A 55098-nucleotide genomic window follows, 5' to 3' on the forward strand; every position below is an offset into this window, starting at 1 on the left:
GGGGGGGCCTTCGACGCTTGGCCCTTTGGGGTTGACGGGCGTGTGTGGCGTGTGGGCGGGGGCGCGGGGGCTGGGGGTCGCGGGCGGCCCGCACGCCGGTGGTCCGTCTCCTCGCCTGGGTCGGGGCGGCGCGGAGACGGACCGGTCGTGTCCGGCGGACGGGTGTCGATCAGCCGAACTGGCCGGGCTGGTAGCTGCCGGCGGGCTGCTGGTTGATGACGTTGATGCGGTTGTAGGCGTTGATGATGGCGATGAGGGAGATCAGGGCGACGAGCTGCTCCTCGTCGTAGTGCTTGACCGCGGCGGCCCATGCCTCGTCGGTCACACCGCCGGCGGCGTCGGCGATGCGGGTGCCCTGCTCGGCCAGTTCCAGCGCGGCGCGCTCGGCGTCGGTGAAGACCGTGGCCTCACGCCAGGCCGCGACCAGGTGGAGCCGCTGCGCGGTCTCGCCCGCCGCCACGGCGTCCTTCGTGTGCATGTCGGTGCAGAAGCCGCAGCCGTTGATCTGGCTCGCGCGGATCTTCACGAGTTCCTGGACCGTGTGCGGCAGCGTCGTTTCCGAAGCCGCCTGGCCGGCCGAGTTGATGCCCTTCAGCACCTTTCCCGCGAGGGGGTGGCCGAAGTAGTTGAGACGGGATTCCATCGTGATCTCCTGACGATCGACTACGGGTTGTGGGTACGCACGTATGACCGGGGTGGCGGGGTGATGTGTGACAGGGAGCCGGGGTGACCTGGATCTCGCGCCACCCCCGCCGGCCGCGCGCCACTGATTTCCGGCACCACCGACCAGGCATGCCCGGGGACGCGGACACCGTCGTCGGTTCCGTGGAGCTTCCCGCCGTTCGGCGGGAGTTCTCCGCCGTATGGCGCTCCCGCCGTACCGCGGGCCCGGGGCACGATGACGACAGTGGTCACAGGGGCGTGACCGTGACGCAGGGAGAGCCGATGACCGCCGTACCTTCCGCACCCTCCTCCGGGAACGAGCGCTTCCGGGTGGGACCGCCTCCGCCGTTCGACCCGGAACTCGCCGCAGCCCTCGAAGTCGTCGCCGAGGAGATGCCGCCCGCCCTGCACCCCGAGATGATCCCGGCGCTGCGCGAGAGCATGGCGGCGTTCGAGGGAGCGGATCCGGACCTGACCGGGGAGGGTGCCTTCGAGGTCGAGGACCGCACGGTTCCCGGGCCGCGGGGCGCCCCCGACATCTCCCTGCTCGTCTGCAGGCCCACGGGGACCGATGCCGCGGTGCCGGTCATCTACCACACGCACGGCGGCGGGATGGTGGTCGGCGACAGCCGCTCAGGGGTCCCGGAGATCCTCGACTGGGCGCGGGAACTGGGCGCGGCGGTGGTGTCCGTGGAGTACCGCCTCGCGCCGGAGAACCCGCACCCGGCGCCGGTCGAGGACTGCTACGCGGGACTGGTGTGGACCGCCGAGCACGCCGCGGAACTGGGATTCGACGCGGACCGGATCATCGTCGCAGGCGGCAGCGCCGGAGGTGGCCTGACCGCGGCCGTCGCCCTGCTCGCCCGGGACCGGGGCGGCCCGGCGCTGCTGGGGCAGGTGCTGCTCTGCCCGATGCTCGACGACCGCAACGACACCCCGTCCAGCCACCAGATGGCCGGTCTGGGCGTGTGGGACCGCACGGCGAACGACACCGGGTGGACGGCCCTCCTCGGCGACGCGCGCGGCGGCCCGGACGTCTCCCCCTACGCCGCCCCCGCGCGCGCCGAGGACCTCACCGGACTGCCCCCGACGTTCATCGACGTCGGTTCGGCCGAGACCTTCCGTGACGAGGCCGTCGCCTACGCGACCCGGATGTGGCAGGCGGGCGGCCGCGCCGAACTGCACGTCTGGCCGGGCGGCTTCCACGGATACGACCAGATGGCGCCGCAGGCCGCCCTGTCCCAGGACACCAAGGCGGCACGCCTGCGGTGGCTGCGCCGACTGCTGGGGAACTGACCGGATCCGGCGGGAGTTCTGAGAGGACGGGTTGGCACCGGCGGCCCGGTGACGGAGCATGAGGGCTCGGCGCTCACCCCAAAGCGCCGGTCCGGCCGCTGCGCACCGGCCGGTCGGCGGCCCGGACCGCGTGACCGGCGACGCCCGTGCGAGGTGACATGCGGTGAAGGAACTGGCGGGCAGACTCGCGGCGCTCGACCCCGACGCGGGCGCCGCGCTGCGGGTGATCTCCTACTTCGACCGGCTGACCGAGGGCCGGGCCGGCCTGGAGTCCCTGGTGCGGGGCGCGGCCGTGCTGGCCGGCTGCCCCGCCCGCCTGGTCGACGAGGAGCGCGGAGTCCGGGTCCGGGTCGAGGCCGACGGGCTGCGCCGCGACGAGGGCGGACCCATCGACCCGGCCTGGCCGTCCGCCCCCCTGAGGCCCGGCGGGTCCGGGGCCGTCTGGCTGGAGCGCGCGGGGCCCTGCGACGGGGTGCACGCGATGGTCGTGGAGCGTGCCGCGGCCGCCGCCCGGGTCGTCCTCGACCGCACCCGCGGCCGGGCCCCGACGGATGCCGGGCCTGCCGATCCCGCCTCGCTGGAAGTACTCCTCGACGCCTCCGCGACGGAGCACGCCCGGCACGGAGCGGCCGTCCGGCTCGGACTGCGGGACGTGGCCGCGGCCCGGGTGGTGGTGACCGCGGAGCGAGGGCCCCGCGTCGAAGCGGTGCCGGCCGCCGGTGCCCGCGCTCCCCGCACCGGCGGCCGTCGCGCGGGTGTCGGCCCCGCCGTGCCGGTACGAGACCTTCCGGCGTCGTACGCCGCCGCCCGCACCGCTCTGCGTTTCACCGCGGAGGGCACCGACCAGGACCCGGGCCCCCGCACGGTGTACGCGGACGAACTGGGCGGACTCGCGCCGCTCGCGGCGTCGGCCGGACCGGCCGACGCACCCGTGCCCGACGTCCGCGCCCTGGAGCACGCCGTCGCGTCGGCTCCCTGGGCGGCGAGCACGCTGCACGCGGTCGCCTTCAGCTCGAGTCTGCGGGCCGCGGCCGCGGAACTGAACGTGCACCACTCCACGCTCCAGGGCCGTCTGGCCCAGGCCGAGCACTGGCTGGACTGGCCGGTGCACGACCCGCACGGCCGGCTGCGGCTCCAACTGGCCCTGATCCTGCGGCGACTGCACCGCAATCCGGCGTCCGCCCGGGCCGTCGGACCCTGAGGACACCGGTCTCCCCGGTAGAGGCCGGTACGACCTAGACCGAGCGGTGGTACTGCTCGGGCACGTGGACGTCCGCGCCCAGCTCACGTCCCGAGATGCGGGCGAACGACGGGTTGCGCAGCAGCTCGCGGCCCAGCAGCACCGCGTCGGCCTCGTCGTTGGCGACGATCTTCTCGGCCTGCTCGGCGTCGGTGATCAGGCCGACGGCGGCGACGGGCAGCCCGGTCTCCGCCTTCACCCGTGCGGCGAAGGGGACCTGGTAGCCGGGCCCGACCGGGATACGGACGCCCGAGGCGTTGCCGCCTGTCGAGACGTCCAGCAGGTCCACGCCGTGCTCCTGGAGCCGGGCGGCCAGGCGGACGGTGTCGTCGGCGCTCCAGCCGCCCTCGTCCAGCCAGTCGGTGGCCGAGACCCGGAAGAACAGCGGCTTGTCCTCGGGCCAGACCGTACGGACGGCGTCGACGACCTCGAGGGCGAAGCGGACGCGGTTCTCGTAGGAGCCGCCGTACTCGTCGGTGCGCCGGTTGGAGTGCGGGGAGAGGAACTCGTTGACGAGATAGCCGTGGGCGCCGTGGATCTCCACGATCTCGAATCCGGCGTCCAGGGCGCGCCGGGCCGCGTCCGCGAACTGGCCGACGATCTCCCGTATCCCGTCCACGGTGAGTTCGGTCGGCACCGGATGGCGCTCGTCGAAGGCCAGCGCGCTCGGGGCCAGCGGCTGCCATCCGTACGCGTCCTCACCGACCGGCGCGCCGCCCGTCCAGGTACGGTCGGTCGATGCCTTGCGCCCGGCGTGCGCGAGCTGGATCCCGGGCACGGTGCCCTGGCCCCGCAGGAAACCCGTGATGCGACGGAACGCCTCCACCTGGGTGTCGTTCCAGATGCCGAGGTCGTACGGGCTGATCCGGCCCTCGGGCGAGACGGCGGTGGCCTCGACGACGATCAGGCCCGTACCGCCGGTGGCGCGGGCGGCGTAGTGGGCGAAGTGCCAGTCGTTCGCGGCGCCCGTCGAAGGTCCCTCCGGTGCGGCCGAGTACTGGCACATCGGCGGCATCCACACCCGGTTGGGGATGGTCAGATCGCGCAGGGTGATGGGCTCGAAGAGCGCGCTCACGGAGGACTCCATTCGTCGCGGGACCGGGCTGCGGCTACTACGATAGGCATCGTAGTACGGCAAGTGTCAAACTACGAGAGGTCTCGTACAATGGGAACCGGTGGAGCCCAGCAGGCCGGAGACGATGCCGGACGAGAGCCCGCCCCGAGGACTGGAGCCGCCGTGACGACCGCCGCCCCCGCCGGCAGCAGCCGGGATCTCGCCCATCCCGCGTGTGCGGAGATCCGTCTGGAGGGCGTGCTGCACGCGCTGGCCGATCCGATGCGGCTGCGGATCGTGCGAGAGCTCGCCGCCGGCGGCGACGAGCTGTCCTGTTCGCACTTCGACCTGCCCGTCACCAAGTCGACCACCACGCACCACTTCCGGGTGCTCCGTGAGAGCGGGGTGATCCGGCAGGTCTACCGCGGCACGGCCAAGATGAACGCACTGCGCGCGGACGACCTCGACACGCTGTTCCCGGGACTCATCGGCTGCGTCCTCGCCGCGGCGGCACGCCAGGAGTCGGAGCGGGGCGCCGGCTGAGGTCCCTGCTGCCCGGTTGGTGGCCAGGCGCGCCCGCCGGGTATCGCGGGACAGCCCTCAGGCGCTGACCGTGGGTGCCTCCGGAGCGGCGGCGCCGTCCTTCGCGCCCGGCCTGCCCGGCAGATGGTTGAAGATCAGGTTCAGGGCGATCGCCGTCACGCAACCGGCGCTGATCCCACTGTTCATGACCGTCTGGAACCAGTCGGGGAACTTCTCGTAGACCGTCGGCACCCCGACCGGCAGGAGGCCCACGGCGACCGAGACGGCCACGACGGTGAGGTTGTCGTTGCCCTTGAAGTCCACCCCGGCCAGGGTGCGCAGCCCACTCGCGGCGACCGTACCGAACATCACCAGACCCGCGCCGCCCAGCACCGGCGCGGGTACGGCCGCGACCACCGCACCCAGCTTGGGCAGCAGACCGAGCAGTACGAGGATGCCGCCCGCGGCGGCGACCACCCAGCGGCTGCGTACCCGGGTCATGCCGACGAGACCCACGTTCTGCGCGAACGCCGTGTACGGGAAGGTGTTGAAGACACCGCCGAGAACCGTGGAGAGGCCGTCGGCGCGCAGCCCGTCGGCCAGCGTGCGCGGCTCGACCCTGCGATCGGTCATCTCACCCACCGCGATGAGGTCGCCGGTCGTCTCCGTCATCGTCACCAGCGCCACCACCAGCATCGAGACGATCGCCGAGGCGTGGAAGGCGGGGGCGCCGAAGTGGAAGGGCGTGCTGATCCCCAGCCAGTCGGCGTCATCGACGCCGCCGAAGTCCGTGAAGCCGAGGGGCACCGCCACCGCGACGCCCACCGCGATGCCGATCAGTACCGCGATCCGGCTCAGGAAGGGCGGCGCGAACCGCTGCACCGCCACGACGACGGCCAGCACGAAGCCCGCGAGCGCCAGGTTCTTCGGCTCGCCGAAGTCCTTGGCGCCCACGCCGCCGGCGGCCCAGTCGCCCGCCACCGGCAGCAGTGAGACCCCGATGATCAGGATGACGGTGCCCGTGACGAGCGGCGGGAAGAAGCGCAGGAGCCGGCCGAAGACCGGCGCCAACAGCATGATCGCGAGGCCCGCGACGATCACCGACCCGTAGATCGCGGGCAGTCCGCCGCCGGTCGTCCCGATGAGCACCATCGGTGAGACCGCCGCGAACGTGCAGCCCTGCATGATGGGCAGCCGTACGCCGAAGCGCCAGAATCCCACGCACTGGATGAGGGTCGCGATGCCGCAGACCAGCAGGTCGGCGGTGATCAGATACGCCAGATCGGCCGGCGAGAGCTTCATCGCGCCGCCCACGATCAGCGGGACGGCCACGGCTCCCGCGTACATCGCGAGCACGTGCTGCAGCCCGAAGGCGGCGAGACCGCGTACGGGCGGGACCTCGTCGACGGGATGCACGGGTGCGGTGGTTGCCATGGGCACTCCAGGGACGGCGGCGGACCGGGGCGGCCGGACGGTACGGGGGAACCTCCGGACAGCACGAGACCGTAGAGGGCTTGAACAGTTTGTTGATGTCCGGTCTGTTGCCGATGTGTGTCATGCCCACGGAACCCCGGACGACTCCGCCGGATCCCGCGGGGATGACGGGCGAGCCCTCAGGAAGTCGCCGTCCGCGCCGCCGCCAGCAGTGACGTCCAGTCAGGCAGCTTCACGACACGCCGCCCCAGGGAGGCCCCGAGCTCCGCCTCCGCCCGCTCGATCGCCTCCCAGCCGGCCCATTCGACCGGCGCGAGGCCGTCCGCCCGCAGCGCCGCGAGCGGATCGTCGGTCACCTCGCGCCGTACGAGACCGGGCGCGTCCTCCAGCAGCGAGGTCACCGTCTCCTTCGCGCACGGCCGGTTGGTGCCGATGACACCCGTCGGGCCACGCTTGATCCAGCCCGCCACGTACTCGCCAGGAGCGACCGCGCCGTCCCGCAGCACCCGCCCGGCGAGATGGGGCACTGTGCCGTGTTCCGCGTCGAACGGCAGCCCTTCGAGCGGAACCCCGCGATAGCCCACCGACCGCAGCACCAACTGCGCCGAGATGTCCTCGTGGCGACCCGTGCCCGTCACCCCGCCCTGTCCGTCGGGCACCGTCCGTTCGAAGCGCACGGCACCCACCCGCCCGCCGGCGCCGTCCGGGTCGCCGTCGCGGGGGAGCAGCGCGACGGGGCGCAGGAAGAAACGGAGCCGGATCCGGCGCGGACGGCCCCGCGCCGGGGTGGCGGCCCACCCGCGCAGTACCTCCACGTTGCGGCGCTGGGCGGCCGGCAGCGCAGACGGGTCGGCATACTGCGGATCGAGCGCCAACTCCTCGGGGTCCACCACGACGTCGGTGTCCGGCAGTCCGCCCAGTTCGCGCAGTTCCTTGGTGGTGAAGCGGGCCTGCGAAGGACCGCGCCGCCCGACCATGCTGATCTCCGTCACCGTGCTCGCGGCCAGCGCGGTGAGCGCCGCCTGCGGCATGTCGGTGGGGCTCAGCTCGGCCGCGCCGCGCGCCAGGATCCGGGTCACGTCGACCGCGACGTTGCCGACGCCGATGACCACGGCCGAGCGGGTGCCGTGCACGAATCCGGCGGCTCCGTCGGCCACGGAGTCCGGGTGCGCGCTGTACCAGGACACGAACTCCGTCGCCGACCAACTGCCGGACAGCTCCTCGCCGGGCACCGCGAGATGACGGTCGGTGGCGGCTCCCACGCAGTACACCACCGCGTGGTACAGCTCGCGCAGCCGCGCGGCCGGTACGCCGCCGGGGCCCACCTGGACACCGCCGAGGAACCGCACCCGCTCGTCCACCAGGACGGCGCGCAGAGTGTTCTGGAGCGACTTGATCTTCTCGTGGTCGGGGGCCACGCCGTAGCGGACCAGGCCGTAGGGGCACGGCAGCCGGTCGAGGACGTCCACCCTGATACCGGGCAGCCCGCTCTGGACGAGGCTCTGGGCGGTGTAGACCCCGCTGGGCCCGGAGCCGACAACGGCGACATGCAGCACGGCGGAACTCCCAACCCGAAACCCGGAACAGCCCGAGGAGATCGCTGATGGCTCCAGCATCGCACCACTCATGGCCCGCTGACAGGGTGCGGCGCGCGGCACACGTGTGCGCGTCCGTTCGTATGGAGTGTGATCATGCGGTTACGTTCTGCGAGTGCCGGAAGCATCCTTTCTCGGTCTTTCTGATGGTGATCGGCCGGAGGGCTCGGTGTCCGTGTGGCCCGCGTGGGAGGTGCGGGAGCGCGACAGCGTCACGCGGTGGTTCTCCGTCCGGATCGACTTCGCGGACGGCGCCAGGGTCGACGTACTCGCGGTGACGGCCGGTGAGGGGGTCTCCATCGAGGACGTCCGGGCCCGGCCGCCGTTGTCCCTGGGCGACCTCACGGCGCTCGCGGACTGGATCGAGGAGCCCCTCGTCGAGGCGTGCGGCGGGAGCGCCGCGCCGCGGGCGGGGAGGCCCGCGGGGCCGCTGTCCGGCCGTGTCCGCGGCGCGTGGCCGCGTGGCGTCGAGGGGCGCCCGCCGGCCGCCGAGGAGTACCGGGCCTCGCGGCCGGACGGCGCGGATCCGGTCCTGGCGGTCATGTGCGCCACCGGTCACAGCCGGCGCAGGTCACTGCGGCTGATCGCAGGGCCGCGCGACGAGGGGTTCCTGACCCCCCGTCATGTGCGTCACCGAACGGGCCGGCGCCGAGTGCCCGCGAAGGCCGCGGACCGTCACGACATCGCGCGCATCCTGCCGATCTCACTGGTCTGCTGGGCGATCACGTCGTCGGCCATCTCCTCGATCTGGATGTTGTTGCCCTGGGCCTTCACGTCCGTGGCCATCGAGACCGCCCCGTCGTGGTGCGTGATCATCAGCTTCAGGAAAAGCCGGTCGAAGACCTTGCCGCGGGCCACGCGCAACGCCTTGAGCTGAGCGTCGGTCGCCATGCCGGGCATCGCCTCGTGCCGGTGTTCCGTGGCGTGCCCGTCGCCGTCGTGGGTGTCGAGCCAGCCCTTCATCGTGCTGATCTCGGGTCCCTGCGCGGCCGTGATGCGTGCCGCGAGTGCCTTCACCCGGCCGGACTCGGCCTGTCGCGGGGCGAGCCGGGTCATCTCCAGTGCCTGGGCGTGGTGTTCGATCATCATCCGCGCGTAGGCGTAGTCCGCCGAGTTGGGGGAGTCGTCCTCGGCGCGCTGTTTCGCGGCGTCGTCGACCGAGAGGGTCTCCGCTGCCTCGCCCGGCCTCCCCGGTGCGATCACCGAAGGCCCGCCCGCACCACCGGACTTGGCCGGAGCGGGGGAGTCGTCGCAGGCCCCGAGGGTGAGGGCGACGGCCACCAGGGAAACCGTGACCAGCGACGCGCGGGGGGAACGGCGGACGAGCACAGCGACCTCCTGGGACACACGGATCGGCTTACACCACAGGGGAGTTCATGACCGTCCTAGCACGCTTTCGAACGTGCCTGACCAGAAAGTCTCATGACTAGTACGTTGCCATCTGTTGATCAGCGCATGGGACGGACGATACTTCTGGGGTCCGTGAACCGTTCCTCTGCGAACGGCTACAAGGGAGGACGCAGTGACCCTGTTACACGATCCCCGAACGCGGCACAGACGCCTGGGAGTTGCCGCCGTCGCGGCCGGACTCCTGGCCGCGCTGCTCACAGCCGGCCCGGCGGCCGCGACCCCCGACCCCGGGGACGGTCCCGCCGCACGGGAAAAGGTCTCCCGGAGCGACGCCGCCGAGCTGAAGGCGGCGATGGCGAGCGGCGAGATACCCGGACAGGACGAGATCGTCCACTCCGACAACGTCCAGCACCTCACCAACATCCCCAAGGACGCCCTGCCCGGGATCAATTCGGATCTCGCCTTCCAGGGCAAGTACGCCTTCGCCGGCAACTACGACGGCTTCCGCATCCTCGACATCAGCAACCCGAAGGCCCCGAGGACGGTCTCCCAGGTGCTCTGCCCGGGATCGCAGAACGACATCTCCGTCTCCGGCGACCTGCTCTTCCTCTCCACCGACTCCTCGCGCAGCGACAACTCCTGCAACAGCACCACGCAGCCCGCGACCGAGAAGTCCTCGTGGGAGGGAATGAAGGTCTTCGACATCACCGACAAGGCGAACCCGAAGTACGTCGCCGCCGTCGAGACCGCCTGTGGCTCGCACACCCACTCACTGGTGCCGGAGCGCAGGAACGTCTACATCTACGTGTCCTCGTACTCGCCGAGCGCCACGTTCCCCGACTGCCGGCCCCCGCACGACGGCATCTCGGTCATCAAGGTGCCGCGCCGCGCCCCCGAGAAGGCCGCGGTGGTGAACTTCCCGGTGCTCTTCCCCGGTGAGGGGCCCGACGGCGGAGGCAACCCGGGCTCGCCCACCAACCCGGGCGTCTCCAAGACCACCGGCTGCCACGACATCACCGTGCTGCCCTCCAAGGACCTCGCGGCGGGCGCCTGCATGGGCGACGGCATCCTGTTCTCCATCAAGGACCCCGAACACCCCAAGGTCATCGACCAGGTCGAGGACAACGTCAACTTCGCGTTCTGGCACTCGGCGACCTTCAACCAGAGGGCCGACAAGGTCGTGTTCACCGACGAGCTGGGCGGCGGCGGCGCGGCCACCTGCAACGCGGCCATCGGTCCGAACCGCGGCGCGGACGGCATCTACGACATCGTCGGCAAGGGCGACCGGCGCAAGCTGGTCTTCCGGAGCTACTACAAGATCCCGCGCCATCAGGCGGACACCGAGAACTGCGTGGCCCACAACGGCTCGCTGATCCCGGTCAAGGGCAAGGACCTCATGGTCCAGGCCTGGTACCAGGGCGGCGTCTCCGTCTGGGACTTCACCGACTCCCTCCACCCGAAGGAGATCGCCTACTTCGAGCGCGGCCCGCTGAGCACCGACACGCTCCAGGTCGGCGGCTCCTGGTCGGCGTACTACTACAACGGCTACATCTACTCGAACGACATCGCCAAGGGCTTCGACGTCCTGAGGCTCCGCGACCGGCGCACCGACCCGGCCGAGCGGGTCCACCTGCGCGAGCTCAACGTCCAGACCCAGCCGGACTACTTCGACTGATCGTCGGGCAGGCGGCCGGTCGCGAAGAACCGTGACAGATCCGCCCCGTACGTCCCGCCGGGCACCTCGGTGTCCGGCGGGACCCCCATCTCCCAGTCGAGGCCGTAGCGCTCGAACAGCTCCGCCCGCAGCGTCGGCACCGCCATCGGCGCGCCCGGCACCAGAGCCGCGTACACCGCGCCCATCAGCAGCGCGCGCAGCATCGGGTAGTCGGTGGCCGCGTCCGGCGAGCCGTGACCGGCGACGGTCTCGCGCAGGAGCCGCGCCAGCCGCTGCTGCTCGGGGCACTGCACGAATCCCTCGTCGTGCAGGATCCCGGCCATGTGCTGGCGCATGAGGACCGGCCTGTCCCGGGCCAGGCCGAGGACCGCGTCGATGGCCCGCGCCATCCGTTCCCGGCCGTCCGCGGTGCGCGGCTCGCGCTCCAGCCCCTCCTCCAGCGTGCGGTGCATCAGCCGGTGCACCGCGGACTGGACGAGCTGGCGCTTGCCGGGGAAGTAGTAGGACACCAGTCCGCGCGCGGATCCCGCGCGATCCGCTATGTCCCCGAGCGTCGTCGCGTCGTACCCGCGCTCGCCCACCAGCTCCAGCGCGGCCTGAAGAAGCCGCTCCCGGGAACGCCGCCGCAGCTCTTCGTTGACCGACGGGCTGCGCGGGGACATCCTGTAACTCCTGTGTTGACTGGCTGCCAGCCAACTATACTCAGGCCGTCCGGGTCGCGACCCCTTCAGGGGTCCGCTTCGGGCTGCCGTCCGCCTGGGGCGTCGCGGGGGAACGTCTCAGGCGGACGTGCGGTGCGGGGGAGGATCTCCTTACAGTGGGCACGAGTCCCGAGGAGGCTGACGGACATGAACCAAGAGCAGATCCTGGCGAAGATCACGGCGATGGTGGACGACGAGCGACAGCTCCGCGACGCCCTGTCGTCGGGGCAGATCGACTCCGACACCGAACACCAGCGGCTCGGGCAGCTCGAGCGCGAGCTCGACCAGTGCTGGGACCTGCTGCGTCAGCGGCGCGCGAAGACCGAGTTCGGGGAGAACCCGGACGAGGCCCACGTACGGCCGTCCTCGCAGGTCGAGGGCTACCAGAGCTGAGAGGCGGGGGCAGGGCCGGCGGTCAGTCGACCAGGTCGAGCACCGGCCGCAGTCCGTCGGGCCGGGCAGCCGCCGGCAGGTGGTCCACGAAGTGCACCGCGCAGCCCAGCGCCGCGGCGCCTCCGTCGGCGCGGCGGTCGTCGCCGACCATCAGCGTGTCCTCGGGTGCCGCCCCCAGTGCTTCACAGGCGGTCGCGAACAGCCGGACGTCCGGTTTCTGGATGCCGTGCTCGTACGACAGGACGTAGGCGCCGACGTACGGGTCGAGGCCGTGCTCGCGGAAGACGGGCCGCAGATCCCAGCCGATGTTGCTGACCACGCCCACCGCGACCCCGCGTCCGCGCAGCGCCGCGAGCACCTCCGCCGCGTCGGGATAGGGGTGCCAGGCGGCGGGCCTCATGTGGCGGTCGTACAGGGCTTCGTGCAGCGCGGGGTCGGGCAGCGGCACCAGTCGGGACGCGCCGGTGTAGGCGGCCCGGTGCGACGCGGCGCTCTCATCGCGCCTGCGCCACGCCTCCGCCAGCTCCGTCGGCAGCGGCCGCGCGGGGACGGCACCTCCGGCAAGCGCGCCGGCGGCCTCCAGATCGGCGGCCTTACGCGTCAACTCCGCCTCGGGAAGGGTGACGTCGGCCTCCGCCAGCACGGCACGCAGCCAGGACCCGGTGGACTCGACACGGAACAGCGTTCCGGAGAAGTCGAAGAGCACGCACTTGATCGTCATGAGGGTGATCCTTCGCGGCGCGGCCCGTGCGGGTCAAGGGCGCACCGGGCCGCCCCGATTGCCCTGCCGGGCCCCCGGCGCGCGCCGCCCGTGCTCATGCCGGGGCACGGACGTCCCAACCCCCTGGCCTGGAGCCCGCGCGCCCGCGCCGCCCGCCTCAGCCGAGTGCCCGCAGCGCGGGTACGAACGTCACCAGCAGCGGGACGACCGGCACCAAGGTGGCCGCTGCCGTCAGGCGCAGCCGCCGCGACGGTGTCAGCCGGTCCTGAGGAGTGAGGAGGCGGCGCACCCGCGCCGGCAGATGGGCCTGCGGGGTGGGGCAGGGGCCGAACACGCCCCGGTCCTCGTTGAGTTCGACCAGTGCGAGGGCGATGGTCAGGCGCCCGAAACGGCGGGACGCCATGTCGTCGGCGGCCAGTTCGACCAGTCGGTGCATCTCGTCGCGGAACGCGGCGAAGACAGGGACCTGCGGGAAGCCGACGGCGAGCGCGGCCGAGCAGTGCAGCAGCCAGTCGTGCCGGGCCCGCGCGTGCCCCTGCTCATGGGCGAGCACGGCATCCAGACGCCGACCCTTGAGGCGGCGCAACGCGGCCGTGGTGATGACGAGTTGGGGAGCGGGGCCGGGCAGGAACCAGGCGTCCGGACGTTCGCCCTCCAGCACCACCAGCCGATCGGTGCCCGGCTCCTCGCCGGGCAACAGTGGTGCGCGCAGGCGCAGTTCGGCGCGGCTGTGGCGATGGCGCGCCCGCGCGCCCAGTACCTCGCGGACCAGCATGGCCGCGGTCCAGGCGCCGCCGCACGCGAGCGCCACCGCGGTCGTCGCGGCCCACGTGCCTCCGGTGCTCAACGCGTAGGCGTTCACGACCGAGTGGGGCGCGGGGGCGAACACATGGCCGCGTACCGCCACCCAGGCGGCGGCCGCACTCAGCGTCATCGACAGCACGCAGCAGAGCAGAACGGCCGCCACCACGCACTGCCACGCCCACAGGGCGACCACAGGTTCACGGTCCGGCCAGTCCGCCCGGGCGAGCAGCCGTGGGGCGACCACGGCGGCCAGGGCGCCGAGCAGCAACAGTGCCGCGGGGACCATCATGGGTGAAGCCTATGAGCGGAGCGTCGCCGAGGGATACAAACCGCGACGGCAAAGTGACGTACACCACGGTTTTCGCCGCCCGGGGCGGGAGTGGTCCCGCCGGTGCGGCGGGCCCGCGGGTCAGAGGGTGACCAGCATGGCGAGCATCGCGATCCCCATCGACAGCCGGCACGCCCGCGACAACTCGGGACGATCGCCCCAGCCGGGGGTCCGGGCGGAGCCGGGCACCGTCGCCCCGGTGCTCCCGGTCATGGCCGCGACCGGCAGCAGCCGGACCCCGGACACCAGCACGTACGCGGTGAAGTAGAGGAGGAGTGCCCCGGTCACCAGCGGCACCCCTGAACCGCCGTGCGCGTGGTGGCCTCCGGGGGAGGCGGCCATCACGACCGCCATGTAGGCCATCGCGCAGGCACCGACCACATGATGCAGATGATGCCCGCCGCCGCGGGCGGCCCACAGTGCGCGCAGGGCGGCCGCACCGAACACCGCGGCGTACCCGAGCCAGGCCCAGTGGGGCGGAGCGGCCACGGCCGCGGGCACGGCCATCGCCGCCATGCCGAACCCCATGAGTGCCTCGCCGCCGGCCGTGCGGCGCTGTTCCTCGACCGTGCTGCGCATCCGCAGCAGACAGTAGGCCCCGGTCGCCGCGCACAGCGCGACGAGCAGCCAGCCGGGCGAAGCCGGTCCGTGCACCGCGCACCTCCCCCCGCTCGACGCTGTCGGACGTCGGACCGGGTATGCCCGCGCGTGGTGGCGCGCAAGCCGGTGAAGACCGGGCGCAGGGGTGCATTCGGGGGAGCGTGCGGGAAGCGCAGCAGGTGGGAGGGGGAGGCGTGGCGACGCCGATATATCGCGCGAGTGTTTTACTTACGAAATACTTGCTAGTCTTCCCCTATGAGCACCGCGACCCCCCATACCCCCCGGGCGCGCCGCCCCGGTCCCGCTCCGGGCGCGCGGCGCCTCCCGCTGGCCGGGGCGCTCCGCCTCGGCCGGCCCTCCGACATCTGGTTCAAGCCCGCCCTGAGCGTGGTCGTCTCGGTGGCGCCGCCGAACCTGGCACTCCTGGCGCTCGGCCGGCTGGACCTGGCGATGTACACCATGGCCGGGTCGCTCTGCGCGCTCTACGCACACAACCGCCCGTACGCCGCCCGGGGCCGTGCCCTCGCCGGGGTGGTCCTCGGCATGCTCGCCGGACTCGCCGTGGCCCTGACAGCCGCCTCCCTCACCACGAGCCCCGTCCTGCTGGTCACGGTCGGCGCCCTGCTCGCCGCCGTGCAGAAGGCGCTGTGCGACGCCACCCGGGTCGGGCCGCCCGGCCATGTGGTCCTCTCCTTCATCAGCTCGGCGTCCCTCTTCGTGCCGCAGACGCTCGGCGAGGTTCCCGGCCATCTCGCGCTGGGTGCCGCCGCGGGCGTCTGGGCCTGGATCGTCGGCATGGCCCCGGGACTCCTCCGCCCGCACGGACCGGAGCGCAGGGCCACCGCGCACGCGCTCAACGCCGCGGCGGCGTACGCCGAGACGCGGGGCGCCGGCGCCGGATCCGCCCGTTCCCGTGCCGCCGCGGCCGCCGCCGTGCACGGGGCCTGGCAGTCGCTGCTGTCCACCGGCGCCCGCTCCGCGCCCCGGCGCGCCCTCGAACGGCTCGTCGTACGGGCCGAGGTGGCGATCGCCGCGCCCGCCGACACGGAGCCCGAGCGGCTGCGCGGCTGGGCCCGCGACCTGCGCGGCACCGGCCCCGTACCGCACCCGGACGACCTCGGGGAGGCCGCCGGTGAACTCCTGGGTGTGGAGGCCGAACTCGCCCTGGGGGAGAAGCCGTTGCTGCGACGGCTCGGCCCACTGGCCCCGATCGCGCTGCGCGTCGCGCTCGGCTGCTCGCTGGCCGGCTACGCCTCGCTCGCCCTCGGTGTCGGGCGCCCTTACTGGGCCCTGGTCACCGCCGCCTCGCTCTACCAGGCCAATGTCACCCTGACCTGGAGCCGGGGTGTGCAGCGCGTGGTCGGCAACCTCGTCGGCGTACTCGTCTTCGCGGCCGTCGTCCCGCTCGCCCACCTCGGTCAGGCGGCCCTCGTGCTGTGCTGTCTCGCCCTCAACTTCGGTGCCGAGGCCCTGATCGGGCGCAACTACTGGCTCGGTAGCGTCTGTGTCACCCCCATGGCCCTGCTCATCACCGAGTTCGCCCACCTCCAGCGGCCCGGCGAACTGATGGCCGACCGGGTCGTGGACACCCTGGTGGGCGCGCTGGTCGGCTTCGCCGCGGCGGTGGCCGTCACCAACCGGCGGGCCGGTGACCGCGTCGAGGACGCCCTCGGCGCGGTCGAGCGCGCCGACGAGCGCGCCGGGAGGCTCCTCGACGCCGAGCGTCCCGCGCCCGGCGCCCTGGAGTCCGCCCGCCGCGACCTGGCCGGCGCCGTCGTCGAGCTGCGGGCCACCGCCGACGCCGCCGCCGGCGAATGGTGGCAACGCGCCCTGCCGGAGGAAAGGGTGATGCGGGTGGAACGGTCCGGACACCGTACGCTCGCGGCGACGGTACGACGGCAGGGACTGCACTCCGTGGAGGGCGCACAGGCATGACGGCAGCGAACGGGCGGGCGGCGGGCGGGGACACCGGCGCCGGACGGGCGGCGGTGCCCGGCGACACGATGGCCGCGGTCGTGCGGCAGTGGCGGGCCGTGCATCCCGACATCGACACCGGTCCGATGGAGATCATCGGCCGGATCAACCGCTCGGCCGCGCTCCTCCAGCAGGCCGAGGACGCGCCACTGCGCCGCGCCGGGCTGACCCGTCCCGAGTTCGACGTCCTCGGGACGCTCCGCCGTACCGGGCACGAACTGACCCCGAGTGAGATCGCCCGCGAGACGTTCTCCTCCGGCGCGGCCGTCACCAAGCGCCTCAAGCAGCTGACCGAGCGCGGCCTGGTCGAACGCCGCGGCGACACCCGTGACCGCAGGGTCGCGCACGTCCGGCTCACCGACGCGGGACGCGAGCTCGTCGACGGCATCCTCCCCCAGCAGCTCGCCTACGAGACGACGGCCCTGTCCGGTATCGACGCTGCCCGACAGCGTGAACTCGCCTCGCTTCTGGGGGAGTTGCTCGGTCAGCTGGAGGGCCGACTGGGGGTCCCGCGCGGCTGAGCGGGGCCCGGTCCGACTGGAGACCCGGCCCGGCGCGTCGGCCGGGCGGCGGTGACACGGAAGATCCGATCCGCTCTCCGGCCGCCGGGTGCCCTCAGATCCCGGGCCGGTGGCGCAGCGGATGATCCGCCGGGATCTCGACCAGCACGATCTCGGTGCCGTCCGGATCCGCGATCCACATCTCGATCAGCCCCCAGGGTTCCTTCACCGGCGGACGCAGCACCTCGACGCCGGCGGCGGTCAGCTCCTCGTGCGCCGCGGCCGCGTCGGCCACCTGGAGCCACAGCCTGAGGGCGGGTGAGGGCGGCACGTCGGAACGGCCGGAGACCTCCAGGAATCCGCCGCCGAGGAAGTAGACCGTGCCCCGCTCGGGTCCCGTACCGAACTCCCGGTGGACGGCGAGGCCGAGCTGCCCGCCGTAGAAGGCGCGGGAGCGCTCCGGGTCGGCGGGGCGCAGAAGGGTCCGGCTGCTCAGTACATGCACCATGCCCACGGAGCCTAGGGGGTGTCGCGTGATCCCGGGTGGATCACCGTACCGCCCCTGGCCGGGGCGTTACGCTCGGCGGTGCCCGAGCCGCGCCAGAGATCCAGAGATACCAGAGTTCCAGAGACCCACAGATCCAGAGATTTGGAGAATCGCTCCATGAACACCGCCGCCTCCCACGGACTGACCTTCCGCGACGCCGTCGACGCGGACGTGGACGTCCTCGTCGCGCTGATCGACTCCGCGTACCGCGGTGACTCCAGCCGGGCCGGCTGGACCACGGAGGCGGACATCCTCGAGGGACAGCGGACCGACCCGGAGGGCGTGCTCGCCGTCATCAAGGCTCCCGACAGCCGGCTGCTGACCGTCGAGAGGGACGGGTCCGTCGTCGCCTGCTGCCAGGTGGAGCACCGTGGAGACCACGCCTACTTCGGCATGTTCGCGGTCAGCCCGGCGCTCCAGGGCGGCGGCCTCGGCAAGGTGATCCTCACCGAGGCGGAGCGGTACGCGCGCGAAACCTGGGGGGTCGTGGAGATGCACATGACCGTGATCTCCGTACGCGACGACCTCATCGCCTGGTACGAGCGGCGCGGCTACCGCCGTACGGGACGGATGACCCCGTTCCCGTACGGCGACGAGCGCTTCGGTGTCCCGCAGCGCGACGACCTCCGGTTCGAGCTGCTGGTCAAGCCGCTGGCCTGACGTCCGGCGAGGCCGTCGGGCGCTCGCGCCGCGGGCGCTCGTCCGGGCGCCGGCGCGGGCGTCACGCCGTGAAACGGCCGGTGCGTTTGATCTCCGGGTAGTCGGTGGTCGCGCCGTCCAGCTCCAGCGCGCGCACCAGCCGCAGCTGGTCCTGGGTGTTCACCACCCACCCGATGATCCTCAGATCGGCCTTGCGGGCGTGCTCGACGACCTCCAGGGTCAGCCGGCGGATGTTCAGGCAGACGGTCGCGGCACCGGCCTCCACGGCGCGGTCCACGACGTCGACGCCGTAGCGGCTCGCGATGAGCGCGGTGCGGACGCCCGGAACGAGCCGGGTGACCTCGGCGATCGCCTCGTCGTGGAACGACGACACCTCGACGCGCCCCACGAGGTCGCGCCGGTGCATCACGTCGGCCAGCGCCCGCGCCGCGGCCGTGTCCTTGATCTCGGCCTGCAACGGCGACCTGACGGCGTCCAGGACCTCTTCGAAGACGGGTACGCGCTCACCGCACCCGGCGTCCAGCGCCCGCAGCTCCGCGAGCGTCATCTCGGAGATCGGTCCCGAGCCGTCGGTCGTACGGTCCACGTCCGCGTCGTGCATGACGACGAGTGCGCCGTCCTTGCTCAGATGCAGATCAAGTTCGATCAGGTCGAGGCCCGCGTTCTGGGCGGCGACGAAGGAACGGAGGGTGTTCTCGGGCTCGACACCCATCACTCCGCGATGACCGATGGTGAGGAAGTTCAAGATGCGACTCGCTTCCGTCGACGGCGGCTCTGCGCACGCGTGGTCCCGGCGGCGCCCACGCGGCAAGGCCGCAGCCTAATGGCCCGGCCCCGCGATGTACCCGCTCGTACGCCAGGCAGGGCGTGTCCCGGCCGGGCGGGGGGCGCCCTGCGCGGCCGGTCCGGATCACCCGGGGGTGGGCGAGTCCTGTGCGGATTGACGCATCGGGCCCCCAGGTCCGCACAGCGGTCCCGCCCGCCCTCGTGGCTCCTCCCGGGACGCCTGGAATGCTCGACACCGCTTGGCGGAAGTGGTCGCCCGCGCGGTGTACGACAGGAAAAAGAGCGGTGAAGATGGGGGTTGCGCAGGATAATCTATCGAGTCTCCCCTTGCGGGAAGGAACCTCATTTACATACGGTGTGCATACGCGAGGTTCTCCCGTGGAGGATGAGACATGACGGATGTTCTTGTGCAGGTGGGTACGGAGGAGCGGGTTCCTCCCGTGGGCAGGGTGGTGGAGCACCCGGCTTGGCCCGTGCTCAAGGATGCCGTGGAGGAGATCCGGCCGTGGCAGGCCAAGGACGGCTCGATCGACTTCGAGGCGGAGGGCGCCCCGGACGCCGCCGACGTCGATCTGGCCGTACGCCGGGCGATAGACGCCGTCGAGCGCCTCGCCCCGCTGCTGCCGCACGACGCGGCGTACCACGAGGCGCTCGTGAAGGATCTGCGCGGCTGGGCCGAGGGGGGCTTCCGGATCCCCGACTTCCTGGACTCGCTGCTCGCCTTCCAGCCCGCCGCGAACCGTGAGGACGGCCTCCAGCACCTGGTCGTCTTCCCGATGTACACGCAGAACGGCAACCCGGACCGCAACTTCGAGGCGGTCGTGCTGCGGATGGTCTGGCCGGACTGGCTGGCCGAGCTGGAGCGCACCCGGTACGACAACCCGCTGTTCTGCGGGATCACCTTCGAGGACTTCACGGCCGGCTACGACACCAACTCGGCCGTTCTCTTCCCGGAGACCATCGCCGTGCGCGAGGCACCGGCGCGCTTCAGCTGGGGCGGCATCTTCTGCGACCGCGAGGCCGCCCGCTTCCGCGCCGTCACCGAGGCCGCCGTGGACGTCCTGGGCCTCCAGCTGCCCGAGGACATCGCCGCGATGGTGGACGACCAGGAGCGCTGCGAGCAGGCCTTCGTGCTGTGGGACATGGTCCACGACCGCACCCACAGCCATGGTGACCTGCCCTTCGACCCCTTCATGATCAAGCAGCGGCAGCCGTTCTGGATGTACGGCCTCGAAGAGCTGCGCTGCGACCTCACCGCCTTCAAGGAGGCCGTGAAGCTGGAGGCCGAGGGCCACCAGCACGGTCGTGACGTGCAGTACGCGGTGCTCTTCGACCGGATGTTCCGCTTCCCGGTCACCGGCGACCGCGTCCGCAACTACGACGGCCTCGGCGGCCAGCTGCTCTTCGCCTACCTGCACAAGCACGAAGTCGTCCGCTGGACCGACAACAAGCTGCACATCGACTGGCAGCGCGCCCCGCAGGTCACCAACCAGCTGTGTGCCGAGATCGAGGACCTCTACCGGGCCGGCATCGACCGTCCCAAGCTCGTCCACTGGTTCAAGGCGTACGAGCTGGTCGCGGCCTACCTCGCGCCGCACCCGGGATCGCGCTGGGCCAAGGGCCCGGACGCCCTGGATCTGAGCCTGCCGCCGCGTAAGCTCGTGGACGACGTGCTTCCGGACGAGTTTCCCCTGAGCATGTTCTATGAGGCGCTCTCCAAGAAGCTGAAGAACGTGATCGCCTCCACCAAGGGCATCACCGCGGCCGGCGCCGAGCGGGTCGCCGCGTGAACGCCCGCGCCGAGGACGCTCAGGAGGCGAAGAAGATGGCGAACGGAGCTCTCAGCGGTGCGGTGATCGCGGTGGCCGGCGCGGGTGGACCCGCCGGGCGCGCGACGCTGGCCCGGCTCGCCGACGCGGGCGCGACCGTCGTCGGCTCGGACAACGACCCCGAGCGGCTCGCCACGGCCGTGGACGCGGCCCGCTACGGGCACGGCGGCGCCACCGTCGTCGGCGACACGGTCGACCTGCTCGACCTGGAGTCGACGCGCGACTGGGCCACCCGCATCGAGAAGGACTTCGGCCGTGTCGACGGTCTGGTCCACCTCGTCGGAGGCTGGCGCGGCAGCGAGACCTTCACCAAGACGATTCTGGACGACTGGGACTTCCTCGAGCTGCTGCTCGTCCGCACCGTGCAGCACACCTCCCTCGCCTTCCACGAGGCGCTCCAGCGCAGCGACCGCGGCCGGTACGTCCTGATCAGCGCCGCGGCCGCGAGCAAGCCGACCGCGAGCAACGCCGCCTACGCCGCGGGCAAGGCCGCCGCGGAGGCGTGGACGCTGGCGATGGCCGACTTCTTCCGCAAGGCGGGGGGCGAGGAGGGTCCGACCTCCGCGGCTGCGATCCTGGTGGTCAAGGCACTGGTGCACGACGCGATGCGCGCCGAGCGCCCGAACGCGAAGTTCGCGGGCTTCACGGACGTCGACGCGCTGGCGGAGTCCATCGCGGGCGTCTGGGACCTGCCCGCCGGTGAAGTGAACGGAAAACGTCTGTGGCTGACCGAGAAGCCGTGAACCCTCCCAAGACCGACGCCCGGCGTCACCACGACCCGGCCGTCCGCGGCTTCGCCAGCGACAACTACGCGGGCGCTCACCCCGAGGTGCTCGCCGCGGTCGCGCTCGCCAACGGCGGACACCAGGTCGCGTACGGCGAGGACGACTACACGGCGAACCTCCAGAAGATCATCCGCAGCCACTTCGGTGCTACCGCTGAGGCCTTCCCGGTCTTCAACGGCACCGGCGCCAACGTGGTCGCGCTCCAGGCGGTCACCGACCGCTGGGGCGCGGTGATCTGTGCCGAGAGCGCGCACATCAACGTCGACGAGGGCGGCGCGCCCGAGCGCATGGGCGGCCTCAAACTGCTCACCGTCCCGACGCCCGACGGCAAGCTCACCCCCGAGCTCATCGACCGGCAGGCGTACGGCTGGGACGACGAGCACCGCGCCATGCCGCAGGTCGTCTCGATCACCCAGAGCACCGAGCTGGGCACGCTCTACACCCCCGACGAGATCCGTGACATCTGCGACCACGCCCACGCGCACGGCATGAGGGTGCACCTGGACGGGTCCCGGATAGCCAACGCCGCCGCCTCGCTCGACGTCCCGATGCGGACGTTCACCAACGCGGTCGGCGTCGACATCCTGAGCCTGGGCGGGACCAAGAACGGCGCGCTGTACGGGGAGGCCGTCGTCGTCCTCGACCAGGACGCCGTCCGGCACATGAAGCACCTGCGCAAGCTCTCGATGCAGCTGGCCTCCAAGATGCGCTTCGTCTCCGTGCAGTTGGAGGCGCTGCTCGCCAAGGACCTGTGGCTGCGCAACGCCCGCCACTCCAACGGGATGGCGCAGCGGCTGGCCGAGGGCGTCCGCGCGGTGCACGGCGTGGAGATCCTCCACCCGGTCCAGGCCAACGCGGTTTTCGCCCGCCTTCCGCACGACGTGAGCGAGCGGCTGCAGAAGCGGTTCCGCTTCTACTTCTGGGACGAGGCCGCGGGCGACGTCCGCTGGATGTGCTCCTTCGACACGACCGAGGACGACGTCGACGGGTTCCTGGCCGCGCTCAAGGAGGAGATGGCCCACCACTAGGGTGCGGCGCGTCGTCTCTCCGGATACTGCATAGACATACGGTCGATCGAAGAGTCATTGACTCCCGGTCGGCCGTATTCCTATGCTCTGCGGGGATGGAGCTCGTCCAGGAAAACCCCGGCCTCTCCGCCTGCTTGGCCGACGGCGAGGTGATCGACCGCCGTCATCCGCTGGTGCGGGAGACGGCTGCCCGGCTCGCGCGGGGAGCGTCCGACTCGTATGCCTATGCGCGAGCGGCCTTCGCGTTCGTGCGCGACACAAGCCGTTCGCCGTCCAGGGAGGACGGCGCGTCCACCCCCGGTTTGTTGTCACGGGGGTCCCGCCGGTGCCACGCCCCACGCCCCGTGCAAGCCCTCACGCCCGACCTGGAGTCCAATGAGCTGGACCATCCAGTCCTGTACGCTGAACCTCATCCGGTCGTGCTGAGCGCCCTCAGGGCAGCCCCCGACCGGTCGTATCCCTGGAAGACGCTCCCCACCGCACTCCGAGGCAAGGCAGGCACCGCGGATCATGACTCTCACGCTCACCGTGTCCGACGAGGTGCGCGCCCTGGCACCCGGCTTCACCCACGTCGCCGTCGAGGCGTACGGACTCGCCAACGGGCCGAGCACCGAGGGGACTTCGGCGCTGCTCGACGACGCGGCCCGCCGGCTGGCCGGGCGACTGGGCGGCCGTGCCCCGCACGAGGACCCGCACATGGCCGCCTGGCGGGAGGTCTACACGGCCTTCGGGTCCAAGCCCTCACGCACCCGCAACTCGGCGGAGGCGCTGGCCAGACGCGCCCTGTCGGACACCGGACTGCCCCGGATCAACCTGCTGGTCGACCTCTACAACGCGATCAGCGTCGCCCACCTGATCCCGGTCGGCGGTGAGGACATCGAGCACGTCAGCGGCGGGATGCGGCTCGTACGGGCCACGGGCGACGAGGAGTTCGCGACCGTCGCGGGCGGCACCGACACCGTCGAGCACCCGGACGCGGGCGAAGTGGTGTGGCGCGACGGGACCGGCGTGACCTGCCGGCGCTGGAACTGGCGCCAGGGACCGCGTACCCGCCTCACGGAGGAGTCCACCTCCGCGATCTTCCTGCTGGAAGGTCTCGCACCGGTGCCGGTGGCCGCGATCGAGGCGGCGGCCGCCGAACTCGCCGGACTGCTGGAGAAGTTCAGCCCCGGGGCACGCGTCACGGTGCACGCCCCGGAGTGACGGTTCAGTGTGCCTCGGCCGCCTTGACCTCTTCGGGGGTCGGTGCCGTACCGCCGAGGTGCGCGGGCATCCACCAGGTGTCGTCCGGTCCCTTGGGGCGGACGGGATAGGCGCGCTGCGCGGCCTCCAGGAGCTCCTGGACACGCTCGCGCAGTCGCCGGGTGATGGCGCCCGCGTACTGGTCCTGCGGGGCCTCCATCGGCTCGCCCACCCGGATCGTGATCGGGGTGTGGCTGCGCTTGAAGTTGCGCGGGTGTCCCTTGGTCCACAGTCGCTGGGTGCCCCACAGCGCCATCGGGATCAGCGGGACGCCGGCCTCCTGGGCCATGCGCGCGGCACCGGACTTGAAGCTCTTCAGCGCGAAGGACTGCGAGATGGTCGCCTCGGGGAAGACGCCCACGATCTCGCCGGAGCGCAGCGACTTCAGCGCGTGCTGGTAAGCGGTCTCACCCTGCTGCCGGTCCACCGGGATGTGCTTCATGCCCCGCATCAGCGGACCGGAGATCCGGTGCCGGAACACCGACTCCTTCGCCATGAAACGCACCAGGCGCTTCTGCGGCAGGGCGGCCAGACCGTCGAAGATGAAGTCCAGGTAGCTGATGTGGTTGCTGACCAGCACGGCGCCGCCCGAGCGCGGAATGTTCTCCGATCCCTTGCAGTCGATCTTGAGGTCCCAGGCCCTGAACAGCGTTTGGGCGAGACCGACGACGGGACGGTAGACAAGCTCTGCCATGGACGGGGTGGACCCTTCTCTCTGCCTGGGAAGGGGTCCCCCCGGCGGGAAGTTACGCAGCCGTAGGTTTACGGCATTGCGCAGATCGTGCCCGAAGAACGGACGAGTGGCCAGTCCTGGTGCCTCGCGGCGGCGAGATCCTCGTCACGTCGCCCCCGTGATCCACCTCGGACTTTTAACTCGCCTTTACTGAACGCGTACTGATACCCGGCGCACGAGCAGGTACATCTCGCACCCCAGGCAGTACCCGAACGCCGTATTCAGAAACGCGGCCGCCAGCGCGCAACCGGTCGCCGCGAGCCCCAGCCAGCCGGCCCCACCGTGTAACCGATCAGCCCCACCGCGGCGAACGCCAGCCCGACGGCCTGGGCGAACCGCGGTGGCTCCGGCGCCTCGAACTCGGCCGGCGGCCCGATCCGGGGACGTACGGCGGTCTTGAACAGCAGGCCGTACGGCGAGCGCGTCACGCCTCCCGCCGTGCCCAGCGCGAAGGCCAGTGTCTGCCAGGCCAGTAGCCAGGCGCTGCCGGTGACCAGTACGGCCGCCAGTACGACGGTCGTCACGGCCGCGCCGAACCGCGGCCCCCTCACATCGATGTCCATGAATCAAGCATTCCGCAGTGGAGGCGATCCGCGGCCGTGGGAATCTTTGCGGTCTCATGAATGCTTGTGCACATGATGAGCGGACTTGTGGTGTGCGTGGTGGTGCTCGCCGCGGCGAGCGGATACGGACTGCTGCACCGGCGGCGGAGCGGGAGGGTGAGAGTGCGCGGACGGGACGGCGGAAAGCGGCTCGGCGCGGCGGAGTTGGGGGAGGGGCTCGGCGAACGGGCCACGCTCGTCCAGTTCTCCAGCGCCTTCTGCGCCCCCTGCCGGGCCACCCGGAAGGTGCTCGCCGAGGTCGCCGGGCTGGTGCCCGGCGTGTCCCATGTCGAGATCGACGCCGAGGACCACCTCGACCTCGTCCGTGAACTGGACATCCTCAAGACGCCGACCGTGCTCGTCCTGGACGCCGAAGGACGGATCGTGCGCCGCGCGAGCGGCCAGCCGCGCAAGGCGGATGTGATCGCGGCACTCGGCGAGGCCGTGTGACCCGTCGGACCGGCGGGATCCGGCCGGCCCGGACCGACTCCGTCCACCTGTGAGGCGACGGTGAGACAGCTCCCAAAGGCCGGGCCGCACTTGACTGCACGGTCCACCTATCGTCAGCCTGACCGTATGCCCCTGGAACTCCTTCTCTTCGAGCGTGTCCACGTGGACCTGGTCCGCACCGCCAGTGCGTGCTGTCCGGTCCGTTGAGCACCTGCGGACCCTCTCCCGCCCTCGGCGACGCCCGGACGGGGGACCCCCACGACACCTCTCGCAGTGAGGACGACTCCATGACGGCCACGCCCGGCCTCGGCACCTACCAGCTCGCCTCGCCCGAACTGCTGCGCTCCGTCTTCCGGCGGCACGCCGCCGGTGTCGCCGTGATCACGGCCCGGGGTGACGGTGGCCCGGTCGGTTTCACCGCCACCTCGCTCACCTCGGTCTCCGCGGAACCCCCGATCATCTCCTTCGGTGTCGGCTCCGGCGCGTCGAGCTGGCCGGCGATCTCCGAGTCCGACCACGTCGGCGTGCACATACTCGGCGAGCATCAGCGGGAGTTGGCCGCCACCTTCGCCAGGAGCGGCGCCGACCGTTTCGGCGCGCCCACCCAATGGCGCGCGGGGCCCGAGAGCGTTCCGGTTCTCGACGACGTGCTGGCCTGGCTCGTGTGCCGGATCGTGGCCAGGGTCCCGGCGGGGGACCACCGCATCGTGCTGGCCGAGGTGGTCCTCGGCGACCCCTCGGGCACCGGGAGCCCGCTCCTCTATCACCAGGGCCGGTTCAACGGCCTGCGCGACTGACCCGGCCGTTTCCGAACCTACTCGTCGGTTACACAGCGTTGCCAAGGTCACAGTGCAAAGCGCTTGCTCAGTGGACAGGAAATGGATGTACTGGTGAGTAATATTTCGGTCGGAGCGCGGGCCGCCCCGACCGGGATCGGCCGCTTCAGGCGCCTATGCTGCCTGAAAGAAGGCAGCCCAGAAATGACGATGCAGTAGGAGAGCCGGCGTGAGCTTGAGGATCGTTGTCACTGTGAAGTACGTGCCCGACGCCACTGGCGACCGGCACTTCGCCGATGACCTGACCGTCGACCGTGACGACGTGGACGGTCTGCTCTCGGAGCTCGACGAGTACGCGGTGGAGCAGGCACTGCAGATCGCCGACGAGGCGGACGACGCCGAGATCACCGTGCTGACCGTCGGTCCCGAGGACGCCAAGGACGCGCTGCGCAAGGCGCTGTCGATGGGTGCCGACAAGGCCATCCACGTCGAGGACGACGGCCTGCACGGCACCGACGCCATCGGCACCTCGCTGGTCCTCGCCAAGGCGATCGAGAAGGCCGGCTACGACCTGGTGATCTCCGGCATGGCGTCCACCGACGGCACCGCCGGTATCGTCCCGGCGCTCCTCGCGGAACGTCTGGGTGTCCCGCAGGTCACGCTGCTGTCCGAGGTCTCCGTCGAGGACGGCGTCGTGAAGGGCCGCCGTGACGGCGACACCGCCTCCGAGCAGCTGGAGGCCTCCCTGCCGGCCGTCGTGTCGGTGACCGACCAGTCGGGCGAGGCGCGCTACCCGTCCTTCAAGGGCATCATGGCCGCCAAGAAGAAGCCGGTGGAGTCCTGGGACCTGGAGGACCTGGAGATCGAGGCGGACGAGGTCGGTCTCGACGGTTCCTGGACCAAGGTCGACGCCGCGACCGAGCGCCCGGCGCGCACCGCCGGCACGATCGTCAAGGACGAGGGCGAGGGCGGCAAGCAGCTCGCCGAGTTCCTCGCGGGCCAGAAGTTCATCTGAGGCCCGTTCGAGGCCCGCTGAACCCCGACACGCCGACCACCCCTCATCTTTCGTAAGCAGGAGAGAAGAAGTCCCATGGCTGAAGTTCTCGTCTACGTCGACCACGTGGACGGCGCCGTCCGCAAGCCCACCCTGGAACTGCTGACGCTGGCCCGCCGCATCGGCGAGCCCGTCGCCGTCGCCCTCGGCTCCGGTGCCGAGAACACCGCCGCTGTGCTCGCCGAGCACGGCGCGGTGAAGGTCCTCACGCACGACGCCGCCGAGTACGCCAACTACCTGGTCGTGCCGAAGGTGGACGCGCTGCAGGCCGCGTACGAGGTGGTGTCCGCCGGGGGCTCCCTGGCCGCCGTGCTCGTCCCGACCTCCGCCGAGGGCAAGGAGATCGCGGCCCGCCTCGCGATCCGTATCGGCTCCGGCATCATCACCGACGCGGTCGACGTGGAGGCCGGTGACGAGGGTCCGGTCGCGACGCAGTCCGCGTTCGCCGCCTCCTTCACCACCAAGTCCCGTGTCTCCAAGGGCACCCCGGTCATCACGGTCAAGCCCAACAGCGCCGCCGTGGAGGCCGCCCCGGCCGCCGGCGCGGTCGAGGCCCTCGCCGTCTCCTTCTCGGAGAAGGCCACCGGCACCAAGGTCACCGCGCGCACCCCGCGTGAGGCGAGCGGCCGCCCCGAGCTGACCGAGGCCGCGATCGTGGTCTCCGGCGGCCGTGGTGTCAACGGCGCCGAGAACTTCTCGGTCATCGAGAACCTCGCCGACTCCCTCGGCGCGGCCGTGGGCGCCTCGCGCGCCGCGGTGGACGCCGGCTGGTACCCGCACTCCAACCAGGTCGGCCAGACCGGCAAGTCCGTCTCGCCGCAGCTGTACATCGCCTCCGGCATCTCCGGCGCCATCCAGCACCGCGCCGGCATGCAGACGTCGAAGACGATCGTCGCGATCAACAAGGACGCCGAGGCCCCGATCTTCGACCTCGTCGACTACGGCGTGGTCGGCGACCTCTTCGAGGTCGTCCCGCAGCTCACCGACGAGATCAAGACCCGCAAGGGCTGACCGAGTCCGGCCGTACGAGGCCCCCGTGACCGCCCGCGCGGTCACGGGGGCCTCGGTTCATCCCAGGCGCAGAGTGGCCCGCACGGGCAGGTGGTCGCTCGGATACCGCCCGTCCGGAGCGAAGGTGTCGACCGCCGTCCGGTCCGCGCGCACCCCGGGTGTGGTGAGGATCCAGTCGATGCGGTCGCCGCCGGGCACCAGGGGGCCGTAGCCGTGGAAGGTGGCGTACGGGGCGCCGCGCTCGGCCGCGGTGTCCCAGGTGTCGACGAGACCGGCGCTCAGCATCGCGTCGTAGACCGGGTTCTTGTGGGCGGCGCTGTTGAAGTCCCCGGTCACCACGACCGGCAGGGCGCGGTCGAGCCCGGCGATCCGCTGCCCGATCAGCGCGGCGGCACGCATGCGCGCGTACGGACTCCCGCTGTCCAGATGGGTGTTGAGGACGTAGAACTCCCGTCCGCCGGCGCGCAGATCACGGAAGCGGACCCAGGTGACCATGCGGATGTGGGAGCCGCCCCAGGTGTTCGAGGCGATCACCTCGGGTGTGTCGGACAGCCAGAAGTGGTCGTACCCGGCCGGGGCGAGGCGATCGGTGTCGTAGAAGACCGCCGCGAACTCGTCACGGCTGCCGCCCGCGCGGCCGGTGCCGATCCAGTCGTAACGCCGTCCGAGGTCGGACGCGATGTCACGCACCTGCGGGTAGAGGCCTTCCTGGGTACCGATGACGTCGGGGCCCGTCCGGCGCAGCAGCTCGCGCATCACCGGACGGCGCGCGGCCCAGCTGTGCGGCTCGGCGGTGCTCGCGAAGCGCAGGTTGAACGTCATGACGTCCAGCGGGCGTCCGCCGCCGCCGGCGGACACGGACGCCGCCGTACCGAGCAGGGGCACGGTCACCGCGGCGGCCACCGCGGTCCGCAGACCCAGGCGCCGGGTCACCCGGCGGATGTTCGACATGTCATCCCCTCCCCGCACGGCCAGCATGAGGGGTGCGGGGCGGTGCGCGAAAGAAGGCATGGGGCAGGAGAGAAGGCGACGGACCAGGGTGCGGACAGGTGTTGACCACGGGAAGCGCCATGGATAACTTCGCTCTACGGATTATTGATTCCGTGAAGCGGAAAACAGGAGGGTGTGGGATGGGCAAGGGCCAGCAGGAGAACGTGGCGACAAGCCTCGCGGGCGCCGTCAGCGAGGAGATCAGCGCCTCTCTCGCCCCGGTCGACGCCGAACTGGAGCGCCGCTATCCCGGAGACCCCGGCACCCGGCAGCCCGTCCACACCGTGTACGTCCCCGCGGACGCGTTCACCGCCGACACCGTCCGCTCCTGGGGCGACCGGGCGCTCGCGGCCCTCGACGAGCACGCCCCCGACGCCGCCTCCTTCGCCGCGGTCCTCGGCCTCGCCGACGACCTCGCCGGGCCCGTGTACGACCGGGTGCGGGCCAAACTGGAGCGGGAGCCCGTCGAGGACCTGCGGGTCGACTTCGAGGACGGCTACGGCCCGCGTCCGGACGCCGAGGAGGACGAGGCGGCGGCGCGCGCGGCCCGGCTGATCGCGCAGGCGTACACCGACGGCACGGCGGCTCCGTACATGGGCATCCGCATGAAGTGCATGGAGGCATCGGTCCGCCGGCGGGGCATCCGTACGCTCGACGTCTTCCTCACCGGCCTGATGGACGCGGGCGGTCTGCCCGAGGGGCTGGTCCTCACCCTCCCCAAGGTGACGTACGCGGAGCAGGTCACCGCGATGGTACGGCTGCTGGAGGAGTTCGAGAAGACGCGCGGTCTCGCGCCCGGACGGATCGGCTTCGAGATCCAGATCGAGACCAGCCAGTCCATCCTCGCGACCGACGGCACCGCGACCGTCGCCCGGATGATCCAGGCCGCCGAGGGCCGCGCCACGGGCCTGCACTACGGCACCTTCGACTACAGCGCCTGCCTCGGCGTCAGCGCCGCCCACCAGGCCAGCGACCACCCGGCCGCCGACCACGCCAAGGCGATCATGCAGGTCGCCGCCGCGGGCACCGGCGTACGCGTGTCGGACGGCTCCACGAACGTGCTGCCGGTCGGCCCGACGGAGAAGGTGCACGACGCCTGGCGACTGCACTACGGCCTCACCCGCCGCGCCCTGGCCCGCGCCTACTACCAGGGCTGGGACATGCACCCCGGCCACATCCCGACCCGCTACGCGGCCGTGTTCGCCTTCTACCGGGAGGGCTTCGCGCAGGCCGCCGCGCGCCTGGCCCGCTACGCCAACCGCACCGACGGCGACATCATGGACGAACCCGCCACCGCCAAGGCGCTCAGTGGCTACCTTCTGCGCGGCCTGGACTGCGGCGCCCTCGACATCGCGGAGGTGGCCCGGCTCGCGGGCCTGACACGGGCGGACCTGGAGGGTTTCGCCGCGCCGAGGCGCGGAGATCTGACCGCCTCGGCGAAGTAGGGCGGCCTGCGGGGCCTGCGGTGTGTGGGCCCCGCGGGGCACGCGGGGTGTGCAGGCCCCAGGGCGTGTGGGGAACACGGGACATGTGAGGAACGTGACGCACGCGGGGCGTACGTGGCATGTCCGAGGAACGTGCGTTCCTACGCGACCGCGACCTGCGGAAGGGCCGCATGCGGAGCCGTGGAGTACGGAGCGGCATGCGGAACCGCGGAGTACGGAACTGCCGGGACGTGGCTCCCAGGCCGGCGTGGACCGCGGGCCCGCCCGCGGCCGCCTCCTCGGCCAGGACACCGAGGTCCGCCCGTGTGGGCGGGCGGCCGGACCGCCGCCCCCGACCACCGCCGCGTCCCCACGAGGACTCGGTGGCGTCCCGCGCGCCTTCGGGTCCGCGTCCACCGGGCACGGGGCAATCGGGGCGCCCGGCCCGGGGCGTGGGTCGGCGACGGGGACCTCAGCCTGCCCCGGCCGACGCCGTCGTACGAGATGCCGTCGTACGAGATGCCGTCGTACGAGATGCCGTCGTACGAGACGTCGTCATCCCTGCGTTCCCGACGTGTGCCTTCCCCGTGAGGCCCGTGCCGCGTATCCCCAACCGGGCCGTCCCGCACCGGAGTCGGGCGGCACAGGTGTTCCAGCCGGCCGCGAGGACCGGTACGCGATCGTCGCGGATCCGGCGCGTCAGCGGCAACAGCCCTTCACCGGCGAGGAGTCCGGACCCTCGGACCGGGAACCGCTCGTCCCGGCGAGCGCGCGAGGGACGCCGCGTCCACACCCGGGGCTTCGGGGCCGCAAGGGTCCGGGCGGCCACGACTCAGGCCGAGGGCGGCAGTTCACCCGAGCCGCGGGTGATCAGACGGGTCGGCAGCTCTATGCGTTCCGGGGTGATGAGGGTTCCGTCGAGCTGGCGGAAGAGCCGGTCGGCGGCGGTGCGGCCGAGGGCGGCGGCGTCCTGGGCGACGACGGTGACACCCGGCTGGAGGAGGTCGGCGAGCTCGATGTCGTCGAAGCCGACCAGGGCGACGGGGCGTCCGTGCTCGGCGAGGACCCGGACCACCGTGACGGTCACACGGTTGTTGCCCGCGAAGATCGCGGTCACCGGGGAGTCGCCCGAGAGCATCTCCTCCGCGGCGACACGCACCCGCAGCGGATCCGTGACACCCAGGGACATCCAGGCGGGCTCGACCACTATGCCCGCGTCCTCCATGGCCGCGCGGTAGCCGCGAAGCCGCTCGGCGGCCGTGTGGATGCGGGGCATGTCACCGATGAAGCCGATCCGGCGGTGACCGTGGTCGATCAGATGGGTCACGCCGTCCCGGGTCCCGCCGAAGCTGTCCGAGAGGACCACGTCGGCGTCGATCTGTCCCGCCGGGCGGTCCACGAACACGGTGGCGACGCCCGCCTTGATCTCGGGTTCGAGGTAGCGGTGGTCGTCGCCGGCCGGAATGACGACCAGTCCGTCCACCCGGCGCGCGCACAGCGCGAGGACCAGTTCCTGCTCACGCTCCGGGTCCTCGGCGCTGGAGCCGTTGATGAGCAGCGCGCCGTGGGCACGGGCCACCTCCTCCACCGCGCGGCTGAGCGGGCCGTAGAACGGGTCCGCGAGGTCCTCCAGGACGAGGCCGATGCTCGCGGTGCTGCCCTTGCGCAGTACCCGCGCGCTGTCGTTGCGCCGGAAGCCCAGCGCGTCGATGGCCTCCTGCACCCGGCGCTCGGTGTCCGGGGTCACGCCCGGCTCGCCGTTGACCACGCGTGAGACCGTCTTGAGACCCACGCCGGCGCGCGCCGCCACGTCCTTCATGGTCGGGCGATTGCCGTAACGGTTCTCGGATCGGCGGGCGGTCTCTGCCACGATGCGCTGTCCTGTCCTGTCGTCCACGGTGATGCGATCATTCCTGTCGCCCCCGGTGATGCGACGGTCCATGGGGATGTATGAGGATGTGGCGTCGAGCATAGAGCCTGGACAACGTTGTCAGATGCAGGGGACACTGTTCACCGCATTCTCCGGCCTGCGCCCCCCACCGCGAGACCGGTCTGCCCTGTTTCGCAAGGTTCACCAGGAGAACTGACACTGATGCACACCGACCTCGTGGCCGCGCTCGACATCGGCGGCACCAAGATCGCCGGAGCGCTGGTGGACGGCCGTGGCCGGATCCTCCTGCGCGCGCAGCGTGCGACGCCCGCGCAGGAGGGCGGCGACACCGTCATGGGGGCCGTGGAGGCCGTGGTCGGTGAACTCACCGTCTCCCCGCTGTGGAGCAGGGCCGCGGCCGTCGGCATCGGCAGCGCGGGCCCGGTGGACGCCTCGGCGGGCACCGTGAGCCCCGTGAACGTGCCGGGCTGGCGTGACTATCCGCTGGTCGAGCGGGTCCGCAAGGCCACGGGCGGTCTGCCCGTCGAGCTGATCGGCGACGGCGTCGCCATCACCGCGGCCGAGCACTGGCAGGGTGCCGCCCGTGGGCACGACAACGCCCTGTGCATGGTGGTGTCGACGGGCGTCGGTGGCGGGCTGGTCCTGAACGGACAGCTGCACGCGGGCCCCACCGGCAACGCGGGCCACATCGGGCACATCAGCGTGGACCTCGACGGCGACCTCTGCCCGTGCGGCTCCCGGGGCTGTGTGGAGCGCATCGCGAGCGGCCCGAACATCGCTCGGCGCGCCCTTGAGGGCGGCTGGCTGCCCGGACCCGACGGCGACACCTCGGCCGCCGCGGTGGCCGACGCCGCCCGTGCGGGCGATCCGGTGGCGGTGGCCTCCTTCGAGCGGGCGGCCAGGGCGCTCGCGGCGGGGATCGCGGCCACCGCGACCCTCGTCGAGATCGACATCGCCGTCATCGGCGGAGGTGTGGGCAAGGCGGGCGACGTGCTCCTCGATCCGCTGCGCAGGGCGCTGGGCGACTACGCGACGCTGTCCTTCGTGCGGCGGCTGACCGTGGCGCCCGCGCTGATGGGCACGGACGCCGGTCTGGTCGGCGCGGCGGCGGCCGCGCTCAGCAGGCAGCCGAACGGGACGGCCGCGCGGGTCGGCGGCTGAGTGCCGCGTCCGGGTTACGGGGACGGGTGGGGCGGGGTCGGGTGACGGGGATGAGTGACGCGGACGAGTGAACAGGCGGAGTGACTGGTCGGGGTTCCCGGTCGTCACGGCACCCGGGCGTTCGGTTCTCCGGCCTTCCGGCCATCTGATCGGTTCGACAGTCGGGCGACGGCTCGACAGCCGGCCGACTGGCCGGGCCGGAGTGTCGGTCACGTCGCGATGGGTCGGTCAGGCGGTCGGGAGGCCGGTGAGCGGCTCCCCCTTCCGGGAAAGCCGCTCACCCGCTCAGCAAGCCGGGTGGCCTACCGGCCCCCCGTCGTCCGGGCGGGCCGCTCAGCAGGTCAGCCGCGCGTCGGCCCAGTCGGCGTGGTCCGAATCGATCCCGTCACCGCCGTCGGTGACGACCAGCCGGACCACCTCGGCGCCGCTCACGTCGGCCGAGACCGGCTGCGCGGGCATCGCGTTGGTGAGCACCCCGGTCGAGGCGACCTCGGTGCCGTCCGCCCAGATCTCGAAGGCGACGGTGCCCCTGTCGCCCTTCTCGTCGTCGACCCCGACGTCCGCCGTGACGCTCTCGCACTCCTTGCCGGTGTAGTACTCGACGGCGCTCGCGGCGTGCGCGCCGAGGCCCTTGGCGTGGACGACACCGCCGAGGGTGATCGCATGACCGTCGCCCGCGGCGCTCTCGCCGTTGCTCGTGTCGCGCTCGACGGGCCCGTAGCCGTTGGCCGCCGACATCCAGGGCAGGTCGCCGAGGGAGGAGGTGCCCGAGGGAGGGGGCACGACCACGGAGGCGGTCACGGGCAGCACGCTCTCGACGCGTTCGCCGCGCGGCGAACGGTACGTCGTCCGCAGCGTCAGGTCGTACGATCCGGTGGCGGTGCCCTCGGGTACGGTGAGCCGCCACTTCGTGCGCAGCGAACGGCCGGTCGGCACCGCGGGCATGGTGGTCGGTGACGCCGCCCTGATCGTCCAGTCCGCGGGCCCGCCGAGCTGCACGGCGACGTGTCGTGCCGTCGTGCGGCCGAGGTCGGTGACCGTCGTCGTCAGCGTCGCCTGCTCTCCTGCTTCGACCAACGGGGTATTTTCCAGGCCGAGTTCGACTGCGGGGGGCTGTGCGGCCCAGCCGTGTCCGGCCGCGACGCGGACCAGCACCGTGCCGTGCGCGGGGACGGTCGCGGAGATGCCGCCCGCGGTGTTGTAACTCCGGTGCCGCCACAGGTCGCGCAAGGTGTAGGCGGGAGCGGCCGGGAGTCCCACGGCCGCCGCGGTGGTGGCGATGCGCTGGGCGCCGCCGGTCTCGTTGAACAGCGCCACCGCGCGGCTGCCGTCCCTCATCTCCTTGACGACCACCCAGCGGCCGCCCCCGGAGGAGAGCACGGTGCCCTGTTTGCCGAGGGGGTCCTGGTCGACCGCCACGACTTCCTTGTTGGCGAGGATGTCGAAGGTGGCGGGGGTCGCCTTGCGCAGGTCGGAGCCGATGAGCAGCGGTGCGGCCATGACCGACCACAGGGAGAAGTGCGACCGGTACTCGGTGTCGGTCATCCCGCCGTTGCCGACCTCCAGCATGTCCGGATCGTTCCAGTGCCCGGGACCGGCGTACGGGGCAAGGGGCAGGTTCTGCTTGAGGATCGACAGCATCGAGCCCCAGTTGTCGCTGATGTCCCCGGTCGTGCGCCACAGATGTCCGACGTCGGACGCCCACTCCCAGGGCTTGTTCTCCCCCCACTCGCAGATGCTGTAGACGATGGGGCGCCCTGTTTCCCGGGAAGCGGCCCGCAACGCGTCCCGCATGGTCGTGTAGCGCAGCTTGGCGTCCACGCCCTGGTTGTTGCAGTTGTCGTACTTGAGGTAGTCGACGCCCCAGTCCGCGAACTGCCGGGCGTCGCTGTACTCGTGGCCCAGGGCGCCGGGGAAGCCCGCGCTGTCGCACGTCTTCGTGCCCGCGCTGGTGTAGACGCCGAGCTTGAGCCCCTTGGCGTGCACGTAGTCGGCGACCGCCTTGATCCCGTCGGGGAACCGGGCCGGGTCGGGGACCAGTTCGCCGTCCGCGTCCCGGGAGGGCAGGGCCCAGCAGTCGTCCAGGTTGACGTACTGGTACCCGGCGTCCTTGAGGCCCTTCTCGACGAAGAGGTCGGCGATCCCCTTGACCATGCTCTCGTTGAACTCCTCGCGGCAGTGCGTGGAGTTCCAGTTGTTGAAGCCCATCGGCGGGGTGAGGGCGAGACCGTCGGCCGGCGCGGGGGCGACCGGGTCCGTGACGGGGGCGGCCAGTGCCGGCGCGGCGAGGCCGGTCGTACACAACAGTCCCGCGGCGAGTGCTCCGACCAATCTGCTGCGGGTGGTGCGGGTGTGAGGGTGACGCATCGTTACGTTCCTCCGAACTCGCGAAAGACGAGCCTGTCTGCATGTCCGCGACAAGAGTGCGCGTTTACGGTAGGACGTGTCTGACTCTGTTGGAAGAGGAGGGGCGAGGACTGTCCGATATCCCGTCAGAACCCTTGACGACGCATTGGAGTGGGGAGGAGGCCCGAGCCTCGCGTTCGGTTGTGTTGGATGGTGCCCTCAGGAGGGGTACGCGGCGCAGTCGGCGCCCGGAGGGCATTGCCGTATCCGAAGGCTCGGCAGGACATCGGAGGTCCCGGCGAAGATCGGGCAGGTTGCGTCTGGGTGCCGGGCGCGACCGTCATCGAACAGCCGGCGACGCTGCACAGGCAGCGCCCCCTCCACTCGACGGCCCAGGCGTATTGACCCGTGAGGCGTCCGACCCGAAGCGAACGTCTCCTGCCGCGACATGGCCTAGCAGGGCTCGTCGAACTTGACCGCTGTGAGTTCCACCGGCTGGCCGCGGAGTGCGGTACCGGCGGCCGGAGACTGGGTGCACACCTTCCAGTTGCTCTCGACCAGGATCCAACGCCTCGCGCCGGAAGCGTCCTTGACCGTGAAGGACGTGCCCGAGTCGAGCGCGTCCCGCGCCGCCTTCACGGACTTCCCCGTGAAGTCCGGAATCTTCCCGCCCGCGGTGGACGGGGCCGCCACATCCTTCGACGGGCATGTCTCGGCGAGCTTCACCGCACCGAAGTCCAGTGTCGTGTCGGTGCCGGCCGTCGTGCCGGCCCTCTTGTTCTGTGAGCAGACCTTCCAGTCCCGGTCGAGGATCTGGTGGCGGTCCCGGCCGAGCGAGTCGTGCGACCTCAGTGAGCGGAAGCCCTGTTTCTGTGCCTTGTCCTGAGCGGACTGCAGTCCCATACCGACGAAGTCGGGCACCGTTTTCCGTTCGGCCGCGGTCGGCTTGTCGTCCTTCGGCGTCGAGGCCGCGGCGGACGGGGCCGAAGTGCCGTCGGCCTTGCCGCCGTCCGCCGGCTGACAGGCGACGACACCGCCGACGCCGACCATGAGCAGGACGGCACTGATGATCCGGGTGCGCACGTATTCCCCCAAGTGGTGCTGATGCGGACGGAATCCACTGACAGCATACGAAGCGGCACGCGACGTGATTCCGGCCGACCGTCATCGGCCCGCGACGGACGGGCGGTTCCGGGGATCAGTTGAGGCCGTAGCTCCTCACTCGCAGCCCACCCCGTCCCCGTCACGGTCGAGATGGCGGCCGTAGCCGGGGTCCCCGACATGTACGGGAGCGGCACCCGCGGCACGAGCGGCGGCGCAGTTCCCGTAGTACACGGCGCTTCCGCCACCGCTTCCGCCGCTTCCGCCGCTGTCGTCGCTGCCGCCGCCCGCGGCGGCCGGCCGCGCGGTGACCGTCGCGCGTACGGTCTTCGTCGTCCGTACGGTCACGGTGGCGGAGGGAGTCGCGGTGACCGTCTCGGTCGCCGTCCGCGTGGCGGTGGCCGTGGCGGTGACGGTGGGCGCCGGGCGGGTCCGGGCCGAGGCCGGCTCGGTGGCGTCCCCACCGCTGTTGCCGATGCCGACCCCGACGAAAAGGGTCACGGCGAGCGCGGGTACGACGTAGCGTTTGCGCGCCCAGCCAGGCGCGGCGCGGACATTCGGGGCCCGAGGCGCGCCGGCGGGTCCCGCGCTGTACGGATTGGTCATGATCGTCCCCCCCTGGGGTGTTTCGAGTGGGATGACGGTAGTGGCGCGCATGTGACGGATGAGGGCGAGTGGGGTTTGTGTGACCGAGCCGTGACTTGTCGTCACCGGACCGTGACCCGTCGCCGTTTTCGGAGTTGAACCGGGCATGAAGAAGCGCAGCATGCTGGCCATCGCCTCCCTCGCCACCGGGTTCGTCGTCGCGGCGATCACCCCGTCCCACGCTCTCGACGGCAGCGCCCTCGGCGACCTGCATGTCGACGACACGCTCAGCTCCGTCGACCACACGCTCAGCAGTGACAGCCTGGCCGCGGACGGCGCCGCGCCGGACCGGAAGGGCTGAGCGCCGAACCGGAACGGCTGAGCCGAAGCGACACGCGCGGCGCCGGTGCCCCAGCGACCGGGGGGTCGGCGACGCGCCGTTCGGCTCCCTCATCAGGGGCTGGTTTCCGTGGCAGGGTGGAGCGGGCAAGCCACTGGGGGCCAACAGAAGAGGGGGAACCGTGATCGTCTGGATCAACGGTGCGTTCGGTGCGGGGAAGACCACCACCGCACGGGAACTGATCGACCTGATCCCGAACAGCACGCTCTTCGACCCCGAGGTCGTCGGTGGCGGACTCACGAAGCTGCTGCCGCCCAAGCACCTCGCCGAGGTCGGCGACTTCCAGGACCTGCCGATCTGGCGGCGCCTGGTGGTCGACACCGCGGCCGCCATGCTCGCGGAGCTCGGCGGCGTCCTCGTGGTTCCCATGACCCTGCTGCGTCAGGAGTACCGCGACGAGATCTTCGGCGGTCTCGCCTCGCGCCGGATCGAGGTGCGCCATGTCCTCCTCGCCCCGGCGGAAACGATCCTGCGCGAGCGCATCGCGGGCCGGGAGATACCCGAGGACCTGCCGGACGGCGAGATACGGATGCGCCAGTGGTGTTACGACCACATCGAGCCCTATCGCGTGGCGCTCGCCTCCTGGCTCACCGCCGACGCCCACCCCGTCGACACCAGCGCCCTGACCCCGTACGACACCGCGCTGCGCATCGCCGAGGCGGTCCGTACGGGCGGTGTGGCCGCCTGCGACATCGTGCAGACCCCTGAACCCACCTCCGAGACCGTCGCCGCGGGCGTGCTCCTCTTCGACGAACAGGACCGGGTGCTGCTCGTCGACCCGACGTACAAGGCCGGCTGGGAGTTTCCCGGCGGCGTCGTCGAGTCCGGCGAGGCCCCGGCCCGAGCGGGCATGCGCGAGGTCGCCGAGGAGACCGGCATACGACTCGGCGACGTACCCGGTCTGCTCGTCGTCGACTGGGAACCGCCCGCACCGCCCGGCTACGGCGGTCTGCGCCTCCTCTACGACGGCGGCCTGCTCGACTCCGACGAGGCCCGTCGACTGCTGCTGCCGGGACCGGAGTTGCGCGCCTGGCGGTTCGTCACCGAACAGGAGGCGGCCGACCTGCTGCCCCCCGTGCGCTACGAGCGGCTGCGGTGGGCGCTACGGGCGCGGGAACGCGGCGCCGCCCTGTATCTGGAGGCCGGCGTCCCGGTCGGCTGAGCCGCCCGAGTCCGATGCGCGGTAAGCGAGTTGACGGAGGATCAGTCAGGCCTACGAGCTCCCGCCGCGCGTGCGGCGAACACGCCCGCGACCCGCGCACCGTCCATGCGTCGCGACCTCGCCCGGGGCGTGGTGGAGGGGTCCCGCATCTCGCGGTGCGGGACCCCTCGCGGCAGTGCTCAGCTCGCCGCGTACTTCTGCAGGAACAGCGCCTCCGTGACCGACAGACGCTCCAACTCGTCCGGCGAGACGCTCTCGTTCACCGCGTGGATCTGTGCCTCCGGCTCGCTCAGCCCGATGAGGAGGATCTCCGCCCGCGGGTAGAGCGAGGCCAGCGTGTTGCACAGCGGGATGGAGCCGCCCTGGCCCGCCGACTGCATCTCCTCGCCCGGGTACGCGACCGCCATCGCCTCCGCCATCGCCGTGTACGCGGGGCTGGAGGTGTCGGCGCGGAAGGGCTGGCCCTGCCCGATCCGCTCGGTGCTCACCCGCGCGCCCCACGGCGTGTGCGCCTCCAGGTGGGCCTGCAGCAGCTTGGTCGCCTCGACCGCGTCCGTGCCCGGCGGCACCCGGAGGCTGACCAGCGCACGGGCACCCGCCTGTACGGACGGAGTGGCGCCGACGACGGGCGGGCAGTCGATGCCGAGGACCGTGACGGCCGGCCGGGCCCAGATGCGGTCGGCGACCGAACCGGAGCCGATCAGCTCGACCCCGTCGAGCACCTTGGCGTCCTGGCGGAACGCCTCCTCGTCGTAACTCAGCCCCTCCCACCGCGCGTCACCGGTCAGTCCGTCGACCGTCGTCGAACCGTCCTTCGCGCGCAGCGAGTCCAGCACCCGGATCAGCGCGCCGAGCGCGTCCGGTGCCGCGCCGCCGAACTGCCCCGAGTGCAGGTTGCCTTCCAGGGTGTCGATCCGGACCCGTACGAGGGTCATTCCGCGCAGCGTCGAGGTGACCGTGGGCAGACCGAGCCGGAAGTTGCCGACGTCGCCGATGACGATGGTGTCCGCGGTCAGCAGCTCCGGGTGCTCCTCGGCGTACCGCTCGAGACCGCCCGTGCCCTGTTCCTCCGAGCCCTCGACGATGACCTTGACGCTGACCGGAACGCCACCGTTAGCCTTGAGCGCGCGCAGCGCGAGGAGATGCATGACCAGGCCGCCCTTGCAGTCGGCGGTCCCGCGCCCGTACCAACGGCCGTCCCGCTCCGTCAGCTCGAACGGCGGACTGGTCCAGGCCGCCTCGTCCAGCGGCGGCTGCACGTCGTAGTGCGCGTACAACAGGACGGTCCGCGCGCCCTCGGGCCCGGGAAGGAAGCCGTACACCGACTGCGTCCCGTCCGGGGTGTCGAGCAGCGCCACGTCCTGGAAGCCCTCGGCGCGCAGGGTGTCGGCGATCCAGTTGGCCGCGCCCTCGCTCTCGACGCGCGGATACTGGCCGAAGTCCGCCACCGATTTGAAGGCCACCAGTTCGGTGAGCTCCGCCTTTGCCGTGGGCATCAGCGAGGCGACGGTCTCGGCGACCGGATTCGACGACATGGGCACGCTCCTTGTGGGTGCGACGTTGTACTTCTGTGTACGGGTGACCGGGTGGTGCGCGCACGCGCACTGGTGTGCAGGGCGCATACGGTGCCGATCCTCCCACAGTGGCCTGCGGCGACGTCCACCGTAGGATGCGGGAGAGCAGGTGCGGCAGACGGCTGGACTGGGAGCAGTAGACCATCGTGAGCAGCGAGAACTCTTCGGCGGACGACGGACAGATGGTGTGGGACGTCGTCGTGGTCGGCGCGGGGCCAGCGGGCGCCTCCGCCGCCTATGCGGCAGCGGTCGCGGGACGTAGCGTCCTGTTGCTGGAGAAGGCGGAGCTGCCGCGCTACAAAACGTGCGGCGGCGGAATCATCGGCCCCTCGCGCGACGCGCTGCCACCCGGCTTCGAGCTGCCGCTGAGAGACCGGGTGCACGCGGTCACGTTCTCGCTGGACGGCAAGTTCACCCGGACCCGGCGCTCCAAGCAGATGCTGTTCGGGCTGATCAACCGGCCCGAGTTCGACCAGCAGCTCGTCGAGCACGCGCAGAAGGCGGGCGCCGAGCTGCGTACGGGCGTCACGGTCTCGCGGGTCGAGCAGCACGGGTCGGCCGTGCCCGACCGGCGCACCGTCGCCGTCGTACTGCAGGGTGGCGAGACGGTGCTGGCGCGGGCGGTGGTCGGCGCGGACGGCAGTGCCAGCCGCATAGGGGCGCATGTCGGGGTGAAGGTCGACCAGGTCGACCTCGGCCTGGAGGCGGAGATCCCGGTGCCGGAGACCGTCGCCGAGGACTGGCAGGGGCGGGTCCTGATCGACTGGGGTCCGATGCCCGGCAGTTACGGCTGGGTGTTCCCCAAGGGCGACACCCTCACCGTCGGTGTGATCTCGGCGCGTGGTGAAGGCGCCGCCACCAAGCGGTATTTGGAGGACTTCATCGCCCGGCTCGGGCTGGCCGGCTTCGAGCCGAGCATCTCCTCGGGTCATCTGACGCGCTGCCGTGCCGACGACTCGCCGCTGTCGCGCGGGCGGGTGCTCGTGTGCGGGGACGCGGCGGGACTCCTGGAGCCGTGGACGCGCGAGGGCATTTCCTTCGCGCTGCGCTCCGGGCGGCTGGCGGGGGAGTGGGCGGTACGGATCGCCGAGGCGCACGACGCGGTGGACACCCGCCGCCAGGCGCTCAACTACGCCTTCGCCATCAAGGCCGGGCTCGGCGTCGAGATGAGCGTCGGCAAGCGCATGCTCACCGCTTTCGAGCGGCGGCCGGGCACCCTGCACGCGGTCCTGACCGGCTTCCGGCCCGCCTGGAACGCGTTCGCCCGGATCACGCGCGGTTCGACGACGCTGGGTGAGCTCGTCCGCTCCCACCCGCTGGCCGGGCGTGCCCTCACCGCACTCGACAAGTGAACCGGCGGCGGTCCAGGTAGGTCGTGGTTCGCCTGAACCCGGCGCGGAAGGCCTCGGTGCGGCGGGCTCGTGACGGACCCCGGACGCCCGATCGATGACGGGTGGGCGTCGGCTTGTCGGGCCCGGTGCGCGCGGGGCCGGCGATCCGGGCGGTCGGGGAGTGCCGGGACGGTGGCCGAGGCGTGCCGGCTCGGTGGCCCGAGCGCGTCGGGCCGAACGCCCAGGAGGCGCGAACCGGTCAGCCGACGGTCCCTCGGCGGCCGGGGCTTCGGTGGCCCGGGCGTCGGTGGCCCGGGCGTCGCGCCGGGCCCTTCGGGGGGGGCGATGCGGGGGCCGGCCGGATCCCGGGCGGCAGCGGTCAGTTCTTGACCAGGACCCGGAACACCGGGTGGTCCGGGGCGATGCGGCGCAGCTCCTCGTCGGAGGAGTCGGGGCCGACCCCCTTGAAGAAGACGCCGACCTCGGCCTTCCAGCGCTTGAGGTAGGCGCGCAGCAGCGGAACCTTGTCGTCGTCGGTGACCTCGGTCGCCGTGAACGTGTCGGCCTCCTTGCCGAGGCGCAGTTCGCCACCGCCCGCGGCGCGCATGTTGTGCGTCCACTGGACGTGGCCGCGAGGCGCGACCAGGTAGTGCTGCCCGTCCACGGTGAGCAGGTTGACCGGTGTCGTACGCCACTCGCCGCTCTTGCGGCCGCGGACGGCCAGGACCCGCGATCCCCAGACGCTGAGACCACGACGGGTCATCCAGGCCACGACGCGGTTGAGGACGTTGACGGTGAACCAGCCGGGCTTCTGGACATGCGTGGACATGATGACCCCTGTCGAGTAGGAGATCGCCGCTCACTTTTGTGAGCACTGCTCTCGCTTGAGAGCAGTCTGCACGAGAGGGGCGATCCAAAGCAAGAGCGGTGCTCTCGTTTGTGTGCAGTGCTCTGGAAACGTGACAGACTGCCTCCCATGACGACCGCACGAGGAGTACGCGCCCGAGCCAGGATCGAGGTCACCGCGGCCATCAAGGAAGCGGCACGCAGACAGCTCGCCGAGGAGGGGGCCGCCAAGCTCTCGCTGCGTGCCGTCGCCCGCGAACTCGGTATGGCCTCCTCCGCGCTGTACCGCTATTTCCCCAGCCGCGACGACCTGTTGACCGCGCTCATCATCGACGCCTACGACTCCCTCGGCGAGAGCGCGGAGGCGGCGCATGCCGAGGTCGTGACAGCGGCCGGCCCGCGCGAGCGCTGGATCGCGGTCTGCGTGGCGGCGCGCCACTGGGCGCTGGAGCATCCGCACGAGTACGCGCTCATCTACGGTTCGCCCGTGCCCGGATACATCGCGCCGCAGACCACCGTCCCGGCCGCCTCCCGCGTGGGGCTGCTCCTGGCCGGGATCGTTCGCGACGCCCACCAGGGCAAGGGCGTGGCCCGCACCCCGCTGTCCGCCGGGCTGCGGGCGGAGGCGCGGCGGATGGCCGCCGACCTCGCTCCCGACCTCCCCTCCGAGGCGGTCGTGGCACTCGTCGCCGCCTGGTCGCAGCTCTACGGCCTGATCGGGTTCGAGGTCTTCGGGCAGTTCAACAGAGTCGTCGAGGACCGGGAGGCGTTCTTCCGGCACGCGGCGGACCAGCTCGCCCGCGGCGTGGGACTGGTGTACCCGGAGCCTGCCGGGCCGGCGAGCGGCAAGAGTGACCGGGCCGGCTCCTGAGGGAGGGCCATGGGAGGGCCATGGGAGGGCGTGGCGCTCCGGCGGGATCCCGGTGGCGTGGAGGTGCCGGACCGGTGGTGTGCGCCGGGCGCACTACTCCGTGGGGAGTACGTGTGATCACCTCGCCCGGCTGACGCCGTCGGCGGCCGGTGCCGTCTAGCGTGGCCGTCATGGAAGAGCAGCGAACCCGCAGGTCCCCGGGGTGGGGCGGTGGACCGCCGTGGTGGCGGACCGGGCCGCCGGGGTGGGCCGGTGGCGATCCCCGGGACTTCGCCGGGCGCGCGGGCCGCCTGCCCTGGCGCTCCACTCTGCTCCTGACCGTTCTCGTGCTGGTCGGCTCGCAGTTCGCCGCGCACGCCCAGGTCGGAGATCGCGCGGCACTCGACCCCTTCGCGCGGGCGCTGCTGCTCGTGGGGTGCGGTCTGCTGCTGTGGCGGCAGCGGCGTCCGGTGCTCGTCGCCTTCGGCACGGCCGCGGTGACCCTGGCCTACCTGGGCGCCGGATACCCGTACGGGCCCGTCTTCGTCACGGCCGCCGTCGGCTGCTTCGGCGCGGTGGTGGCGGGTCACCGCCGAGCGGCATGGGCGGCCATCGGCATGCTCTGGCTCGGCCATCTGCTCATGGCGCACTGGCTCTATCACTGGCTGCCGCCGGCGGGGGACCGGGAGGTCTCCTGGACTCGGGAGATCGGCGTCGCCACCTGGGGCGTGGCGATCGTGGCCGTCTCGGAACTGGTGCGCGTTCGCCGTGAGCAGTGGGCCCGCGACCGCGCCGAGCGCGCGCAGGCCGCGGCGCGTCGCGCCGACGAGGAGCGGCTGCGGATCGCCCGCGAACTGCACGACGTCCTGGCGCACAGCATCTCGGTGATCAATGTCCAGGCGGGTGTCGGCCTCGCGCTCCTCGACTCCGACCCGGAGCAGGCGCGGTCGGCGCTCACCACCATCAAGGAGGCGAGCAAGGAGGCGCTCGGCGAGGTCCGGCAGGTACTCGCCACCCTGCGTGCGCCCGGAGACGCGCCGCGGGCTCCGGCGCCCGGACTCGACCGGCTCCCCGAGCTCGTCGAGCAGGCGGCGGCCGCCGGCCTGGCCGTCGAGGTCCGGGGCACACCTCCGAAGCTTCCGCCGGGCATCGACCTCGCCGCGTTCCGGATCGTCCAGGAGGCCCTCACCAATGTCGTACGGCACTCGGGATCGCGGCACGCGCGCGTGCGGGTCGAGCCGTCGGGGGACGTCCTACGGCTGCGTATCGACGACGACGGACCCGGGACCGGCGCCGAGGCGGGCGGCAGCGGGCACGGGCTGGCCGGCATGCGGGAGCGGGCCGCCGCCCTCGGTGGCACGATCGAGGCGGGCGCGCGCGACGACGGTGGCTTCCGTGTACTGGCCGTACTGCCCCTGCAGGTCAAGGAGGACCGGTGATCCGCGTACTGCTCGCCGACGACCAGGCGCTGGTCAGGGCAGGCTTCAAGGCGCTGCTCGACGCACAGGCCGACCTGGAGGTGGCCGGTGAGGCGGCCGACGGCGACGAGGCGCTGCGCAAGGTGCGCGCACTGCGGCCCGACGTCGTGCTGATGGACATCCGCATGCCGGTCCTCGACGGGCTGGCCGCGACCCGCCGCATCACCGGCGACCAGGATCTCAGGGACGTCAAGGTGGTCATGCTCACCACCTTCGAGCTGGACGAGTACGTCTTCGAGGCGATCCGCTCCGGCGCCTCCGGTTTCCTCGTCAAGGACACCGAGCCGGACGAACTCCTGCGCGCGGTACGGGCGGTGGTCGAGGGCGACGCGCTGTTGTCGCCGGGGGTGACACGGCGGCTCATCTCCGAGTTCGCGGCCCGGTCGAAGGAGCCCGCGGCGGCCGGCCTCCTCGTCCAGCTCACGGAACGGGAGCGGGAGGTGATGGCGCTGGTCGGAATCGGTCTGTCCAACGACGAGATCGCGAGGCGACTTGTCGTCAGCCCGCTCACCGCCAAGACCCATGTCAGTCGGACCATGGTGAAACTCGGAGCCCGCGACCGGGCCCAACTGGTCGTGATGGCCTACGAGTCGGGGTTGGTCCGGCCGGGGTGGCTGGGCTGAGCGCCGGCCGCGCGGCCGAAGCGGATCAGCACGGTGACCACACGTACGGCGAAGAGCGCCACGGCCAGCATTATGCCCGCGGTGATCAGGAACTTGTCGACGGTGAAGGGGAGATGGAACAGCAGCGCGGGGCCGGACACCGCCCCGAGCGCGAGCGCCGCCACGAACGCCGCGCTGAGCAACGCGTACCCGATTTCCACGGTGATCGCGTCCCGTTGGTCCTGCGTACGTGTGGGTCTCATCCGGCAAGTGTCCGTGCGGCGCGCCCGGCGGGCAAGGAATGTCCGGCCGGGCGCGTCGAGTTGAGTACGGAACGGGATGGATCGGGGCGAAGTGGGGGCTCGTCGGTCGGTGTGGCAGGGGCGATGGTGTGTTCGGTGGCCCGGGTGGGTCCGGGCGGGCCGGGTCAGTCGCGGACCGGCACCCGCTCCGGCGACGTCTCCCGCGACGCCTGCCGCTCGGACTTGGCGACGACGACGGACCCCCGCGGACGCCGCGTCCGCAGGCCCGGCAGGGTGATCAGCAGCCCCGCCAGGGCGATGCCCGTGACCACGAGCAGACCGGCCCGGTAACTGTCGAGGACGGCCTGTGGGGAGGAACCCCCGGAGGAGTTCGCGGTGACGACCGCCGTCACGATCGCCAGGAAGATGGCGCCACCCACCTGGACCGAGGTGTTGAGCAGGCCCGAGACCATGCCCTGTTCGTGATCGTCGACGCCGTTGGTGGCCTGGATGTTGAGCGACGGGAAGACCAGTGCGCAGGCAGCGCCGATCAGCAGCATCGTGGGCAGGATCACCGATGCGTACACCGGGTCGAGGCTGACGCGCAGGAACAGCGCGTAGCCGACCACCATCAGCGCGAAGCCCGCGGCGATCAGCCGCGGGGTACCGAAACGGTCCACCACGGCGCCGACCTTGGTCGAGGAGAGCGCGACGAGAGCGCCGGCGGGCAGGAAGGCGAGCGCGGTGTGCAGCGCCGACCAGCCGAGCAGCGACTGCATATAGAGCGTGACCAGGAACTGGAACCCGACGTACGAGCCGAAGAACGCCATGGCGCCGAGCTGGGCCCTGATCTGGCTGCCGGAGCGCAGCACCCCGAGCCGGATCAGAGGTCCGGGTGAGCGCCGCTCGACCCGGACGAAGACCGTGAGCATGACGGCGACCGCGAGGAAGGACAGCAGTGTGCGGGCCGAGGCCCAGCCCGCTTGCGGGGCCTGGACGACGGTGAACACGAGCAGCAGCATCGATGCCGTGCCGAGAACGGCGCCCGGGATGTCGTAGCCGTTGTGGTCCTTCTCCCGTTCGCTGCGCGGCAGAAGCTTCATGCCGACGAGGAGCGCGAGGAGCGCGATGGGCGCGGGCAGCAGCATGGTCAGGCGCCAACTGGCCTCGGTGAGCAGGCCGGACAGGACGAGACCCATCGAGAAACCGGTGGCCGCGCAGGTGGTGTAGATCGACAGGGCGCGGTTGCGCAGCGGGCCCTCGGGGAAGGTCGTGGTGATGATCGACAGGCCCGCCGGCGCGGTGAACGCCGCGCTGAGGCCCTTGATGAAGCGGCTGGCGATCAGCAGCGGGCCCGAGTCGACGAGTCCGCCGAGCAGTGAGGCGAGCGCGAAGACTCCCAGGGCCACGAGGAAGACCTGTCGGCGGCCCAGCAGGTCGGCGGTGCGTCCGCCGAGCAGGAGCAGTCCGCCGTATCCCAGGATGTAGCCGCTGACGATCCATTGCAGGGTCGAGGTGGAGAGATCGAGTTCGGAGCCGATGGAGGGCAGAGCGACGCCGACCATCGACACGTCCAGCGCGTCCAGGAACATCGCGGCGCAGAGCACCAGCAGGGTGCCCCACAGTCGGGGGGTCCAGCGTCCCAGGGACACGGGGGTGGTGAGCGGGGAGGTCATGACGGAGAGAGTACATGCACATGCATTCAATGCAAATGCATTTAATTCCGATGCAACAAAGGAGATTCTTTGCTACGGTGCGCCCATGGCGGCGGAGAAGGCCGAGCAGGTGCTCGTGGACCAGTGGCGCGACATACTCGCGGTGCATGCGCGCACCCTGTGCGAGGTCGACCGCGTGCTGCACCGGCACGGCCTGGGCGCAAGCGACTTCGAGGTGCTCGACGTGCTGGCCGGTGACGCCGAGGCGGACGCCGCCCGCTCCTACCGTGTCCAGGAGATCTCCGACCGCGTGCATCTGAGTCAGAGCGCGCTGTCCCGGCTGGTGGCCCGGCTGGAGAAGGACGGCCTCGTGACGCGGGGCATGTGCCAGGAGGACCGGCGGGGTGTGCGGGTGTCCCTCACGCCCAAGGGGTTCGACCTGCACCGTGAGGTGGTGCCGCTGCAACGCGCGGTGCTCGCGCGGATGCTGGCGGGAGATCCGGCCGCCGGGGACGACCGGACCGCCGGACTCAGCTCCAGGTGACCGCGGACGTCTCCCGCCACAGCGCGACGAGTGAGCTGTCGCCGGTGACCGTCGGAAACGGCAGCCGGTTCCACAACGCCAGGTAGAGCCGCGCGGCGGGACCGGACACCTCGCAGTCGACGTCGGAGTCCTCGTCGTGCCGCGTATCCCGGGCCGGGCCCCGCTCGCTCACGGGCGGTTCGGGCGACAGCCGCAGGGTCCACACCGCGTCGGCGTCCGTCGCCCGCACGCGCAGGACGCGGGGTGTCCGTGCGCGGACCCTGCTCCGCGTCCGGCCGTGGAAGCCGCGCAGCAACTCGTCGATCCCGTCCACGGCGAAGTCCGGGGCGACCGCACCGGGCGTCCCGTCGAGCGCGGACTGTGCGTCGACGCGGTGCACGGTCGTCTCGTGCGCCTGCCGCCTGGCCCAGAAGGCGAGCGGCGAGGGGGCGGGCAGAAAGCTCCAGCACTCCACATCCGACGGCGCGGAGGCGAGGCTGTCGACGAGCCGGCGGTGGCCGTCGCGGAACCAGGCCAGGAGGTCGGCGCCATCGAGTTCGGGCAGGCCGCCGTCCCGTAGATACGCGGTGTGCCCCTCGGTGACGAACGCCCTCGCCCAGCGGTGCACCATGCCCGTGTGCCGTACGAGATCCCGCACCTGCCAGCCCGGACAGGTCGCCACCTCGGCGTCGGGTCCGGCCTCCTCGGCCGCGGCCTCCAGTGATCGGCCCTCCGCGTCGAGGGCTTTCACGAATTCCGGAACGTCCATGCGGTGAGTCTGCCGGACGAACCGCGCGGCGAGGAGAGGTTCACGAGGGTGTCCGCTCGGCGGTTCGCGGCGCCCGTGCGGATGACGGCCGAGGTGGCGAGGAGGCTGAGGCCGTCGGCGGAGGGGGTACCGGGGGCGGCGTCGCGGTTGCTGTGGGCCGGGGCCGGGTCGGCAGGCAGGACCATGCCTCGATGCCGAGGGCGAGGTCGCCGACCGAGAACTGACGGCGCTCGCCCGGCCTTTCGCCCCCTGCTCGCCGGGCGGCCGGTGTCTTCCGGCGCGTACGGGCCGGCGTCAGCCGACCGCGACCCGTCGGGTCGTGAAGCCGATGGCGGCGGCCACGGCGGCCAGGGCGGCGACGCTGGTGAGCGCCGTGGGCAGGGAGAACCAGTCGGCCATGAACCCGATGGCGGGCGGCCCGAGGAGCATGCCGCCGTAGCCGAGCGTGGACGCGGCAGCGACTCCACCGGGTCCGGCCAGGGCGCCCGCGCGTTCGATGGCGACCGGGAAGATGTTGGCGAGGCCCAGCCCCGTGACGGCGAATCCGAGCAGCGCGGCCCACGCGGAGGGGGCGAGCGACCCGAGCAGCATGCCGGCCGCGGCCGTCGCACCGCCCACCACCAGGATCCGGGTCCGCCCGAGCCGCTCCAGCAGCGCCGTGCCGCTGAGCCGTCCGATCGTCATGGTGAGCGCGAAGCAGGAGTAACCGGCGGCCGCGACGCCAGGATGGGCATCGAGGTCCTGTTCGAGATGGAGCGCCCCCCAGTCGGCCAGGGCTCCCTCGCCGTACGCCGTGCACAGGGCGATCACGCCGAAGACGAGTACCAGCAACCGGATACGGGAGTCCGTGCGACGGCGTACCCGCTCCTCGGCGGGGCGCCGGCGGCCCGGGGCCGCGGGGGTGTCGTCATGGTGGGGACGGTCCGGTGCCGCCGGAGCCTCCTCACGCAACAGGACGCGTCCCGCGACGGCGGTCACCGACAGGCCGACGAAGGTCAGTCCCAGCAGATGGCGGGTGGGGGTCAGCGATCCCGCGACGAGTCCGCCGAGGCCCGCGCCGATCATGCCGCCCAGACTGTACGCCGCGTGGAAGCCGGGCATGATCGGCCGTCGCAGCGCGGCCACCAGGTCGACGGCGGCGCTGTTGAACGCGACGTTGATCCCGCCGTAGGCCGAGCCGAACACCAGGAGCACGGCGCCCAGGGCCGCCGCGGAGTGTGTGAGCGGCGGCAGTGCCACGCTCAGCGAGAGGATGACGGCACAGACGACGGTCACCGGGTGGTTGCCGAACCGGCGGCACAGCCTTCCGGTGAGCGTCATCGTGATCACCGCGCCGGCCGAGACCCCGAGCAGCGCGAGCCCGAGCGTGCTCGCCGAGGCGCCGGTCTGCTCCTTGATGGCGGGGATGCGGACGACCCACCCGGCGAAGACGAACCCGTCCAGGGCGAAGAAGGCGGTGAGGGCGATACGGAGGCGGGTGAGGTCCTTGCCGTTGTCCGGCGCGACGTTGCGCGTTCGGGTTTTGTTTATTTTCGGCACAAAATCACGGTAAGGGGGCGCTTGGGCTGCGGCAAGACCGTTCGCGGGGCAATCCGGGGGAGGTGGAGGGGGTGGGGCGGCGGGGGATCGGGGTGGCGGTCGAGGGTGGGGTGGCTCATTCGAACTCCCGTCCAGTCCTCGCCGCCCCCTTGAATCCCTTGCGGCGCGGGCGTCCCGTCCTCTACTGTCCAATCTCGTTGGACAGTTCGTCCGACGGAGTTGGGCACGGCCCGGGGGGAACCTGACCGCGCCCGACGAGCACAGGGCACCGATTCCTTAGGGGGAATTGATCATGATGGATCCTCGTGAACTGGACGCCGAGTCGGCGGAGCTGCTGCCGGGCCGTGAGGCTCTGGGCCGGCTGAAGTTCAGCATCGGCAAGACGGTGAACGTCACCAAGCACGTCGCCAACATCTCCGCGCACAACGAGTCTGCCGCGCTCAACGACCACTCCTCGTGGTCGGTGGCGGACTCGGGTGCCGGTCAGGCCATCAACGTCAGCCAGTAATTCCTCGACGGCGAGGGTATTCGGCGGACCGCGCATCGCGCGGTCCGCCTCACTCTTGTCCGGACCCGCGTCGCGGCCGTGGGCGCGACGACGGACGAGGCGGTGTGCGGGCGAGGGACCGGACGTATTCCCGCGTTGTCGATGAGCGGGACATTGTTCGAAGTGCGTGACGCGACACACATATTCACTTCCTTCCCGGCGCACACCAGCCAATTCAGCCGTCCAGGAACGGTGTTCGGTGAGCGGACCGTGCAATTCCATGATTTGCAGCCGGAGTTGCACCGGTCGGAGTGGCGATTCTTGCTATCGTCCTACTCGTTGGTAGCAAGTCGCACGGGGGTCGCGGGGAGCGGACGGAAGCAGTTCCGTTGCTCCTCGGGCGGGTTGGCCGAGACGGACGCTCTGGCAAGGGGGCCAGGCGGACACGGCAGCCGCGCGTATCTGTGACGCGGCCTTCGAACTCCAGTTTTCTCGCTTACTCATCCGAACAGGTGAGACACCTCATATGGCTCGTTCCCTGGTCGATTTACTGACCGCGCACGCCTCCCGACAGCCTGATCGGACCGCCTACCGGTATCTCGTCACGGGCGACTGCGACGGAGAGATCCAGGACATCTCCTACGGACGGCTGGCCGAGCGGTCCCGGGCCGTCGCTGCCTGGTTGCAGGAACGCGGACTGGCCGGTTCCCGCGCGATGCTGCTCTATCCGCCCGGACTCGAGTTCATGTCGGGCTATCTGGGCTGTCTTTCGGCCGGAGTCGTCGCCGTGCCGGGCGTGCCTCCGCAGGGACGGTCGCAGAACCACCGTGCCCTGCTCCGGACGAAGCGCCTGATCGCCGACGCGGACGCCAAGGTGATCCTGGGCGGCCGTGATGTGATGGCCGCCCTGGCCACCATGGCGGAGCACCTGCCGGAACTGGCCGGGATCACCTGCGTCGCGACCGAGGACATCCCCGACGAGGCGGCCGGCTCCTGGCGCGAACCCGATCTCACCGCCGACTCCGTCGCCTTCCTTCAGTACACCTCCGGATCCACCTCCGCCCCGCGCGGTGTGATGGTGACCCACGCGAACCTGCTCGACAACGAGCGGGTCATCACGGAGCGGATGGGCCACACTCCCGAGGTGATCGAGGAGTACGGCCACGAACTCTTCGTCAGCTGGCTTCCCGTCTACCACGACATGGGACTCATCGGCCCGGTCCTGAACGCCGTGTACCTCGGGGTGACCGCCACGTTCTTCTCGCCGCTGCACTTCCTGCACCGGCCCGAGCGCTGGCCGAAGGCCGTCAGCCACTACCGCGCGCACACCAGCGGCGGCCCCAACTTCGCCTACGAGCTGTGCCTGAAGCACGCGACGCCCGAACTCCTCGACGGTCTCGACCTGAGCCGTTGGCGGGTCGCCTTCAACGGCGCGGAACCGGTGCGGGCCGCCACCCTGCGCCGGTTCACCGACACCTTCGCCGCCGCGGGCCTCCGCCGGGAGGCCTTGTACCCGTGCTACGGCCTGGCGGAGGCCACCCTGATCGTCACCGGCGGCTCGGTACAGGCCCCGCCCACCCTGGTCGAGTCCGCGGAGACCGGTCCGCACGCCGGCGCGGCGGACGCGGTGGCGGTCGGCTCAGGCCGGACCGGCCCCGGTACCACCGTGGTCATCGCGGACCCCGAGCGGCAGGAGGAACTGCCCGAGGGCGAGGTCGGTGAGATCTGGGTCGCCGGCGCGAGCGTCGCCAGGGGCTACTGGCGCAACGCCCTCGCGACCCGGCAGACGTTCCGGGCCACCCTGAAGGACCGCGAGGGATACTTCCTGCGCACCGGCGACCTCGGTTTCCTGCGGGACGGTGAACTCTTCGTCACCGGTCGGCTCAAGGACCTGCTGGTCATCGGCGGCCGCAACCACTACCCCCAGGACCTGGAACTGTCCGCCGAGATGTCCCACTGGTCGCTGCGGCCCGGCTGTACCGCCGCCTTCTCCGTGGACGCCGGGGAGGACGAGGGCGAGCAGCCCGTCGTCGTCGCGGAGACGGCCCCGGAGGCACTCGGCGAGTCCGAGAAGATCGTCGGCCTGATCCGCGGCGCGATCGGGGAGGCCCACGGCCTGCCGGTGCGCGATGTGGTGCTCGTCCGCCCCGGCACCATTCCGAAGACGTCCAGCGGGAAGATCCAGCGCCGTGCCACCCGGACGGCGTACCTCGACGGCACCCTCTCCCCGGTGGGCGCGCCCGCCTCGGGATGACGGCGCCCGCCGACAGCGCGCCCGCACGCGCCGTCGGAGGTTCCCCGGTCGTCCTGTGACGTGCGCCGGGTCGCTCCGCCGTGCGTGGTCGCCGCCCCGATGGGGGTACCGGGCGTAGGCGCGGGCCGTCCGTCCGTGGCGCCGTTCGTCACCCTTACGCCCCGAAACCCGCCGAGAACCAGCCGAGTTCGCCGTCTGCCGTCTGCCGTCTGCCGTCTGCCGTCTGCCGTCTGCCGTACGTCGGCGGCATCAGCCGTACCCCGTGCGCTCCGCCGTGGCGGCCGTACGGCATCCACCTGAGCCCGAGTTCACGAGGACACCTGCCCAGATGCCTGCGAACGAGTCCCCCAAGCAGTTGCCCGAGACGCCCGCGACGACCCCCGAGGACGTACGTGCGTGGCTGACGTCGGCCGTCGCCGTGGCGGCCGGGCTCGACCCCGCGGCCGTCGCCCCAGAGCGTCCGATCGCGGAATTCGGTCTGGGATCGCGGCAGTTGGTGACGCTGGCGGTCGAACTGTCCGAGTGGCTCGGCCGGCCCTTGGAGCCCTCCCTCGTCTTCAACCACCCTACGATCGCGGCGATCGCCGAAACGGTCCTCGGCGAAGGACCCGCCCTGACCGCCGACCCGGTCCCGGTCCCGGTCCCGGATTCGGCGCCGGCCGGCGCACCCGCACGGGCGGACGGCGACATCGCGATCATCTCCATGGCCTGCCGTTTCCCCGGTGGCGCCGACGACCCCGAGGCCCTGTGGCGGCTGCTGGCCGAGGGCGAGGACGCCGTCGGCGAGGTGCCCGCGGGCCGTTGGGACACCCATGCGCTTCTGGACCCCGACCCGGAGGCCGCCGGCAAGGCGTACACCCTGCGCGGCGGGTTCCTGACCGGCATCGACCGATTCGACGCGCCCTTCTTCGGGATCTCGGCGCGCGAGGCCGCGGCCATGGACCCGCAGCAGCGGCTTCTGCTGCGGACGGGCTGGGAGGCGATCGAGCGCGCCGGGATCGTCCCGGAGACACTGAACGGCAGCTCCACGGGCGTCTACCTCGGCCTGTACGACAGCGGATACCTCGCCGCGGCCCCTCTGGAGCAGCTCGACGGGCACGTGGGCACCGGCTCGGCGCCCAGCGTGGCGTCCGGGCGTATCGCGTACACCCTCGGTCTGCGCGGTCCGGCCGTGACCGTGGACACCGCCTGCTCCTCCTCCCTCGTCGCCCTGCACCTGGCGGCGCGGGCGCTGGCGAGCGGTGAGTGCGACCTCGCGCTGGCGGGCGGCGTCACGCTCCTCGTGACACCGCGCGGGCACGTCGAGTTCAGCAGGCTGCGCGGACTGTCGCCGACCGGGCGGTGCAGCCCGTTCTCCACCGAAGCCGACGGGGTGGTGTGGGCCGAGGGCTGCGGTCTGGTGCTGCTCAAGCGGCTCGCGGACGCGCGCCGGGACGGCGACCGGATCCTCGCCGTCGTCAAGGGCTCGGCGGTCAACCAGGACGGCCGGAGCCAGGGCCTGAGCGCCCCCAACGGCCGCGCGCAGGAACGGGTGT

53 protein-coding genes and 3 pseudogenes (1 of these 56 only partly in view) are annotated in these 55098 nt (G+C 71.7%); 30 read left to right on the top strand and 26 right to left on the bottom strand.

The features are described 5' to 3' along the window. Window positions 1-169 precede the first annotated feature (169 nt). Window positions 170-643 (bottom strand): carboxymuconolactone decarboxylase family protein, encoded by a 474-nt coding sequence (locus ABZV34_RS25800; RefSeq protein ID WP_356281109.1) that lies wholly within the window; start codon window positions 641-643, stop codon window positions 170-172. A gap of 302 nt (window positions 644-945) precedes the next feature. On the opposite strand from ABZV34_RS25800, the gene ABZV34_RS25805 reads away from it, so the two are divergent. Together ABZV34_RS25805 and ABZV34_RS25810 are read left to right on the top strand one after the other, a co-directional pair. Then, window positions 946-1959: an alpha/beta hydrolase gene (locus tag ABZV34_RS25805; RefSeq protein WP_356281112.1), complete on the top strand. Its 1014-nt coding sequence runs from the start codon at window positions 946-948 to the stop codon at window positions 1957-1959. Window positions 1960-2122: 163 nt separating this feature from the next. Next, window positions 2123-3160: a helix-turn-helix domain-containing protein gene (locus tag ABZV34_RS25810; RefSeq protein WP_356281115.1), complete on the top strand. Its 1038-nt coding sequence runs from the start codon at window positions 2123-2125 to the stop codon at window positions 3158-3160. A 34-nt stretch (window positions 3161-3194) separates the two neighbouring features. Here ABZV34_RS25810 and ABZV34_RS25815 read toward each other — a convergent pair whose 3' ends face one another. Further along, window positions 3195-4274 (bottom strand): NADH:flavin oxidoreductase/NADH oxidase, encoded by a 1080-nt coding sequence (locus ABZV34_RS25815; RefSeq protein ID WP_356281118.1) that lies wholly within the window; start codon window positions 4272-4274, stop codon window positions 3195-3197. A gap of 162 nt (window positions 4275-4436) precedes the next feature. Between ABZV34_RS25815 and ABZV34_RS25820 the strand changes: the two genes are divergently transcribed. After that, window positions 4437-4796 (top strand): helix-turn-helix domain-containing protein, encoded by a 360-nt coding sequence (locus ABZV34_RS25820; RefSeq protein ID WP_356281120.1) that lies wholly within the window; start codon window positions 4437-4439, stop codon window positions 4794-4796. Between the two features lie 57 nt (window positions 4797-4853). Here ABZV34_RS25820 and ABZV34_RS25825 read toward each other — a convergent pair whose 3' ends face one another. Both ABZV34_RS25825 and ABZV34_RS25830 read right to left on the bottom strand, forming a co-directional pair. Then, on the bottom strand, window positions 4854-6209 hold the full coding sequence (locus ABZV34_RS25825) for a nucleobase:cation symporter-2 family protein (protein ID WP_356281123.1): 1356 nt from the start codon (window positions 6207-6209) through the stop codon (window positions 4854-4856). A gap of 179 nt (window positions 6210-6388) precedes the next feature. Beyond that, window positions 6389-7765 (bottom strand): NADP oxidoreductase, encoded by a 1377-nt coding sequence (locus ABZV34_RS25830; protein WP_356281126.1) that lies wholly within the window; start codon window positions 7763-7765, stop codon window positions 6389-6391. Between the two features lie 208 nt (window positions 7766-7973). Between ABZV34_RS25830 and ABZV34_RS25835 the strand changes: the two are divergent. After that, window positions 7974-8435, top strand: a pseudogene (locus tag ABZV34_RS25835) (DUF6214 family protein); the annotation flags it as partial. Window positions 8436-8479: 44 nt separating this feature from the next. Here the strand turns inward: ABZV34_RS25835 and ABZV34_RS25840 are convergent. Beyond that, a complete protein-coding gene (locus ABZV34_RS25840; protein WP_356281259.1) occupies window positions 8480-9133 on the bottom strand; it encodes a DUF305 domain-containing protein in 654 nt (217 codons plus the stop codon). Between the two features lie 193 nt (window positions 9134-9326). Between ABZV34_RS25840 and ABZV34_RS25845 the strand changes: the two genes are divergently transcribed. Continuing rightward, complete coding sequence (locus ABZV34_RS25845; RefSeq protein WP_356281129.1) at window positions 9327-10829, top strand: hypothetical protein; 1503 nt, start codon at window positions 9327-9329, stop codon at window positions 10827-10829. Here ABZV34_RS25845 and ABZV34_RS25850 read toward each other — a convergent pair. Continuing rightward, the gene (locus ABZV34_RS25850; protein WP_356281132.1) at window positions 10817-11491 is read right to left on the bottom strand and encodes a helix-turn-helix domain-containing protein; all 675 of its coding nucleotides are present in this window, start codon (window positions 11489-11491) and stop codon (window positions 10817-10819) included. The genes ABZV34_RS25845 and ABZV34_RS25850 overlap by 13 nt on opposite strands. A gap of 186 nt (window positions 11492-11677) precedes the next feature. Here ABZV34_RS25850 and ABZV34_RS25855 point away from each other — a divergent pair, with 186 nt between their 5' ends. After that, window positions 11678-11923, top strand: coding sequence for a DUF2630 family protein (locus ABZV34_RS25855; protein WP_168526749.1), 246 nt, complete (start codon window positions 11678-11680; stop codon window positions 11921-11923). Window positions 11924-11945: 22 nt separating this feature from the next. Here the strand turns inward: ABZV34_RS25855 and ABZV34_RS25860 are convergent, their stop codons facing one another. The 3 genes from ABZV34_RS25860 to ABZV34_RS25870 form a co-directional block, all read right to left on the bottom strand. Next, window positions 11946-12644, bottom strand: coding sequence for an HAD-IA family hydrolase (locus tag ABZV34_RS25860; protein ID WP_356281135.1), 699 nt, complete (start codon window positions 12642-12644; stop codon window positions 11946-11948). Between the two features lie 157 nt (window positions 12645-12801). Further along, on the bottom strand, window positions 12802-13737 hold the full coding sequence (locus ABZV34_RS25865; RefSeq protein WP_356281138.1) for a M56 family metallopeptidase: 936 nt from the start codon (window positions 13735-13737) through the stop codon (window positions 12802-12804). A 120-nt stretch (window positions 13738-13857) separates the two neighbouring features. Further along, window positions 13858-14430 carry a DUF5134 domain-containing protein gene (locus ABZV34_RS25870; RefSeq protein WP_356281141.1) on the bottom strand — a complete coding sequence of 191 codons (573 nt, stop codon included), beginning with the start codon at window positions 14428-14430 and terminating at the stop codon, window positions 13858-13860. Window positions 14431-14631: 201 nt separating this feature from the next. Here ABZV34_RS25870 and ABZV34_RS25875 point away from each other — a divergent pair, with 201 nt between their 5' ends. Next, complete coding sequence (locus ABZV34_RS25875; protein ID WP_356281144.1) at window positions 14632-16311, top strand: FUSC family protein; 1680 nt, start codon at window positions 14632-14634, stop codon at window positions 16309-16311. Further along, window positions 16308-16871 (top strand): MarR family transcriptional regulator, encoded by a 564-nt coding sequence (locus ABZV34_RS25880; protein WP_356281147.1) that lies wholly within the window; start codon window positions 16308-16310, stop codon window positions 16869-16871. Before ABZV34_RS25875 ends, ABZV34_RS25880 begins: the two co-directional genes overlap by 4 nt. A 94-nt stretch (window positions 16872-16965) precedes the next feature. On the opposite strand, the gene ABZV34_RS25885 is transcribed toward ABZV34_RS25880, so the two are convergent. Beyond that, on the bottom strand, window positions 16966-17358 hold the full coding sequence (locus tag ABZV34_RS25885) for a VOC family protein (RefSeq protein ID WP_356281150.1): 393 nt from the start codon (window positions 17356-17358) through the stop codon (window positions 16966-16968). A gap of 156 nt (window positions 17359-17514) precedes the next feature. On the opposite strand from ABZV34_RS25885, the gene ABZV34_RS25890 reads away from it, so the two are divergent. Continuing rightward, a complete protein-coding gene (locus tag ABZV34_RS25890; protein ID WP_356281153.1) occupies window positions 17515-18057 on the top strand; it encodes a GNAT family N-acetyltransferase in 543 nt (180 codons plus the stop codon). A 61-nt stretch (window positions 18058-18118) separates the two neighbouring features. On the opposite strand, the gene ABZV34_RS25895 is transcribed toward ABZV34_RS25890, so the two are convergent. After that, window positions 18119-18802 carry a glycerophosphodiester phosphodiesterase family protein gene (locus ABZV34_RS25895; protein ID WP_356281156.1) on the bottom strand — a complete coding sequence of 228 codons (684 nt, stop codon included), beginning with the start codon at window positions 18800-18802 and terminating at the stop codon, window positions 18119-18121. A 433-nt stretch (window positions 18803-19235) separates the two neighbouring features. Here ABZV34_RS25895 and ABZV34_RS25900 point away from each other — a divergent pair, with 433 nt between their 5' ends. Genes ABZV34_RS25900 through ABZV34_RS25910 form a run of 3 tightly spaced genes read left to right on the top strand, consistent with a single transcriptional unit; the run spans window position 19236 to window position 22485 of the window. After that, entirely contained in the window at window positions 19236-20633 is a 1398-nt protein-coding gene (locus ABZV34_RS25900) for a DUF6421 family protein (protein ID WP_356281159.1), read from the top strand. Window positions 20634-20668: 35 nt separating this feature from the next. Continuing rightward, a complete protein-coding gene (locus tag ABZV34_RS25905; protein WP_356281262.1) occupies window positions 20669-21415 on the top strand; it encodes an SDR family NAD(P)-dependent oxidoreductase in 747 nt (248 codons plus the stop codon). Next, window positions 21412-22485 (top strand): low specificity L-threonine aldolase, encoded by a 1074-nt coding sequence (locus ABZV34_RS25910; RefSeq protein ID WP_356281162.1) that lies wholly within the window; start codon window positions 21412-21414, stop codon window positions 22483-22485. Before ABZV34_RS25905 ends, ABZV34_RS25910 begins: the two co-directional genes overlap by 4 nt. A gap of 259 nt (window positions 22486-22744) precedes the next feature. Here the strand turns inward: ABZV34_RS25910 and ABZV34_RS25915 are convergent. Next, window positions 22745-22822 (bottom strand): annotated as a pseudogene (locus ABZV34_RS25915) (transglutaminase); the annotation flags it as partial. A gap of 173 nt (window positions 22823-22995) precedes the next feature. Here ABZV34_RS25915 and ABZV34_RS25920 point away from each other — a divergent pair. Then, complete coding sequence (locus ABZV34_RS25920) at window positions 22996-23688, top strand: phenylalanine--tRNA ligase beta subunit-related protein (RefSeq protein WP_356281165.1); 693 nt, start codon at window positions 22996-22998, stop codon at window positions 23686-23688. 4 nt (window positions 23689-23692) lie between these two features. Here the strand turns inward: ABZV34_RS25920 and ABZV34_RS25925 are convergent, their stop codons facing one another. Beyond that, complete coding sequence (locus ABZV34_RS25925) at window positions 23693-24421, bottom strand: lysophospholipid acyltransferase family protein (protein ID WP_356281168.1); 729 nt, start codon at window positions 24419-24421, stop codon at window positions 23693-23695. A 186-nt stretch (window positions 24422-24607) separates the two neighbouring features. Then, window positions 24608-25023 (bottom strand): annotated as a pseudogene (locus tag ABZV34_RS25930) (DUF4395 domain-containing protein). Between the two features lie 75 nt (window positions 25024-25098). Between ABZV34_RS25930 and ABZV34_RS25935 the strand changes: the two are divergent. From ABZV34_RS25935 to ABZV34_RS25955, 5 genes are all read left to right on the top strand, one after another. After that, complete coding sequence (locus ABZV34_RS25935; protein WP_356281265.1) at window positions 25099-25512, top strand: thioredoxin family protein; 414 nt, start codon at window positions 25099-25101, stop codon at window positions 25510-25512. 126 nt (window positions 25513-25638) lie between these two features. Beyond that, the gene (locus ABZV34_RS25940) at window positions 25639-25719 is read left to right on the top strand and encodes a putative leader peptide (protein WP_356281268.1); all 81 of its coding nucleotides are present in this window, start codon (window positions 25639-25641) and stop codon (window positions 25717-25719) included. An 80-nt stretch (window positions 25720-25799) separates the two neighbouring features. Next, window positions 25800-26309 (top strand): flavin reductase family protein, encoded by a 510-nt coding sequence (locus tag ABZV34_RS25945; RefSeq protein WP_356281171.1) that lies wholly within the window; start codon window positions 25800-25802, stop codon window positions 26307-26309. Between the two features lie 208 nt (window positions 26310-26517). Continuing rightward, window positions 26518-27303, top strand: a complete 786-nt coding sequence (locus tag ABZV34_RS25950; RefSeq protein WP_356281174.1) for an electron transfer flavoprotein subunit beta/FixA family protein — start codon at window positions 26518-26520, stop codon at window positions 27301-27303. A 75-nt stretch (window positions 27304-27378) separates the two neighbouring features. Further along, a complete protein-coding gene (locus tag ABZV34_RS25955; protein ID WP_356281176.1) occupies window positions 27379-28353 on the top strand; it encodes an electron transfer flavoprotein subunit alpha/FixB family protein in 975 nt (324 codons plus the stop codon). Between the two features lie 57 nt (window positions 28354-28410). On the opposite strand, the gene ABZV34_RS25960 is transcribed toward ABZV34_RS25955, so the two are convergent. Further along, window positions 28411-29304: an endonuclease/exonuclease/phosphatase family protein gene (locus ABZV34_RS25960; RefSeq protein ID WP_356281179.1), complete on the bottom strand. Its 894-nt coding sequence runs from the start codon at window positions 29302-29304 to the stop codon at window positions 28411-28413. A 179-nt stretch (window positions 29305-29483) separates the two neighbouring features. Here ABZV34_RS25960 and ABZV34_RS25965 point away from each other — a divergent pair, with 179 nt between their 5' ends. Further along, on the top strand, window positions 29484-30788 hold the full coding sequence (locus ABZV34_RS25965) for an aldolase/citrate lyase family protein (RefSeq protein ID WP_356281182.1): 1305 nt from the start codon (window positions 29484-29486) through the stop codon (window positions 30786-30788). An 811-nt stretch (window positions 30789-31599) separates the two neighbouring features. Here ABZV34_RS25965 and ABZV34_RS25970 read toward each other — a convergent pair. Then, window positions 31600-32664, bottom strand: a complete 1065-nt coding sequence (locus tag ABZV34_RS25970) for a LacI family DNA-binding transcriptional regulator (RefSeq protein ID WP_356281184.1) — start codon at window positions 32662-32664, stop codon at window positions 31600-31602. 195 nt (window positions 32665-32859) lie between these two features. Here ABZV34_RS25970 and ABZV34_RS25975 point away from each other — a divergent pair, with 195 nt between their 5' ends. Further along, on the top strand, window positions 32860-33819 hold the full coding sequence (locus tag ABZV34_RS25975; RefSeq protein ID WP_356281186.1) for an ROK family protein: 960 nt from the start codon (window positions 32860-32862) through the stop codon (window positions 33817-33819). 333 nt (window positions 33820-34152) lie between these two features. On the opposite strand, the gene ABZV34_RS25980 is transcribed toward ABZV34_RS25975, so the two are convergent. The 3 genes from ABZV34_RS25980 to ABZV34_RS25990 form a co-directional block, all read right to left on the bottom strand. Continuing rightward, entirely contained in the window at window positions 34153-36186 is a 2034-nt protein-coding gene (locus ABZV34_RS25980) for an NPCBM/NEW2 domain-containing protein (RefSeq protein WP_356281189.1), read from the bottom strand. Window positions 36187-36618: 432 nt separating this feature from the next. Further along, entirely contained in the window at window positions 36619-37260 is a 642-nt protein-coding gene (locus ABZV34_RS25985) for a PASTA domain-containing protein (RefSeq protein WP_356281192.1), read from the bottom strand. A 123-nt stretch (window positions 37261-37383) separates the two neighbouring features. Further along, window positions 37384-37872, bottom strand: a complete 489-nt coding sequence (locus ABZV34_RS25990; RefSeq protein ID WP_356281195.1) for an excalibur calcium-binding domain-containing protein — start codon at window positions 37870-37872, stop codon at window positions 37384-37386. A 145-nt stretch (window positions 37873-38017) separates the two neighbouring features. On the opposite strand from ABZV34_RS25990, the gene ABZV34_RS25995 reads away from it, so the two are divergent. Beyond that, window positions 38018-38212, top strand: a complete 195-nt coding sequence (locus tag ABZV34_RS25995) for a hypothetical protein (RefSeq protein WP_356281197.1) — start codon at window positions 38018-38020, stop codon at window positions 38210-38212. Between the two features lie 160 nt (window positions 38213-38372). Beyond that, window positions 38373-39413, top strand: a complete 1041-nt coding sequence (locus tag ABZV34_RS26000; RefSeq protein WP_356281199.1) for an NUDIX domain-containing protein — start codon at window positions 38373-38375, stop codon at window positions 39411-39413. Between the two features lie 179 nt (window positions 39414-39592). On the opposite strand, the gene ABZV34_RS26005 is transcribed toward ABZV34_RS26000, so the two are convergent. Beyond that, window positions 39593-40948, bottom strand: coding sequence for a dipeptidase (locus ABZV34_RS26005; RefSeq protein ID WP_356281202.1), 1356 nt, complete (start codon window positions 40946-40948; stop codon window positions 39593-39595). A gap of 185 nt (window positions 40949-41133) precedes the next feature. On the opposite strand from ABZV34_RS26005, the gene ABZV34_RS26010 reads away from it, so the two are divergent. Continuing rightward, a complete protein-coding gene (locus tag ABZV34_RS26010) occupies window positions 41134-42339 on the top strand; it encodes a geranylgeranyl reductase family protein (protein ID WP_329285636.1) in 1206 nt (401 codons plus the stop codon). A 358-nt stretch (window positions 42340-42697) separates the two neighbouring features. Here ABZV34_RS26010 and ABZV34_RS26015 read toward each other — a convergent pair whose 3' ends face one another. After that, window positions 42698-43147 carry a nitroreductase family deazaflavin-dependent oxidoreductase gene (locus tag ABZV34_RS26015; protein WP_356281205.1) on the bottom strand — a complete coding sequence of 150 codons (450 nt, stop codon included), beginning with the start codon at window positions 43145-43147 and terminating at the stop codon, window positions 42698-42700. Between the two features lie 147 nt (window positions 43148-43294). Between ABZV34_RS26015 and ABZV34_RS26020 the strand changes: the two genes are divergently transcribed. The 3 genes from ABZV34_RS26020 (at window position 43295) to ABZV34_RS26030 (ending at window position 46115) form a co-directional block, all read left to right on the top strand. Beyond that, window positions 43295-44035, top strand: a complete 741-nt coding sequence (locus ABZV34_RS26020) for a TetR/AcrR family transcriptional regulator (protein WP_356281208.1) — start codon at window positions 43295-43297, stop codon at window positions 44033-44035. A gap of 170 nt (window positions 44036-44205) precedes the next feature. After that, window positions 44206-45453, top strand: a complete 1248-nt coding sequence (locus ABZV34_RS26025; protein WP_356281211.1) for a sensor histidine kinase — start codon at window positions 44206-44208, stop codon at window positions 45451-45453. Next, window positions 45450-46115, top strand: a complete 666-nt coding sequence (locus ABZV34_RS26030) for a response regulator transcription factor (protein WP_356281213.1) — start codon at window positions 45450-45452, stop codon at window positions 46113-46115. Before ABZV34_RS26025 ends, ABZV34_RS26030 begins: the two co-directional genes overlap by 4 nt. Here ABZV34_RS26030 and ABZV34_RS26035 read toward each other — a convergent pair. Next, on the bottom strand, window positions 46076-46357 hold the full coding sequence (locus ABZV34_RS26035) for a DUF6332 family protein (RefSeq protein ID WP_356281216.1): 282 nt from the start codon (window positions 46355-46357) through the stop codon (window positions 46076-46078). The genes ABZV34_RS26030 and ABZV34_RS26035 overlap by 40 nt on opposite strands. 164 nt (window positions 46358-46521) lie before the next feature. Beyond that, window positions 46522-48012 carry an MFS transporter gene (locus ABZV34_RS26040; protein WP_356281219.1) on the bottom strand — a complete coding sequence of 497 codons (1491 nt, stop codon included), beginning with the start codon at window positions 48010-48012 and terminating at the stop codon, window positions 46522-46524. A gap of 85 nt (window positions 48013-48097) precedes the next feature. Between ABZV34_RS26040 and ABZV34_RS26045 the strand changes: the two genes are divergently transcribed. Next, entirely contained in the window at window positions 48098-48535 is a 438-nt protein-coding gene (locus ABZV34_RS26045) for a MarR family transcriptional regulator (protein ID WP_356281222.1), read from the top strand. Here the strand turns inward: ABZV34_RS26045 and ABZV34_RS26050 are convergent. The 3 genes from ABZV34_RS26050 to ABZV34_RS26060 form a co-directional block, all read right to left on the bottom strand. Next, on the bottom strand, window positions 48522-49283 hold the full coding sequence (locus ABZV34_RS26050) for a maleylpyruvate isomerase family mycothiol-dependent enzyme (protein ID WP_356281225.1): 762 nt from the start codon (window positions 49281-49283) through the stop codon (window positions 48522-48524). The genes ABZV34_RS26045 and ABZV34_RS26050 overlap by 14 nt on opposite strands. Then, the gene (locus tag ABZV34_RS26055) at window positions 49262-49468 is read right to left on the bottom strand and encodes a hypothetical protein (RefSeq protein WP_356281227.1); all 207 of its coding nucleotides are present in this window, start codon (window positions 49466-49468) and stop codon (window positions 49262-49264) included. Before ABZV34_RS26055 ends, ABZV34_RS26050 begins: the two co-directional genes overlap by 22 nt. Before the next feature lie 109 nt (window positions 49469-49577). Then, entirely contained in the window at window positions 49578-50822 is a 1245-nt protein-coding gene (locus ABZV34_RS26060) for an MFS transporter (RefSeq protein ID WP_356281230.1), read from the bottom strand. Between the two features lie 292 nt (window positions 50823-51114). On the opposite strand from ABZV34_RS26060, the gene ABZV34_RS26065 reads away from it, so the two are divergent. The 3 genes from ABZV34_RS26065 to ABZV34_RS26075 all read left to right on the top strand — a co-directional run. Continuing rightward, a complete protein-coding gene (locus ABZV34_RS26065; protein WP_194280770.1) occupies window positions 51115-51330 on the top strand; it encodes a hypothetical protein in 216 nt (71 codons plus the stop codon). Window positions 51331-51835: 505 nt separating this feature from the next. After that, window positions 51836-53563 carry a fatty acyl-AMP ligase gene (locus ABZV34_RS26070; RefSeq protein ID WP_356281233.1) on the top strand — a complete coding sequence of 576 codons (1728 nt, stop codon included), beginning with the start codon at window positions 51836-51838 and terminating at the stop codon, window positions 53561-53563. Between the two features lie 328 nt (window positions 53564-53891). Further along, window positions 53892-55098: the beginning of an SDR family NAD(P)-dependent oxidoreductase gene (locus ABZV34_RS26075; RefSeq protein WP_356281236.1), read on the top strand. Its footprint extends 13274 nt past the window's final position; 1207 of the gene's 14481 nt are visible here — the first part of the coding sequence; the start codon lies at window positions 53892-53894; the stop codon falls past the right edge of the window.

This window comes from Streptomyces sp. NPDC005195, from assembly GCF_040608315.1.
GTDB classification, from domain to species: Bacteria; Actinomycetota; Actinomycetes; order Streptomycetales; family Streptomycetaceae; genus Streptomyces; species Streptomyces kaempferi.

What these genes read in the sequence shown, in the direction of transcription:
- ABZV34_RS25800 (WP_356281109.1), bottom strand. Translation starts at nt 643, where the DNA reads ATGGAATCCCGTCTCAACTACTTCGGCCACCCCCTCGCGGGAAAGGTG.
- ABZV34_RS25805 (WP_356281112.1), top strand. Translation starts at nt 946, where the DNA reads ATGACCGCCGTACCTTCCGCACCCTCCTCCGGGAACGAGCGCTTCCGG.
- ABZV34_RS25825 (WP_356281123.1), bottom strand. Translation starts at nt 6,209, where the DNA reads ATGGCAACCACCGCACCCGTGCATCCCGTCGACGAGGTCCCGCCCGTA.
- ABZV34_RS25850 (WP_356281132.1), bottom strand. Translation starts at nt 11,491, where the DNA reads ATGTCCCCGCGCAGCCCGTCGGTCAACGAAGAGCTGCGGCGGCGTTCC.
- ABZV34_RS25855 (WP_168526749.1), top strand. Translation starts at nt 11,678, where the DNA reads ATGAACCAAGAGCAGATCCTGGCGAAGATCACGGCGATGGTGGACGAC.
- ABZV34_RS25860 (WP_356281135.1), bottom strand. Translation starts at nt 12,644, where the DNA reads ATGACGATCAAGTGCGTGCTCTTCGACTTCTCCGGAACGCTGTTCCGT.
- ABZV34_RS25865 (WP_356281138.1), bottom strand. Translation starts at nt 13,737, where the DNA reads ATGATGGTCCCCGCGGCACTGTTGCTGCTCGGCGCCCTGGCCGCCGTG.
- ABZV34_RS25875 (WP_356281144.1), top strand. Translation starts at nt 14,632, where the DNA reads ATGAGCACCGCGACCCCCCATACCCCCCGGGCGCGCCGCCCCGGTCCC.
- ABZV34_RS25880 (WP_356281147.1), top strand. Translation starts at nt 16,308, where the DNA reads ATGACGGCAGCGAACGGGCGGGCGGCGGGCGGGGACACCGGCGCCGGA.
- ABZV34_RS25885 (WP_356281150.1), bottom strand. Translation starts at nt 17,358, where the DNA reads ATGGTGCATGTACTGAGCAGCCGGACCCTTCTGCGCCCCGCCGACCCG.
- ABZV34_RS25890 (WP_356281153.1), top strand. Translation starts at nt 17,515, where the DNA reads ATGAACACCGCCGCCTCCCACGGACTGACCTTCCGCGACGCCGTCGAC.
- ABZV34_RS25900 (WP_356281159.1), top strand. Translation starts at nt 19,236, where the DNA reads ATGACGGATGTTCTTGTGCAGGTGGGTACGGAGGAGCGGGTTCCTCCC.
- ABZV34_RS25905 (WP_356281262.1), top strand. Translation starts at nt 20,669, where the DNA reads ATGGCGAACGGAGCTCTCAGCGGTGCGGTGATCGCGGTGGCCGGCGCG.
- ABZV34_RS25920 (WP_356281165.1), top strand. Translation starts at nt 22,996, where the DNA reads ATGACTCTCACGCTCACCGTGTCCGACGAGGTGCGCGCCCTGGCACCC.
- ABZV34_RS25925 (WP_356281168.1), bottom strand. Translation starts at nt 24,421, where the DNA reads ATGGCAGAGCTTGTCTACCGTCCCGTCGTCGGTCTCGCCCAAACGCTG.
- ABZV34_RS25935 (WP_356281265.1), top strand. Translation starts at nt 25,099, where the DNA reads ATGAGCGGACTTGTGGTGTGCGTGGTGGTGCTCGCCGCGGCGAGCGGA.
- ABZV34_RS25940 (WP_356281268.1), top strand. Translation starts at nt 25,639, where the DNA reads ATGCCCCTGGAACTCCTTCTCTTCGAGCGTGTCCACGTGGACCTGGTC.
- ABZV34_RS25945 (WP_356281171.1), top strand. Translation starts at nt 25,800, where the DNA reads ATGACGGCCACGCCCGGCCTCGGCACCTACCAGCTCGCCTCGCCCGAA.
- ABZV34_RS25955 (WP_356281176.1), top strand. Translation starts at nt 27,379, where the DNA reads ATGGCTGAAGTTCTCGTCTACGTCGACCACGTGGACGGCGCCGTCCGC.
- ABZV34_RS25960 (WP_356281179.1), bottom strand. Translation starts at nt 29,304, where the DNA reads ATGTCGAACATCCGCCGGGTGACCCGGCGCCTGGGTCTGCGGACCGCG.
- ABZV34_RS25965 (WP_356281182.1), top strand. Translation starts at nt 29,484, where the DNA reads ATGGGCAAGGGCCAGCAGGAGAACGTGGCGACAAGCCTCGCGGGCGCC.
- ABZV34_RS25975 (WP_356281186.1), top strand. Translation starts at nt 32,860, where the DNA reads ATGCACACCGACCTCGTGGCCGCGCTCGACATCGGCGGCACCAAGATC.
- ABZV34_RS25980 (WP_356281189.1), bottom strand. Translation starts at nt 36,186, where the DNA reads ATGCGTCACCCTCACACCCGCACCACCCGCAGCAGATTGGTCGGAGCA.
- ABZV34_RS25990 (WP_356281195.1), bottom strand. Translation starts at nt 37,872, where the DNA reads ATGACCAATCCGTACAGCGCGGGACCCGCCGGCGCGCCTCGGGCCCCG.
- ABZV34_RS25995 (WP_356281197.1), top strand. Translation starts at nt 38,018, where the DNA reads ATGAAGAAGCGCAGCATGCTGGCCATCGCCTCCCTCGCCACCGGGTTC.
- ABZV34_RS26005 (WP_356281202.1), bottom strand. Translation starts at nt 40,948, where the DNA reads ATGTCGTCGAATCCGGTCGCCGAGACCGTCGCCTCGCTGATGCCCACG.
- ABZV34_RS26015 (WP_356281205.1), bottom strand. Translation starts at nt 43,147, where the DNA reads ATGTCCACGCATGTCCAGAAGCCCGGCTGGTTCACCGTCAACGTCCTC.
- ABZV34_RS26020 (WP_356281208.1), top strand. Translation starts at nt 43,295, where the DNA reads ATGACGACCGCACGAGGAGTACGCGCCCGAGCCAGGATCGAGGTCACC.
- ABZV34_RS26025 (WP_356281211.1), top strand. Translation starts at nt 44,206, where the DNA reads ATGGAAGAGCAGCGAACCCGCAGGTCCCCGGGGTGGGGCGGTGGACCG.
- ABZV34_RS26035 (WP_356281216.1), bottom strand. Translation starts at nt 46,357, where the DNA reads ATGAGACCCACACGTACGCAGGACCAACGGGACGCGATCACCGTGGAA.
- ABZV34_RS26040 (WP_356281219.1), bottom strand. Translation starts at nt 48,012, where the DNA reads ATGACCTCCCCGCTCACCACCCCCGTGTCCCTGGGACGCTGGACCCCC.
- ABZV34_RS26045 (WP_356281222.1), top strand. Translation starts at nt 48,098, where the DNA reads ATGGCGGCGGAGAAGGCCGAGCAGGTGCTCGTGGACCAGTGGCGCGAC.
- ABZV34_RS26050 (WP_356281225.1), bottom strand. Translation starts at nt 49,283, where the DNA reads ATGGACGTTCCGGAATTCGTGAAAGCCCTCGACGCGGAGGGCCGATCA.
- ABZV34_RS26055 (WP_356281227.1), bottom strand. Translation starts at nt 49,468, where the DNA reads ATGGTCCTGCCTGCCGACCCGGCCCCGGCCCACAGCAACCGCGACGCC.
- ABZV34_RS26065 (WP_194280770.1), top strand. Translation starts at nt 51,115, where the DNA reads ATGATGGATCCTCGTGAACTGGACGCCGAGTCGGCGGAGCTGCTGCCG.
- ABZV34_RS26070 (WP_356281233.1), top strand. Translation starts at nt 51,836, where the DNA reads ATGGCTCGTTCCCTGGTCGATTTACTGACCGCGCACGCCTCCCGACAG.